Genomic DNA, 55,990 nt, shown 5'->3' with positions numbered 1-55,990 from the left:
GTCGAGCGTGATGTGGTCGCCGCGCAGGGCGAAGGGCTGTACAGGGACCATGATCTCGCGCAAAGTCCGCATTGTCGCCGCGGTGGTCAGGACCACCGGAGGCCGCCCGGAACAGGCGGGTGGCGGCCTGCGGTACAACCCGGCCATGCCGAACCTGTGCCATCGATCCCGATGTGGACGCGCCGCGATGCGCCGCGTGGAGAAGCGCTGAGTGCCCGCCAGCGATGACCTGCCCCCGCTGCCCGACACCCCCACGGGGCGCTTTCGGCACTACAAGGGCGGCGAGTACGAGGTGATCGGCGTCGCGCGCCACTCGGAAACGCTGGAGCCGCTGGTGGTCTATCGCTCGTTGTACGGCGCCAGCGGCCTCTGGGTGCGTCCGCATGCGATGTTCTTTGGCACCGTGGATGTGGGTGGCGTACAGGTGCTCCGCTTCGCGCCGGTCGCCGGCAGCGCTTCATGAGCGACACGATGCAGGCCTGGGTCGATTTCGCGCTCGAGATCGATGCGCTCAAGGGCGTGGAACGCAAGTCCAAGCCCCCGGGCCTGGACCGCTACGAGAACGCCGCCGAGCACAGCTGGCAGATCGCGCTGCTGGCCTTGGCACTGGCGCCCCAGCTGGCACCGGACGTCGATGCGGCGCGGGTGGTCGGCATGCTGCTCGTGCACGACCTGGGCGAGATCGACACCGGTGACACCATCGTCTACGCCACCGAGGGCTGGACCGAGCGAAAGGCGGCCGAGGAAGCCGCCATCGAACGCATCTTCGGCCGCCTGCCCGCCGGGCGCGGCGACGCACTGCGCGCGTTATGGCAGGAGTTCGAGGCGGCCGAAACCCCCGAGGCCCGCTTCGCCCATGCGCTGGACCGGGCCATGCCGGCCCTGCTGAACCTGGCCAACGAAGGCCAGAGCTGGCGCGAGAACGGCATCAGCCACCAGCGGGTGGTCGAGCGCATCGGCCCCCCGATCGAGGCCGGATGCCCAGCGCTGTGGGCCTACATGAAGCCGAAGCTCGACCAGGCCAAGGACCAGGGCTGGTTCGGCGCCTGAGGCGGCCGATGGCCGGGGGCTGACGAGACCCTGCGCCCACCTGACGGCGGCGGGCCTGCGGGCCGCGGGCCTGTTGGCGTGGCCCCCATTGCGTGACCGTCCGTCATCGCGGTAGTGTGGGGCCGGCGCCCGTCGCACCGCCCTGCCTGCCAGACCATGCTTCGTCTTCGAACTGTCCCCCTTGCCGCCGTGGCCTGTGCTGGGCTCGTGGGCTGCGGCAGCGTGCCATTGCCGCCACCATCGCCCGACCTGATCGCCGCGCCGCTCTTCGCGCCGGTGGACGTCGACACCGACCCGGCCCAGGCCATCGCGCCCAGCCCGGCGATGCGCAGCTTCCTCGAGCGGGAGATGCAGCCGCTGATCCGCGTGCACGGCCCCAGCCGGGCGATGGCCCTGGCGCTGAGCCGCCTGCCGGCCATGCGGCTCGAGTACGACGCGAGCTTCACGCGCACGGCCGCCGAGGCGTTCGACGCGCGCGCCGGCAACTGCCTCTCGTTGACGCTGATGACGGGTGCGCTGGCGCGGGCGATGGGCCTGAGCGTCACCTACCAGCAGGTCGACGGCGGTTCCGCCTGGAGCCGCAGCGGCGGCCTGCTGGCCTACAGCGGCCATGTCAACGTGGTGATCGGCGACGCCTCGCTCTTCGGCACCGGTGCGCGTTGGGCGCAACGTCTGGTGGTGGACTTCCTGCCCGCGGAAGACGTCGCCGGCCACCGGACGACGCCGATCAGCGAAGCCACCGTGCTGGGCATGTTCCTGAACAACCGCGCTGCCGAGGCGTTGGCGGCCGGCCGCATCGACGAGGCGCACGCCTGGGTGCGCAGCGCCCTGGGCACGGCCCCCGGGTTCGTGCCCGCCTGGAACACCCTGGCGCTGCTGCTGGAACACCGCGGCCGTGCCGACCTGGCCCAGCGCGTGCTGGCCCACGCGGCGGCCACCGAGCCCGGCAACACCCGCGTGCTGGCCAACCTGGCCGCGGTGCTGACGGCCACGGGACGGGACGACGAAGCGGCGGCCTGGCGTGAGCGGCTGCGTGCCCTCGAGCCCCAGGTGCCGTTCGCGTGGTTCGATCGGGGGCGCGAGGCCGCTGCGGCGGGCAACTGGCAGGCGGCCTACGCCGCGTTCCAGCGCGAACTGGACCGGGACCCGGACCAGCACGAGGTGCACGCCTGGGCGGCGCGTGCGGCCGAGCAACTGGGCCAGACGGCGACCGCCCGGCGACACCTCGAACGCGCCCGGGAGACCGGACCGTCGCCGACGATCCAGGCGCTCTACGCCGCCAAGCTGGATCGCCTGAACGCCCCGCTGCGCCACTGACTTGGCCGAGCGGCGCCGGCTGGTGCCGATACCCGTGCTGCGGGTGCCGTCTACACGCGCTCCAGCACCACCGCGATGCCCTGGCCCACGCCGATGCACATGGTGCACAGTGCGTAGCGGCCCTGGATCCGGTGCAGCTGGTTCACCGCCGTGGTGGCCAGGCGCGCGCCGCTGGCGCCCAGCGGGTGACCCAGGGCAATGGCGCCGCCGTTGGGGTTGACGCGGGCATCGTCGTCGGCCAGGCCCAGGTCACGCAGCACCGCCAGGCCTTGCGCGGCGAAGGCCTCGTTGAGCTCGATGACGTCCATCTGCGCCAGGCTCAGGCCGGTGAGTTCCAGCACCTTGCGCGTGGCCGGTGCCGGGCCGATGCCCATGATGCGCGGCGGCACGCCGGCGGTGGCCATGCCCACCACGCGGGCGCGCGGCGTCAGGCCGTGGCGTGCGGCGGTCTTCTCGTCGGCCAGCAGGAGGGCGCAGGACCCGTCGTTGACGCCGCTGGCGTTGCCGGCGGTCACGGTGCCGTCGGGCCTGACCACGCCCTTGAGATTGGCCAGTGCTTCCAGGCTGGTGTCGCGCGGGTGCTCGTCCTTCGCCACGGTCAGCGGGTCACCCTTCTTCTGCGGAATGGTCACCGGCACGATCTCGGCGTCGAAGAAGCCGGCCTGCTGCGCCGCCACCGCCTTCTTCTGGCTGGCCAGGGCCATGCGGTCCTGGGCCTCGCGCTCGATCCCATAGTCGGTGGCGACGTTCTCGGCCGTCTCGGGCATCGAATCGACGCCGTACATCTCCTTCATCAGCTTGTTGACGAAGCGCCAGCCGATGGTGGTGTCGTACACCGCGTTGCTGCGGCTGAAGGCCGTCTCGGCCTTGGGCATCACGAAGGGCGCGCGGCTCATGCTCTCGACGCCGCCGGCGATCAGCAGCTTTGCCTCGCCAGCCTTGATGGCGCGCGCGGCGGTGCCCAGGGCGTCCAGGCCCGAGCCGCACAGGCGGTTGATGGTGCCGCCGGGCACGCCCACCGGCAGGCCGGCCAGCAGCGCCGCCATGCGCGCGACGTTGCGGTTGTCCTCGCCGGCCTGGTTGGCGCAGCCGTAGAGCACGTCGTCCAGGGCTGCCCAGTCCACGCCGGCGTGGCGGGCCATCAGCGCCTTGATGGGGATGGCCCCCAGGTCGTCGGTGCGCACCGAAGACAGCGCGCCGCCGTAGCGGCCGAAGGGGGTGCGCACGGCGTCGCAGATGAAGGCGTCGTTCATGGTCAGGCTCCGGTGAGGGTGTCGCGCTGCGCACGGCGCAGCAGCCACGGGCTGGCACGGTAGCGCTCGCCGCGGTAGGTGTCGTCCAGCGCGGCCAGGATGCCCAGCACGCCGCGGGCGCTCCAGCCGGCCAGCCACTCGAAGGGACCGGCGGGGTAGTTGACGCCGAGCTTCATCGCCGCATCGGCGCCGTCGGGACTGCACACGCCCTGGTGCACGGCGTCGGCGGCCTCGTTGACCAGCATGGCCAGCGTGCGCGCCACCACCAGGCCCGGGGTGTCGGCCACGGTGCGCGGCTCCACGCCCAACAGGGCCAGCCACGCCGGCGCCTCGGCGCGCCAGGCGTCGCTGGCCACGTCGGCGAAGGCCAGCGCCAGCGCGCCGGACCAGGCCGTGCCGGGCAGGCGGTCGAACACCGCCACGTCGACCAGGCCCTCGCCCGCGGCGATCTCGCCCGCGGTCTGGCCGTCGGTCAGGCGCAGCTGTGCGCCGCCCACTTCCAGGCCGATCCAGCCGCTGTCGGGCTGGCGCGTGTGCGGCATCGGCAGCCGTGCGGCCAGGGTGTCGGCCAGCGGTCCGAGTCCGTGCACCACAGGCTGTACGCCGGTCGGCAGCGGCGGCAGGTCCACCGGCGCGAGCGCCGGTGCGCCAGCGGGGTAGACGTAGAAGCCACGCCCGCTCTTGCGGCCCATCAGGCCGCCATCGACCATCTCCTGCTGCACGAGCGACGGCACGTAGCGCTTGTCGAAGAAGTTGGCGGCATAGACGGAGTTGGTGACCGCGAAGTTCGTGTCGTGGCCGATCAGGTCCATCAGCTCGCACGGCCCCATGCGGAAGCCGGCGGCGCGCAGGCAGGCGTCCAGCACCTCGGGTGCGGCGGCCTGTTCCTGCAGCAGGGCCAGGGTCTCGGCGTAGTAGGGGCGGGCGATGCGGTTGACGATGAAGCCAGGCGTGCTCTTGGCGTGCACCGGCACCTTGCCCCAGGCCTTCGACAGCTCGAAGATGGCCGCGGCCACGGCGGCGTCGGTGCGCAGACCGCTGACCACCTCCACCAGCTTCATCAGCGGCACCGGATTGAAGAAGTGCATGCCGACCAGGCGCTCTGGCCGCTGCAGGCCGTTGGCGATGGCGGTGACGCTGATCGACGAGGTGTTGGTGGCCAGGATGGCCTCAGTGCCCAGCAGGCCCTCGAGCTGCTGGAACAGCGCGCGCTTGGCGTCCAGGTTCTCGACGATGGCCTCGACCACCAGGCCGCAGCCCTTGGCGTCGTCCAGCGCGCCGATCGCTTCGATGCGACCCAGCGTGGCCTGCACCGTCGCCGGCGTCAGCTTTCCCTTGGCGGCCAGCCCATCGAGCGTCTGGCCGAGTTTGTCGCGCGCCGCTGCAGCGGCCCCCTCGCGAAGGTCGAACAGGGCCACGCGGTGACCGGCCTGCGCCGCCACCTGGGCAATGCCGGCGCCCATGATGCCGGCGCCCACCACCAGCACACGCGTCTCGGAACTCAGGGTCATCAATACGTCTCCAGGTGCAGCCGCCCCTCGGCTTTCAGGGCGGCGCCCACATTGTCCCAGTCCAGCCCGGCCTCGGCGGCCACATCGCGCAGCGCCAGCACCACGCCTTCCTCCATCGCCTTCAGGCCGCAGACGTAGAAGTAGGCGTTGGGGTCCTTCAGCAGCGGCACCAGGTCGGCGGCGCGCTCGCGCATGGCGTCCTGCACGTAGCGCTTGGGCTTGCCGCCCTCGCGCGAGAAGGCGAAGTTGATGTCGATGAAGTCCTTGGGCAGGTTCTGCAGCGGGCCGAAGTAGGGCAGCTCGGCCTTGGTGCGGGCGCCGAAGAAGAGCATCAGCTTGCCGCCCTCGAACTTGCCCGACTGGCGCAGCCGCCGACGCCATTCGGTCATCGCCCGCATCGGTGCGCTGCCGGTGCCGGTGCAGATCATCACGACGTGGCTCTTCGGGTGGTTGGGCATCAGGAAGCTCTGGCCGAAGGGGCCGATGACCTCCACCGTGTCGCCCACCTTCAGGTCGCACATGAAGTTGCTGGCCACGCCACGCACCGGGTTGCCCTGGTGGTCCTCCAGCACGCGCTTGATGGTCAGGCTGACGTTGTTGTAGCCCGGGCGCTCGCCGTTGCGCGGGCTGGCGATGCTGTACTGGCGCGCATGGTGCGGCTTGCCATTGGCGTCCACGCCCGGCGGCAGCACGCCGATGGACTGGCCCTCGAGCACCGGGAACGGCATGGCGCCGAAGTCCAGCACCACGTGGTGGGTGTCGTACTCCTTGCCGACCTCGGTGACGCGCACGTTGCCTACCACGGTGGCGGTGACGGACTTCTTCGCCGCCTTCGGGCCGTACAGGTTCACGTAGGGGTGGGCAGCGGACCACGGCGGCACCGTGGCGCCATAGGCGGCAGCGCGGAAGGCCTCGGGCTCGGCGGTGGACGGCGCCGGTGCCGCCTCGGCCTGGGCGTCGGCCACATCGGCGGCATCGGCGCCGGCGTCCGAGAGCTGATCGGCGCTCAGCTCGGCCGGCAGTTCGTCCCAGCCCAGCTGTTCGTCCAGGCTGTAGGCGCGGGCCTTCGGCACGACCCGCCAGCTGTCGATGCTGCCGGTGGGGCAGGGCGGCACGCAGGCCATGCAGAAGTTGCACTTCTCGGCGTCGACCACGTAGTTGCGCGAGTCGTGCGTGATCGCGCCCACCGGACAGGTGGCTTCGCAGGTGTTGCAGCGGATGCAGATCTCGGGGTCGATGACATGCTGCTTGAGCAGCTTCGAATCGGCCAGGTCCATGGTTGTCTCCTCTGAGGGTGAGAGGCCATCCGGCGTGCCTGAGCAGACGCGCCAGGCGGACCGAATCTAGGCGCAAAGCACAGCCATGGCAGGGCCATGGCGAGCATTTGCAACGACGAGTCGGCCCATCTGGCGAGGATGAGCGGGCATGCGGGATGGCCTCTCACCCTCTCGCCTCGTCAAGCAAAAGGGGGCCGCAGCCCCCTCGGTTGTACCGCGGGCAGGTGGTGCCGTCAGTTGAAGCGCACGTACTCGAAGTCCACCGGCTGGCGATTGATGCCCATCACCGGCGGCGCGATCCAGTTGGCGAACTTGCCCGGCTCCACCACCCGGCCCATCAGGCTGGCCACGTAGGCGCGGTCGACGTCCGTCGGCAGCCATTCCTCGACCTTGGCGTTCCACTCGTGGTCGCTCACGTGGCGGCCATCCGGCGACACCTTGACGCCGGCGAGCGTGCCGATCTGGCGGTGGAAGGCCTTGTGCGGCACCTTCAGGCGGAACGGGATGCCGGCCTTCTCGATGACCTTGTTCCAGCGCTCCACGCCGCCCACGCTGTCCTTGATGTAGTCGTCGCGCAGCACCTCGTTCAGGGCATTGAGCATCGGCACTTCCTTCTCCACCAGCATGCCGTTCTGCACGTCCAGCACCTTGTAGCTGTGGCCCTTGAGCACGTGGTCGTCGCTGCGCTTGCCTTCCTCGAAGCGGCCCTTCAGGCCCGAGCTGTAGAAGATGGCGGCGTTGCTGCTCTGGTCGGCGCCGAAGAGGTCGATCGTGACGCTGAAGTGGAAGTTCAGGTAGCGCTGGATGGTGGGCAGGTCGATCACGCCGGCGGCGCGCAGCTTGGCCGGATCGTCGGTCTTGAGCTCGTTCATCGCCTGGCAGGTGCGCTGGATGACGCGGCTCACGCCCGACTCGCCCACGAACATGTGGTGGGCCTCCTCGGTCAGCATGAACTTGGTCGTGCGGGCCAGCGGGTCGAAGGCGCTCTCGGCCAGCGCGCAGAGCTGGAACTTGCCGTCGCGGTCGGTGAAGTAGGTGAACATGAAGAAGCTCAGCCAGTCGGGCGTCTTCTCGTTGAAGGCGCCGAGGATGCGCGGGTTGTCCTCGTCACCGCTGCGGCGCTCCAGCAGGGCCTCGCCTTCCTCGCGGCCGTCGCGGCCGAAGTACTTGTGCAGCAGGTAGACCATGGCCCAGAGGTGGCGGCCTTCCTCGACGTTCACCTGGAACAGGTTGCGCAGGTCGTATTGGCTGGGCGCCGTCAGGCCCAGGTGGCGCTGCTGCTCCACGCTGGCCGGCTCGGTGTCGCCTTGCGTGACGATGATGCGGCGCAGGTTGGCGCGGTGCTCGCCCGGCACCTCCTGCCAGGCGGCTTCGCCCAGGTGGTCGCCGAAGTGGATCTTGCGGTCCTGTTCGGCCGGGTTCAGGAAGATGCCCCATCGGTAGTCGGGCATCTTCACGTGGCCGAACTGCGCCCAGCCCTGTGGGTCCACGCTGACGGCGGTGCGCAGGTAGACGTCGAAGCCGTGGCTGCCGTCGGGGCCCATGTCCTGCCACCAGTTCAGGTAGCTGGGCTGCCAGTGCTCCAGCGCGCGCTGCAGCGTGCGGTCCTCGCTGAGGTTGACGTTGTTGGGGATCTTCTCGCTGTAGTTGATCGTGGACATCACCGTCTCCAAGCAAACCAGTCGGGGGAGGAAGAGGTTCGGTTGCGGCGCGCCACCCGGAAACCGCGCCGCACAACGAGATCAGTCGGGCGTCAGACGCGGTGCCAGTCGAACAGGCTCTTCTGGCCGCTGCCGTAGACCTTCAGCGCACCCTTCTCGCCGACGGCGTTGGGGCGCTGGAAGATCCAGTTCTGCCAGGCGGTCAGGCGGCCGAAGACGCGCGTGACCATGTTCTCCGGGCCGTTGAAGCGCAGGTTGGCCTCCATGCCGGTCAGGGCGTCGGGGCTCATCGCCACGCGTTCCTCGATGGCGATGCGGGTCTCGTCGGCCCAGTCGATGTCGTCCGGGTTGCTGGTGACCAGGCCCAGTGCGAAGGCGGCATCGGCGTCCAGCGGCTGGCCCTGCTGCGCCTTGACGGCGGCCAGCGGCGCTTCTTCCTCGTAGAAGCGGCGCTGCAGGCGGCTCTGGCCTGTGGCCATCGGGTAGGTGCCCCAGTTCAGCGCGCCGACGGTGATCTTCGGCGCTTTGGCGGCGTCGTCGGGCAGGGCCAGCTGGTAGCTGCGGTCGCAGGCCAGGGCCAGTTCCAGGTAGGTGCCGGCGAAGCAGCTGCCTTCGTCGATCAGCGCGAACAGGCTGCGGCTGGACACGTCCAGGCGGCTGAGCGTGCGCCGCAGCAGGCCGCGCGTCTCGCGCACGAACCAGTGGCCGGCGTTGGCTTCCAGCGCGGCATCCATCGCCAGCACCGCGGCGGCGTCGCCTTCGGTGCGGATCAGCCAGGTGCCGATCTCGAGCTCGTTGGTGCGCATCTCGAGGATGGCGTCGTCCAGTTCGCGGGCAATCACCAGCGGCTGCCAGGCGCTGCCGGCGGCCTCGATGCCGGCCACGTCGGCCGCCACGGTGCCCTGCGGTGCCTTCACCGTCCAGGTGGCGGTGCGCTTGGCGCGGTCGATCTCGACCGTGACATGGCTGTAGCGTAGCGCGTCGGCCTCCACGGTCTTGCTCAGCGGGGGCAGGGCGACACCCTTGGCGCCAGCGCCGGGGCCGGGCCGGGCGCTGCCCTGGGCCAGTTCCAGTGCGCGCTCCTGCACGCGGGCGGCAAACTGCGCCGGCTTGGCGATGTCGTCCACCAGGCGCCAGTCCTTGGCCTTCTGGCCGCGCACGCCTTCGGTGGTGGTGCAGAAGATGTCGGCCAGGTCGTGGCGCACCTTGCGCTTGTCGGTCACGCGGGTCAGGCCGCCGGTGCCCGGCAGCACGCCCAGCAGCGGCACCTCGGGCAGGCTGACGGCGCTGCTGCGGTCGTCGATGAGCAGGATCTCGTCGCAGGCCAGGGCCAGTTCATAGCCGCCACCGGCGCAGGAACCGTTGACCGCGGCCAGGAACTTCAGGCCGCTGTGCGTGCTGCTGTCCTCGATGCCGTTGCGCGTCTCGTTGGTGAACTTGCAGAAGTTCACCTTCCAGGCGTGGCTGCTGACGCCCAGCATGAAGATGTTGGCGCCGGAGCAGAACACCTTCTCCTTGCCGCTGGTGACGACCACCGTGCGCACCTCGGGATGCTCGAAGCGGATGCGGTTGACGGCATCGTTGAGCTCGATGTCCACGCCCAGGTCGTAGCTGTTGAGCTTGAGCTTGTAGCCCGGGCGCAGGCCGGCGTTCTCGTCGAAGTCGGCGACCAGCGTGGCCACCGGGCCTTCGAACTTCAGCTTCCAGTGCTTGTACTGGCTGGGGGTGGTCTGGTAGTCGACACGGGACGGCTGGCTCATCGCAGTCTCCTGGCATGCACGCTGGTGCGTTGATCGGGATCAGGTGTGACGCATGATAGTGCTCGCTTCTTGATCGTGTCAAGCAAGAAAATGCACTTTCATGCATGCGCCATGATCTCGCGGGCGATGGCCCTCAGCCGCTCGAAGGTTTCGGCCAGCGGCTGCGCGCTCGTGTCCAGCCGGTACTCCGCCTTCGAATAGAAGGCGGCGCGGCCGGCGAGGATGCCCTTCAGGTCCTCGAGTGCCTCCTTGCTGGCCGCCATCGGGCGCATGTCACCCTGCGCGGCCACGCGCTGCAGGTGGTCCTCGGCCTGGGCCTGCAGCCAGATGGTGGTGCAGTGGGTCAGCAGCTGGTTGAAGGTGGCCGCGTCGGAGACGATGCCGCCGGGCGTGGCGATCACGGCCTCCGGGTAGATCTGGATCGCCTCTTCCAGTGCGCGGCGCTCGTAGCGGCGGTAGGCGCTCTGGCCGTAGAGGCCCTGGATCTCGCCCACCGAGCAGCCGGCGAACTGCTCGATCTCGCGGCTGAGTTCCACGAACGGGTAGCCCAGGTCGTCGGCCAGCATCTGGCCCAGCGTGGACTTGCCGGCGCCGCGCAGGCCGATCAGGGCGATGCGGGTGCGCTTGGTGGCCGGTCCCGGGTTGCCCTGGTTGCCCATGCCGAGCAGGTCGCCAACGGCGATGCGCACGCGGCGCAGCGTTTCCTCGTCGCGTTTTTCCAGCAGCTCGCGCAGCAGCAGCCACTCGGGGCTGGAGGTGGTGACGTCGCCGATCAGTTCGGCCAGCGAGCACTGCAGTGCCGCGGCCACCTGCAGCAGGATCAGGATGGAGGCGTTGCCGACGCCGTATTCCAGGTTGGCCAGGTGGCGCTCGGACACGTCGGCCGCCGCCGACAGCGCCTTGCGTGTCATGCCGCGGCGCGCGCGCAGGGCGCGCACCCGCTCGCCCAGCGCCACCAGGAAGGGGTTCTTGGCCTCGCCTGCGGCCATCTCTCCCGAGGCATCGCCTAGGGCATACCCGAGGACAGGCAATATAGTGCTTGACATGGTGGGTCGATGGTCCCTAAAGTGCTGCAGGCACGATACTGCATCTTTCGGGTGCAGGGCAAGCGCAGCGGTTTGCCGCAGCGCAAGCCGCAGAGGATCCCGCCATGAGTCCGCCGGGCCGCCCCAAGGGCGAGTTCCGGAGGGCGCAGCCCAAAGGTACTTCCAGTGAGCACACCCGCCGAGTTCCGCGTCCAGATCGCCGGCCTGACGGCCCAGATCGCGGCGCATCTGGCCGGTCGCGCGCCCGATGCCGGGCTCGACGCCTGGCTCAACGCCGAACACGGCCCGCAGAGCGAGACCTACCGCGCCCTGCGCGCCTCCTGCGAGGCCGGCGTGGCCGCCGGCTGGCTGTGCGACCGCGAAGGCGGCGGCATCCGCTACGGCCGCATCTTCAAGCCGGCGGACGACCTGGCCGGCTTTTCGGTGGACGTGGTCGACATGCACGACATCGCCGGCCCCCACCACGTGCACCCGAACGGCGAGATCGACCTGATCATGCCCGTCGACCCCGACGCGCGTTTCGACGGCCGCCCGGCTGGCTGGCTGGTCTGCCCCCCTGGCAGCGCCCACCGGCCCACGGTGTCCGGCGGTCGCGCGCTGGTGCTGTACCTGCTGCCGGAAGGCCGCATCGAGTTCACCCGCTGAGCGGCGACCGCCCCGGCACACAGGAGACACCCCATGAACATCCCGGCCGACGTCACCCCGCCCGGCGAACGCTTCAACTTCGCCCACCACCTGCTGCAGGCCAACGCCGGCCGCGCCGGCCGCACCGCCTTCGTCGACGACCACGGTGCGCTGAGCTACGGCGACCTGGACCAGCGCGTGCGCGCCGTCGCCGCCGGGCTGCGCGCCGCCGGTGTCAAGCGCGAGGAACGCGTGCTGCTGCTGATGCAGGACAACGCGCACTGGCCCGTGGCCTTCCTGGGCGCCATCTACGCCGGCGTGGTGCCGGTGGCGGTGAACACGCTGCTGACGGCCGACGACTACGCCTACATGCTGGAGCACTCGCGTGCGCAGGCGGCGCTGGTCTCCGGCGCACTGCTGCCCACGCTGACGGCCGCCATGGTCAAGTCCGACCACGAGGTGCAGCGCGTCATCGTTTCGCACCCGGTGGCGCCGCTGCACCCGTCGGAAATCGACTTCGAGGCCTTCGTGGCCGCCCAGGCGCCGCTGAAGAAGCCTGCCGCCACGCACGGCGACGACCCGGCGTTCTGGCTGTACTCCTCCGGCTCCACCGGCCGGCCCAAGGGCACTGTGCACTCGCACGCCAACCCGTACTGGACGGCCGAGCTCTACGGCAAGGGCGTGCTGCAGCTGCGCGAGGACGATGTCTGCTTCTCGGCGGCCAAGCTGTTCTTCGCCTATGGCCTGGGCAACGCGCTGACCTTCCCGCTGAGCGTGGGCGCGACGACCATCCTGATGGCCGAGCGGCCAACGCCCGATGCCGTGTTCAGGCGCTGGCGCGGCGAGGTCGGCGGTGTCAGGCCGACGGTGTTCTATGGTGCCCCCACCGGCTATGCCGGCATGCTGGCCTCGCCCGCGCTGCCGGCGCGTGGCGACGTGGCGCTGCGCATGGCCTCGTCGGCCGGCGAGGCGCTGCCGGGGGAGATCGGCGAGCGTTTCAAGGCGCACTTCGGCGTCGACATCGTCGACGGCATCGGCAGCACCGAGATGCTGCACATCTTCATCTCCAACCGGCCGGGCGACGTGCGCTACGGCACCAGCGGCTGGCCGGTGCCGGGCTACACCATCGAGCTGCGCGGCGAGGACGGTGGTCCGCCGCCCGACGGCGAACCCGGCGACCTTTACATCCAGGGCCCGTCGGCGGCCATGATGTACTGGGGCAACCGCGAGAAGACGCGCGATACCTTCCAGGGCGGCTGGACCAAGAGCGGCGACAAGTACGTGCGTAACGCCGACGGCACCTATACCTACAGCGGCCGCAGCGACGACATGCTCAAGGTCAGCGGCATCTGGGTCAGCCCCTTCGAGGTCGAGGCCACGCTGGTGCAGCACCCGGCGGTGCTGGAGGCGGCGGTGATCGGCGTCGAGGATGCCGAGGGCCTGACCAAGACCAAGGCCTTCGTCGTGCTCAAGCCCGGCGCCGAGGCCAACGAGGCCGACCTCAAGGCCTTCGTCAAGGAGCGGCTGGCGCCCTACAAGTACCCGCGCCAGATCGCCTTCGTGGCCGAGCTGCCGAAGACGGCCACCGGCAAGATCCAGCGCTTCAAGCTGCGCGACCAGGAACGCGCGGCAGGCGCATGACCCACGCATTCGTCGACATCGCCTGGCAGGGCCAGCGCGTGCCCATCGAGCACGCCTGGGTCGGCCGGCCGCGCGCCGAGCGTGCGGCACCGCTGATCGTGTTCCTGCACGAGGGGCTGGGGTCGGTGTCGATGTGGCGCGACTTCCCGGCGCGGCTGTGCGAGGCCGTGGGCGCGCGGGGGCTGGTCTATTCGCGGCCCGGCTATGGCCGCAGCGGCACCCTGGTGCCGGAGCCGGCCTGGACACCGGCCTTCATGCACGAACAGGCGCATGCGGTGCTGCCGGCGCTGTTCGGGGCGCTGGACATCGACACCACGGACGACCGCCCCTGGCTGTTCGGCCACAGCGACGGCGGCTCGATCGCGCTGCTGTACGCGGCGCGGTTGCCGGGCCGCATTGCCGGCGCCGTGGTGCTGGCGCCGCACATCCTGGTCGAGGACCTCTCCGTGGCCAGCATCGGACAGGCGCGCGTGGCCTTCGAGACCACGGATCTGCGCCAGCGACTCGCGAAACACCATGCCGACGTCGACCGCGCGTTCCGCCGCTGGAACGACATCTGGCTGGATCCGGCGTTCCGCGGCTGGTCCATCGAGGATCACCTCGGCGCCATCCGCTGCCCGCTGCTGGCGGTGCAGGGGCTGGATGACGAGTACGGCACGCTGGCGCAGATCCGCGGCATCGCCGCGCGCGTGCCTGGCACCCGGCTGCTGGAACTGCCGGACTGCCGGCATTCGCCGCACCGCGACCAGCCCGACGCGGTGATCGCCGCCGTGCGCGACCTGCTGTCGATGCCGATTGCAGCTGCGCCGTAAATACTTTAGAACTCAAGTAATTGCCACCCCGATCCGACGGAGACATGCCATGAAGAAGACGATCACCTTCACCCTCGGCGCCGTGGCGCTGGCCACCCACCTGGCCGCCGGCGCCGCCGAGCCGATCAAGGTCGGCCTGATGCTGCCGTCCACCGGCACCTTCGCCGCGCTGGGCGACATGATCACCAAGGGCTTCAAGCTCGCCATCGACGAGCAGGGCGGCAAGCTCGCCGGGCGCGAGGTGCAGTACTACACCGTCGACGACGAGAGCGACCCCAGCAAGGCCACCGACAACGTCAACAAGCTCATCAAGCGCGACAACGTCGACGTGCTCGTCGGCACCGTGCACTCCGGCGTGGCCGTGGGCATGGCGCGTGCGGCCAAGGAAAGCGGCACCCTGCTGATCATCCCCAACGCCGGGGCCGACGCCATCACCGGCCCGCTGTGCGCGAAGAACATCTTCCGCTCCAGTTTCAGCAACTGGCAGCCCGGCTACGCCACGGGTGTGGTGGCCGCGAAGAAGGGCTACAAGACCGCGATGACCATCACCTGGAACTACGGTGCGGGTGCGGACACCGTCAAGGGCTTCCGCGAAGCCTTCGAGAAAGGCGGCGGCAAGGTCACCAAGGACCTGAACCTGCCGTTCCCGAACGTCGAGTTCCAGGCCCTGCTGACGCAGATCGCCTCGGAGAAGCCCGACGTGGTCTACGCCTTCTTCGCTGGCGGTGGCGCGGTCAAGTTCGTCAAGGACTGGGCTGCCGCGGGGCTGAAGAACACCGTGCCGCTGATGGGCTCGGGCTTCCTGACCGACGGCACGCTGGCCGCGCAGGGCGAAGCGGCGCAGGGGCTGATCACGGCGCTGCACTACGGCGACGAGATCAGGAACCCGCGCAACGAGGCCTTCCGCAACAAGTTTGCCGTGGCCTACAAGGCCAACCCCGACGTGTACGCCATGCAGGGATTCGACGCCGCACAGATGCTCATTGCCGGGGTCAACGCCATCAAGGGCGACATCAGCCGCAAGGACGACCTGTACAAGGCCATCGCCGGGGCGAAGATCGACAGCCCGCGCGGCACCTTCACGCTGAGCAAGGCACACAACCCGGTGCAGGACTTCTACATCCGCGAGGTCAAGGGCGAGTACAACGTCGTCACCGGCATCGCCGTGAAGGCGCTGGCCGACCCGGCGCGCGGCTGCCGCATGTGAGCCATCGGCCCCGCACCACCGCCACCTGACCCATGGACGCCGCCACCTTCCTCATCCAGTGCCTGAACGCGCTGCAGTACGGGCTGCTGCTGTTCCTGGTGGCGTCCGGGCTGACGCTGATCTTCGGGATCATGGGCGTCATCAACCTGGCGCACGGCAGCTTCTACATGGTCGGGGCCTACATGGCCTATGCCTTGTCGCCGCTGCTGGGTGGCAACTTCTTCGTCACCCTGGCCGTGGGACTGGTGCTGGCGGTGGTGCTGGGCTACGTGCTGGAGTGGGTGTTCTTCAGCTACCTCTACGACCGTGAACACCTGCAGCAGGTGCTGATGACCTACGGCCTGATCCTGGTCTTCGAGGAGGTGCGCAGCCTGCTCGTGGGCGACGACGTGCACGGCGTGCAGGCGCCGGAGATCCTGGCCGGCAGCATCCCGCTGGGCGACGTGATGACCTACCCGGTCTACCGGCTGTTCATCTCCGGCGTCTGCCTGGCGCTGGCCTTCGGCATGTACCTGGTGTTCACGCGCACGCGGCTGGGCATGAAGATCCGCGCTGGCTCGGTGAACCGCGAGATGGTGCAGAGCCTGGGCATCGACATCCAGTTCCTCTACCGCATCGTGTTCGCCGCCGGCGTGGCGCTGGCGGTGCTGGCGGGCATGATCGCCTCGCCGGTGAGCAGCGTGTACCCAGGCATGGGCAACTCGGTGCTCATCATCTGCTTCGTGGTGGTGGTCATCGGCGGCATCGGTTCCATCCGGGGCGCGCTGGTGGCGGCGCTGCTGATCGGCGTGGTCGACACCTTCGGCAAGGTGCTGTGGCCCGAGGCGGCCGGTGTGCTGGTCTACGTGCTGATGGCCGCCATCCTGCTGGTGCGGCCGGCCGGTTTGTTCAAGGCCGGATGAGGGGCCGACCGTGAAGCAGCTTGCCGTACCCCTGGTCGCGTTCGCCCTGCTGGCCGCCTACCCGTTCGTCGGCGGCGCCTATGGCACCGACCTCGTCATCAAGATCATGATCTACGCCATCGCGGCGCTGAGCCTGGAACTGCTGGTGGGCGCCACCGGGCTGGTGTGCTTCGGGCATGCGGCGCTGTTCGGCATCGGCGCCTACGCCACCGTGCTGCTGTCGCCGGAATCCGGCCCCGCGGCGCTGTGGTGGATCGTGCCGGCCGCGGTGGGCGCGACGGCGCTGTACGCGCTGGGCATGGGTGCGCTGTCGCTGCGCACACAGGGCGTGTACTTCATCATGGTGACGCTGGCCTTCGCGCAGATGGCGTACTTCGTCATCCACGACACACCACTGGGCGGTGGCACCGACGGGATCTACCTGTACTTCAAGCCCCTGCTGGGCCCCGAGGACGCACCGATCGTCGACCTGGAGAAGCCTGGTGTGTTCTATGCACTGACGCTCGGCAGCCTGGTGGCCGTCTACGCCTTCCTGGCCCTGGTGCTGCGCTCGCGCTTCGGCCGTGCGCTGGCCGGCATCAAGGCCAACGAGCAGCGCATGCGCGCCACCGGCTTTGCCACCTACCCGTACAAGCTGGCGGCCTTCACGCTGTCCGGCGCCATCGCCGGCTACGCCGGATTCCTGTTCGCGGCCAAGGACGGCTTCGTGAACCCGGAACTGCTGAGCTGGCACCTGTCGGGCTCGCTGCTGATCATGATCATCCTCGGTGGCCTGGGCCACCTGCGCGGCGCGGTGCTCGGCGCCTTCGCCTACACGCTGCTGCAGGAGTTCTTCAAATCCGAGGCCATCTTCGGCAGCTTCGCCAAGCACTGGCACCTGGGGCTGGGCCTGACCATCATCGTCAGCGTGGCGCTGCTGCCCAAGGGGCTGATCGGGCTGGGTGAACTGTGGCGCCGGAGGCCCGCATGAGCGAGGTGCTGCTGAGGGGCCTGGGCCTCACCCGCCGCTGGGGCGGGCTGACGGCGGTCGACACCGTGTCGCTGGACCTGCAGCGCGGGCAGGTGCACGCCGTCATCGGCACCAACGGCGCCGGCAAGTCCACGCTGATCAACCTGCTCTCGGGCGAGATCGAGCCGTCGGACGGCCGTGTCGAACTGCTGGGGCAGGACGTGACGTCCTGGTCACAGCCCCGGCGCGCGCAGGCCGGCCTGGGGCGCAGCTACCAGCGTACGACCATCTACCCCACCTTCACCGTGCACGAGAACGCCCGTCTGGCCGCGCAGGCGCGCTGGCCGCGGCCCTGGCGGCTGTGGGAGCCGGCGGCCCGTTGCCCCGATGCCACCGCCGCGGCCGACGCGGCGCTGGCCCGTGTGGGCCTGGGTGCCGAGGCGCAGCGCCCCGCCGGCCTGCTGAGCCACGGCGGCAAGCGGCAGCTGGAGATCGCGATGTGCCTGGCCACGGACCCGCAGGTGCTGCTGCTGGACGAACCGCTGGCCGGCATGGGGGCCGAGGAGACCGACCGCATGCTCGCGCTGCTGGACGCCCTGAAACCCGGCCACGCCATCCTGCTGGTGGAGCACGACATGGACGCCGTCTTCCGCGTGGCCGACCGCATCACCGTGATGGTCAACGGCGCGGTCATCGCGTCGGGCACGCCCGACGCCGTGCGCAACGACCCGCAGGTGCAGGCGGCCTACCTGGGGGGGCATTGATGGACGCGAACGGCACCACCCCGATCCTGCAGGCCAGCGGCATCCACGCGTGGTACGGGTCCAGCCACGTGCTGCACGGCGTGGACCTGAGCATCCCGCGTGGCCAGACCGTCGGCCTGCTGGGCCGCAACGGCATGGGCAAGAGCACGCTGATCCGGACGCTGCTGGGCCACGTGCGCCAGCGCCAGGGGAAGATCACGGTGGCCGGGCAGGACTGCAGCGGTGCGCGGCCGCATCAGGTGGCGCGCCTCGGCGTGGCCTACGTGCCCGAGGGTCGTGGCGTGTTCCCGAACCTGAGCGTGCGCGAGAACCTCGTCATGGCCGCACAGCCACCGACTGATGCGAGCGGCTGGACGCTGGAACGCGTGCTCGAGACCTTTCCGCGGCTGCAGGAGCGCATCGGCAACCTGGGCAGCCAGCTCTCCGGCGGCGAGCAGCAGATGCTGTCCATCGGCCGCGCATTGATGACGCAGCCGCAGCTGATCATCCTGGACGAGGCCACCGAGGGCCTGGCGCCTCTGATCGTCGTGGAGATCTGGCGCGTGCTGCAGACGATCCGCCGCAGTGGCATCTCCTGCCTGATCGTCGACCGCGACTATCGCAAGGTGCTGGCCAACACCGACCGCGCCGTGGTGCTGCAGAAGGGCGAAGTGGTGATGGCAGGGGCGTCGGAGCAACTGGCCGGGGCGCCGGAGCTCGCGGGCTACCTGGGCGTCTGACCGCCCGGGCCTCGAACTCGGGATGCGGGGGCCTCACCGGCCGCATCGCGGTTGACGCTGGCCGACCCGGGTGGGACAGTCGGCGATGGCCGCATCGCGGCAGGAGCCCGGATGTCCTACGTCGGCGAGCCCTTCGCGCACGACCTCTTCGTCAGCTACAGCCACGGCAGCGATGCCGAAGGCGAGGGCCTGCTGCGCCCCTGGTCCACGGCGTTCGCCACTGAGCTGGAAAAGGAGCTGCGCGTCGACCCGCGCTTCCGCCAGTCGCTGAGCCTGTTCCTCGACGCCAAGCTGCGGCCAGGGCAGGGCGTGGACCCGATGGAAGGGCTGACGCCGCAGTTGACCCAGCAGATCGCCGCCAGCGCGTTGCTGCTGGTGCTGATGTCGCCAGACTACGTGGCGTCCGAATGGTGCCGCCGTGAGCGCGACGCCTGGGTTGCTGCGCAGGAAGCCCTGGGCCTGCCCACAGACGGCCGCGTGGCCGTGGTGCGCATCTGGCCCACGCCAGAGCCTTGGCCCACGCCCCTGTGCGACCCGCAGGGTGTGCCGTTGGTCGGCTTCCTGTTCCATGACGACAGCCTCGGCGCGGACCGCCCGCTGGGCTGGGCCGACCTGGGGCAGGGCTTCGGCAGCGATTTCCGCCGCGCGCTGCTGTCGGTGGTCGGCCGCCTGGGCCACCACCTGGACGCGCTGCGTACGCAGCTCGGCGAACGCCGCAAGGCGCAGGAGGACGCGCAGCGCCTGCAGGGGCCGCAAGGCCAGTCGATCTACCTGCACGGCCGCGTCGACCACCGCAAGGCGTGGGAGGACGCGGCCAACGCGCTGCTGTCGGATGGCTATTCCGTCGTGCCGGGCGATCCCGACCCCGTGGAGGACGACCCGCGCAAGCTGATGCAGTTGCGCCGTGCTCGCGTGGAGACCCTGGCCGACTGCGACGCGCTCCTGCTGCTGGGCACCGAGGACGGCCGTGCGCTGGACGCCGACCTGCTGGCCATCGGCCGTTACGACCGGCAGTCCGCCCGCGCGCGCAGCCACCGCCTGCTGCCCTGCGGCGTGCTCGACACGGTGGGCCCGCCAGTGGCCACGCCGGTGCGCCGGGCCACCGCGCGCAACCTGCAGACCGACTGGCTGGACGGCACCCAGCCGCCGTGGACACCGGCCGTCCAGCACTGGCTGGCCGCGCAGGGCGCTGCGGCGGCGGCCAGCGAATGAGCGGGCTGCCCGACACCGGCGACGACGACAGCGGCGGCCTGCAGCTGACGCTGCCGCCCCGGCCCTATCCCGGCCTGCGCCCCTTCGATCCGCAGGAGTGGCCGATCTACTTCGGCCGTGAACGCATGGTCGACGAACTGCTCGAGCAGCTCGTCGAACGCCGCCTGGTCTTCGTGCACGGCGATTCCGGCTGCGGCAAGAGTTCCATCGTGCGCGCCGGCCTGTTCGCGCAACTGGAGCAGGGCAGCATGGGGCCGGGCTGGCGCACGTCCATCGCGCTGCCGCGTCGCTCGCCGCTGTGGAACCTGGCGCGTGCGCTGGCGCGGCTGGCTGGCCAGTCCGCCGACGATACTGATGCGGTGCTGCCGTGGCGGCGCGCACTCAACCAGGGCCGCGAGGCACCGTCGGCGCTGGCCGCGCTGTGGCGGGACCGCGCCTGCGGCGACAGCGGGCCGGGCTGCCTGCTGATCGATCAGTTCGAGGAGCTGTTCCAGCATGCCCGCCGCGACGGCCCGGCCGAGGCACAGCTGCTGGCGGAGCTGCTGATGGCTTGGCAAGCTACGCCACCAGACGGGCTCTACCTGGTGACCACGATGCGCTCGGAGTACCTGGGCGCCTGCGCGCGGTTCGGGCGTCTGGCCGAAACCGTCAACGCCTGCCAGTACCTGCTGCCGCCGATGGAGCACGCCGACTTGCTGCGCGCCGTGCGCGAGCCGGCACGGCTGTACGGCGGCGAGGTGATGCGGCCGCTGGCCGAGCGCCTGATCGCCGACGCCGGCGCCAGCCAGGACCAACTGCCGCTGATGCAGCACACGCTGATGCGGCTTTACGAGGAGCACGGCGCGGCATCGGCCGCCGGCGGCCAGCCCTGGCGCCTGGAACTGTCGCACTTTCCGGCCGAACTGGGCTGCGCCGGGCTGCTGTCGGCTCATGCCGACGAGGTTGCGGCCCGTGTCGTCGAGGCGCTGCCGGAAGCACCGGCCGGCGGGCCATCGCGCGTGGTCGAGGACCTGTTCCGCGCGCTGACCGAACCCAACCCCGATGGCCATGCCATCCGCCGGCCGATGCGGCTGGACGAACTGGCCGACATCACCGGCTGCACGCTGCCGCAGCTGACCGAGGTGGTCAATGCGTTTCGTGCCGACGGCGTCAACTTCCTGACCCCGCCGCTGGCCTGGCCCCTCCGCCCCGACACGCTGGTGGACGTGGGCCACGAGGCGCTGATCCGATGCTGGCGCGCGCTGGCCGACGAGCAGCAGGGCTGGCTGGCGCGCGAGTTCCGCAACGGCCTGGTGTGGCGTTCGCTGCTGGTGCAGGCCGACAGCTTCGAACGCGACCCGACAAACGTGCTCGGCGCCACCACCACCGACGAGCGCGAGCGCTGGATGAAGCGGCGCAACCCGGCCTGGGCGAAACGCTACGGCGGCGGCTGGGCGCGCGTGCAGAAGCTGCTGGCGGCCAGCGCCGCGGCGCGCGACGAGGAACGCGAGCGCGTGCGCGACGTCGAGCGGCGCAAGCGCCGGCAGCGCCAGTGGTTCGCCTTGACCGGCGCCATCGTGGTCGTGGCGGCGACGCTGCTGGTGGTCTCGCGGCTCGACGCGGAACAGGAGCGGCAGGCCAAGATTGCCGCGCAGAAGGACAGCGAACGGCTGCAGCAGGATCTGGCCCTGCTGCAGGCCACACGCGACAGCAACACCGACCTGCGCGCCGACCTCGAGGCCGAGCGGGCGCGCGGGGTCCGCCTCACCGAGGACCTGGATCGCGCCCGCCACGAACTGCAGATGCTGCAGCTCGAACTGCTGCAGGTCGCGAAGCAGGCGAGGACCAACGAGCCCAACGTCAGCCAGCGGCTCCAGGAGGCCGCGGCCCAGGTGGGCAGCGAGGCCGGGCGGCTGAACAACGTGGCGGCTGCCGCCACGGCGCCGGTGCAGGCCGCCCCGACGGACAAGACGGCCTCGGGTGGCGCCCGGCTATACATCCAGATCACCGACCCGAGCCAGCGGGCGGCGGCGCAGAAGCTGGCCGACGCGCTGGCACGCGCCCGCCTGGGTGGGCAGCCGTTGATCGTGCCCGGCATCGAACTCGTCAAGGTGGCCGTGCGGCAGGGCGCGCTGCGCTGCTTCGACGCCAGGGAGTGCAAAACCGACGCTCGCGAACTGATGGCGTTGCTGGGCCGCCTGGTGCGCGCGCCCCAGATCCAGCTGGAGGATCTCAGCGAACGCTATGCGGCCAGCAAGTCCATCCGTCAGCGCCACTTCGAACTGTGGCTGCCTGCCGGCGACCTCGTGCTCAACGTGCGCTGAGCCTGCCGGCCTTCACGACGGCAGGAAGTCCACCGGCCAGTTCACCACCATCACCTCCACATCCTTGGCACCGAAGTCGAACTGGCGCACACGGGCCAGCAGCTTGCTCTCCAGCGTGTCGGACTTCAGTTCGCTGGAGACCATGCGGATGCCGGTGACGGCGCCGTCGGGCGCGATGCGCAGCTCCAGCACCACCTTGCCCTGCAGGCTGGGGTCCTCGCGCAGCGCGCGGTTGTAGAGCGCGTAGATCGCACCCTTGTGGCGCTCGAACACCAGGCGGATCTCCTCGATCGAGCGCGACGCCTTGCCGCTGCCGCTGCGCTTGACGCTGCCACCGGCCGCGGCGGCACCGCTGCCCGTGCCGTCGCCGCTGGCCGCGCGGCCGCCGCCGGCGCCACCGCCTGGGCCACCACCGCCACCACCGCCGATGCGGCCTTCGACCAGCGTGGTGGACCGGCCCGCCAGGCCACCGCCGCCGCTGTCGCGGCTGACGCCGCCACTGGCCACGGCCAGGCCACCGCTGCCGCGGGCTGCCGCGGCGGTGATCATCGAACGCGTGGGGATGCCGGCCTCGGTGCCGGCACCCACGCCAGGCCCGCTGCTGCTGCCGATGCCCGGCCCAGGCTTGATGTCGGCCTGCAGCTGCACCGCCACCGGCGCGCCGGCCACCTGCTGCAGCTGGTCCTTCATCGCCAGCAGGCCCACGCCCTGCGCACGCTGGCGGGCCGTCTGCAGGTCCTCGCCGGGTGGCTTGCCCTTCACGGGGTTTCGTGCCTCGGCCACCGACGCCGGCGCGGGATGGGGCTTCTCGGCCACGCGCGTCGGCGCGGGCTTGGGTGCCTCGGCCTTCGGTGCAGGCTTTGGTGGCACCGGCTTCGCCAGTGGTGTGGCCGCTGGCGGTGGCAGCAGCAGCTTGGCCGTGCGCACCGGCTCGGCCGGTGGTGGTGGCGGCGGCACGTGCACCGGCAGCCAGGGCACGATGGCGCAGACCACCAGCGCGATGCCGATGACCCACTGCTGGATGCGCCGGAACCGCCGGTCGTCCGACGTGCCGCCGGCCCAGGGCAAGGTGCCGTCGCGGAACGAGAGCGGCATCACTGCGGCGGTCATGCTGCCCTCCAGGCGCTGCGCGCCGTCCCCCCGAGGGGGAGCGAGTGCCCTTGGAACGGCCGGGCGGCGCTCATGACTTCTGCTCCAGCCGCGTGCGCACGGCGAAAGCCACGTCGGTGAACTCGGCCTGCGCGCAGGTGCTCATCACCTTGCGCAGCAGGCGGTAGGGGATGTCCTTGTCACCCATGATGGTCACGGTGCTGCCAGCCTCGGGCTTGGCCTTGAGCGCCACCAGCTGCGCCTGCAGCGGCTCGATCAGGTCGGCGTCGTTGGCCATGACGTCGGGCGTGCGCGCCACGGTCTGGCCGTCGACCACGATCTCCTGTGCGTTGACGAGCACCACCACCGTCGGTTTGGGCGTCACGTCCGCGGTGGACTCCGGCAACGCCACGGCGCGCGGGATCACCAGGGTTTCCAGTTCGGTGGCGCTGGACAGCAGGAAGAACAGCAGGATGGTGAAGATGTCGATCAGCGCCACCAGGTTCATGTCCAGCGACTGCTTGTTGCGCTCCTTGCGCTCGGCGCGTTTGGCCAGCGAACTCATTGGACCCCCCAGGCCCTGCGGGCCAGCCCCCCAAGGGGGCGCGAACGCGTTCGGAACGGCCGTGCGGCGTTCATTTCGGCCTCCTCACCGGCGCGTCGCCTACCGCCACCTCCGGGAACTGCGCCTCGCGCGAGACATCCATCACCTTCACGATGTGCTCGTAGGGCGTGTCGGCCTCGGCCAGGATGCTGGCCTGCACCTCCTCCGGAAACTTGGTCTTGATGCCTTGCATCAGGGCCAGCAGCGCGGGGCCGTCGGGCGCCTTGTCCGCGGTCGCCGGAATGCGCTGGATGAGCCCGCCGATGCGGTCGCCAACCTCGATGGCGTCGGCACGCAGCACCAGCTCGAGCTGCAGGTCCTCGGCCTTGAGCTGCTCCAGCCCCGGCGCGGCGGCCGCGGGCAGGCTCAGCTCCATCACCGAGAGCTTGCTGAACACCGCGGTGGACAGCAGGAAGGGCACGAGCACGACGATCAGGTTGATGAAGGCCGTGACCTCCAGCTCCGCCGGGTGCTTCTTCAGGCGGCGGCGTTTCATGGCAGCCTCAGCGTGCCGCCGGCGACGTTTCAGCGGCGATGCGCTGCACCGTGTTCAGGAAGCTGATCTTGGCCGCCTCCAGCGAATCGACGATCTCGCCTGTGCGCGCCTGCAGGAAGGCGTGGATCAGCAGGAAGGGGATGGCCACCATCAGCGCGAACGCGGTGTTGTTCATCGCAATCGAGATCGAGGCCGACAGCATCTCGGCCTTCTGCGCAGGGTCCACGGCGGCCACCGCGGTGAAGCCCTTGATCAGGCCGATGATGGTGCCCAGCAGACCCACCAGCGTGATCACGTTGGCGAAGGTGGCGATGTAGTGCGTGCGCTTCTCCAGCCGCGGCACGATCTCCATCATGCCTTCCTCCATCGCCGCGTCGATGTCCTCGCGGCGGCGTGCGCTCTGCATGCGCGCCAGGCCGTTGTGCACGATCTTGCCCACCGCCGCATCGGACGAGGAGGCCACCTGCGCCACGTCCTTGAACTTGCCGTGCGCCAGCATGGGCTGCATCTGGTCCCACAGCCGGCGGTTCTCGCTGCGCGTGCGGCTGAGCACGATCCAGCGCTCGATGGCGATCGACAGGCCGATGGCCATGATCGTCATGCTGATGTAGATGAACATGCCGGAGTCCTGGATGAACTTCACGACGATGTCGAAGGCGCTCATGGCGTTTTCTCCTGCGGGGCGGGGGTGAGGGGGGATTCGATCTGGGCGCGGTAGCGCAGCTGGCGGCGGAAGACGTCGCGGTCCACCGGCGCCAGCGCCTCGTCGAGCACGCTGGTGCGCGCACGCGAGGTGACGTTCCCGGGCAGCGGCTTCTTCCAGGGCACGATGTAGAGCACCTTGGGCAGTTCCTTGTGCCCGGTGATGGTCGTGCGATCGATGTCGGCGCGGTCCACGCGTTCTTCAGCCGGGGTTGTGTCCGGCGGTGTCGGTGGGGCGCTCGGTGCCGGTGTCGCGCCAATGGCGGCACCGCCGGCCAGCAGCAGCATGGCGGGCAGGGTGAGGCGTGGTGTCATGGTTTGGCCCCCGTCGGCGCGGGGCTGGTCGCCGTGTTAGAGGCGGCCTGCGCCGCCGCCGCCCAGCGTGCCGGCACCAGTTCACCCAGCGCCACCAGGCTGCGCCGTACCCAGGGGTCGGCGGGCAGTTCGGTGGTGCGCCTGGCGTTGGTCTCGTGCAGCGCGATGGCCTTTTCCTCGAACGGGAAGGCCTGCTCCTCCAGCAGCACGTCGTACTGCTCGCGCTCGGCCTTCTTCTTCAGCGTCTTCGGGCGCTCAGAGTCCATCAGCGCACGGCCGAAGGCGCGGAAGAGTTCGGCGCTGTGGAAGGTGGCGGCCGTCACCGCCTCGGGCACGCCGTAGTCGGCCACCTGCTGCAGCGCCGCCTGGGCCACGTTCAGCCGTGCCTGCTTGAGCTTGAGGTTGCGCTGCAGCGGCTCCTTCAGCGCCACGGCTCGGTAGGCGGCCAGCTTGGGCTCGGCCAGGGCCAGCGTGGCCATCGCGGCCAGGGTCTGCGTGCGCGCGGTGCGGGCATCGCCACCGTTGCGCTCGGCATCGATCAGGGCCTGCTGCAGGACCGCGACGCGCCTGGCGTCGCCGTCGGCCAGGTCGATGAGGCGCTGGCGCGCTTCGATGGCCACCGGCAGCGGCGCCGGGTGCTGCGCCACGTAGCGTTCCAGCGCCTGCTGCTCGGCCGCCCGGTTGCCTGCCTTACGCTGCAGGGCGGCCACCTGCCAGCGGGCGTCGCGTGCCGCCTCGGGGTCGGTCAACGTCGGTGCCACACGCTCGAGTTCCACGGCCGCGTCGCCCCAGCGCTGCAGTTCCAGGTACGCGGCGGCCAGCCGGGCCGGGATCTCCGCGGTCATCGGGTGCTGCGGGTTGCGGCGGCGGAAGTCCTCCAGCGCCGCCGCGGCGCCGGACCAGTCGCCCAGCGCGACGCGGGTGGCCGCGGCGTCGATCTCGGCCGTGGCGCGCGCAGCGCTCTGCGGTGCGAGTGCGGCCACGCGGTCGAAGTGCCCCAGGGCCGCCTGCGGCCGGCCGGCGGCGCGTTCGGCCTCGCCCTGCTTGTAGATGGCCGCGGCCAGGCGCTCGGTGACGGCGGTCTCGCCCGGGGCCATCGCCTGCAGTTCACGGTAGGCGGCCTCGGCATCGGCCCAGCGGCCGGCGTCGAAGGCGGTGTCGGCGCGCACGCTCCAGGCGCTGCGGCGCTGCGCCGGCGTGGCGTCGGCCGCGGCCAGCACGCGCTGGGCCAGCGCGTCGGCGCCGGGGGTGTCGCCGAAGGCCAGGCGCTTGAGCGCCGCGTCGTTCAGCACCGCCGTGGCGCGGGCATCGGCGGGGTAGGCGTCGACGAACTGCAGGGCGAGCACGACGCCGCGGCGCTGCCAGTCTGCTTCGGTTGCATCGCCGGCCGGCGGCTGCTGCTTCGCGTGCGCCAGCAGCACGGCATACCCGGCTTCGGCACCGCGCGTGGCGGAGGTGCGGTCACCGTAGGCCACCTGCGCGTACTCGGCGCCGGCTTCGGCCCAGCGCTGGCGCTCGAACAGCAGTTCGGCCAGCAGGAAGCGGTTCTCGGTGCTCTCGGCGGCGTCCGGGAAGGCGGTCAGGCCGGCGCGGTACCAGCGGATCGCCTGCTCCACCTCGGCCGGGTCGCCGGTCTTCTGCGCCAGGGCATGGTGGTGGCGGGCCAGTTCGGCCAAGTAGGTCTGAAGCTGCGCCTGCACCAGCGGCTGCGCCGCGGTCCAGCCGTCGGGGTTCGCCTGGCGGAAGGCGCTGTCGGCGCCGTAGCGGGTGACGAAGTCGCGCTTGGCCTGCAGCGCCAGCGTGGTGAAGCCGGCCTTCTCGTGGATCTCGATCACGCGCGACAGCATCTGCGGCGCCTGGGCGTGCAGCGGGCGCCGTTCGGCGAAGGCGGCCAGCGTGTCGGCGGCGTCCTTCACGCGTTCCTGCTTCAGGTAGAGCTCGGCCAGCTCGCGGTAGACAAGGGGTTCGTAGCCTTCGCGTCCCGGGGTGGTGATCAGCTGCGGGATGCTTCGTGCGCCGTCCAGCGACTGCAGCGACAGGCCGATGACGCGGAAGCTGTCCTCCAGCAGTTCGCGGTCGGCGCGGGTGAGCGCCGGGCGGCTGCCGGGCTCGCCGCCGAGCCGGCGGTCGAGCACGGCGAAGAAGGCCGCCAGCGCGTCGTCCAGCCGGCCGAGCTTGAAGCGCGACCAGCCCTGCATGTAGAGCGCCCGCTCGTGGAACGGGGTCTCGTCAGGCGCCTGCAGCACCACCGCGTAGGCCGCCTCGGCATCGGCCCAGCGGCTGGCCGTGAACAGCAGCTCGCCACGTCGGAACTCGGCTTCGGCGCGCGCGGCGGTGGCCGGGTGCTCGCGCACCAGGCGGTCCAGCGTGGCCAGGGCCGCGGCCGGGTCGCCGCCCTGGTCCTGCGCGCGGGCCAGCTGGTAGAGCACGCGGTCGCGGTCCGGGGCGGCCGGATGGTCCTTCAGGAAGGCGGTGTAGCCGGCGATGGCGGCACGGAAGTCGGGCGCACTGCCGGTGTCGGCGCTGAGTGTCTCGGCGCGGTCCATCTCCAGGTCCGCGATGCGGCGCTCGGCCTCCACGCGTTCGGGCGCGCGCGGCGGCAATGCCGGGCTGGCCAGGAAGGCCTGGTAGGCGGCCAGCGCCTGGGCCACGGCCTGGGCCGGAGGCGCGGCGGCGCGTGCGCGGGTGTCGATGGCGGCGTCGCGGGCCTTCAGGCTGGCCAGCGTGGGTTCGTCGTCGGGCACCTCGGGGCCGCGCGATGCGCAGCCGGTCAGCAGCGCCGCGGCGGCCAGCACCGAGAGCGCGCGGATCTCAACGCGGCGCATCGGGTGCCTCCGAAGCGTCGCCGCGCTGTGCCAGCGTGGCCGGGTCCTGCAACCGGGCCAGCGCGAAGCGCGCCTGAGTGGTGTATTCGGCCAGCCGCGCCTGCTGGTCCTTCAGGTGGCGGATGGCCACGGCCTGCAGCTCGGTCTGCTGCTCGGCCTGCAGCGCCGCCACCTGCGGCAACAGGGTGGCGATGCGCGTGCGCAGGGCGGCGATGCGCCCGGCGAAGCCGGCGAAGCGCTGCGGTTCGTCGCGTTGCGCGGCCTGCAGCGTGGCCATGCGCTCGGCGCTGCTGGCCAGTTCGGTCTCGATCTCGCGCAGCGCCTTGCGCGCGGCCCAGCGGCGCTCGGGCACGGCCACGGACAGCTGCCACTCCAGCGCGCCCGCCACGCGTTGCACGCGGTCGCGCAGTGTCCGGCTGGCGTCGTCGTCCGGCAGGCTGGCCAGCGTGCGCTGGGCGCGGTCCAGGCGCTCGATCAGGGCGCGCTCGCGTTCGTCGGCCAGGGCGCGGGCGTCGGCGGCGGCCAGCGCACCGGCCAGCGTGCGCTGCTCGGCGGCCAGGCGCGCCTGGGTGTCGGCCAGCCGCGTGTCGCGGGTGGCGGGCAGCATGGCGGCAAAGCGCTGCTCACGCGTGGCCAGCATGGTGTCGAAGCTCAGCAGGTCGCGCTGCCAGCGGCCCAGGTGCTGCAGGAAGAAGCGCAGGTCGCGCTGGTCCTTCAGCGCCGACTGCCAGGCGTGGGTGGCCAGCACCGGCGCCAGCTGGGCGCGATGGGGCAGGTCGGCCGGCAGGGCCTCGGCGGTCCAGCCCCAGCCCAGGTCGGCGCCGGGGTTGCCGGCGATCAGCGTGTCCACCAGGGCACCACCTTGCAGCGCCGTGATGGTGTCGGTCAGCGCCTGGGCCTCGGCGGCGTAGGCGGCCAGGGCCTCGGTGTAGCCCTGCACCGCAGCGGCGTCGGCCTTCAGTTCCACCAGCGCGTGCGGCACGGCCAGGCGCGCTTCCAGCACCGCCGGGTCGCTGGGGTTGCGCTGCAGCAGCTCCTGCCAGGGCACCAGGGCCTGGCGCGGCGCCTTGTCCTCCAGTGCTGCCCAGCCGAAGGCCAGCAGCGCCGGGTTGGCGAAGGGGCCGTTCAGGCGCACACGTTCGAGCGCCTGCCGCGCGGGGGCCGGTTCGCCATGGCGCAGGGCGTCGAAGCCCAAGGTCAGGTTGGCCTTGTCGCGCAGCGCGCGGCGCTCCTCGGGTGGCCGGGTGGTCACCGGCATCTGGCCCAGGCGGTCGAGCCAGGCGCGGCCGTCGGCGCGGCGCTGGCCTTCGAGCAGCGCCACGCCCAGGTTGTAGCGGGCATAGGGCGTGCCCTCGGCGTCCTCGGCCAGGGCCTGCAGGCGCGCGGCGGCGCCGGCCGGGTCCCCCAGCGCGAGCCGCACCTGGGCGGCCAGCAGCTGACGGTCGGTTTCGAGCTCCGCGTCCAGCGGGCCGGCCACGCGGGCCAGGGCCGCATCTGCCTCGGCCGGCAGGCCGCGCTGCCAGCGGATCTTCGCCAGGTGGAACCAGGCCTTGTCGCGCAGCGCCGCCGTGGTGCCGCGTTCGGCCAGCGCGGTGAACACGGCCTCGGCCTCGCGGTGCAGGCCGTAGGCCAGCAGCAGGCCTCCGCGCGTGGCCTCGGCCTCGTCGGCGTGCGGCGCCACGCGGCCGAACTGCTGCGAGGCCATCAGCGTGGTCAGCGCCGAGAAGGTCTTGCCCTGGTAGACGTGGAACAGCGCGTCGCCCCAGAAGGGCGCCTGGACCGGGCCGGGCTTCGAGGGCTGCGCCCGCACCGGCTCCGCGGCCGCCGCCGACAGGGCCGTGGCCGCCATCCCGATCAGGACCGCCCAGTGCTTCACGGCCAGACCTTGACCTCGAACTCGGGCTGCAGCTTGGCCTGCGCATCGGTGATGCGCAGCTCGATGGCCTTGGCGCCGGTGCCTTTCTCGAAGGTCAGCGTGGTGCCGCGCTTGTAGTCGCGCCGGTCGTCGCCATGCGCCGGGCCGCGGCCGGTGAAGACCGCGACCAGCTCGTGCTCGCCGCTCTTGAGGTTGCCCAGGTGCAGCCGCTGCATGCCGCCGCGGTGCAGCGCCTGCACCTCCAGCGGGGTGTAGAGGTGCGAGGCCACGACCTCGTCGCCGATCTTCAGCTGCACCGATTCCAGTTCGAACAGCCGGCCGACGTCCATCGACACGAACACGGCCAGTTGCGTGCTGGCGGGGAACAGCAGTTCCTCCTCCAGCACCAGCAGGTCGCGGTTGAGCGCGATGACGTCGGCCTTCAGCGCCTGCAGGCGGGCATCGAGCGTGGCTGCCGGAGCCGGCGCTGCAGGTGCCGTGGCCGTGGCCGGTGCGGTGGTGGCCGGCGCCGTGACGGGTGCAACGGGCGTGGTCGGCGGGGTCGGCTGCTGCGCCAGCGCCGGCAGCGCGGCCAGCATCAGCGCGGCGGCGAGTGCGTCAGTAGTTCGCCGAAAGCAGGATCTGCAGGACATGGGCGTTGTGGGCATAGGCGCCCCCGGTGCGGAGGTCGGTGAAATCGCTGAAGCTGAAGCGCTTGAACTCGTAGGCGGCGGCGAACTGCCAGTCGGCGCCGCCCCAGTCCAGCTTCAGCGGGCGCTGGCCGCGCAGGAAGATGCCGGTGCTGCGGAAGGCGCTGAGCTGGCGGTTGCGCGTGAGGTAGGTGGTCTCGGTCTCGGCGTTGTCGGCATAGAAGAGCGCCGAGTTCTGGCTGTGCAGGCGCACGGCGGCATCGACCAGCCAGCCGCCGGTCCAGCGGTCCAGGTCGCCGCCCAGCCGCTTGGCGCCGCCGAGCTCCACCGTGGTGGCCTTCAGGCCCCAGGTGTCCCAGTAGTAGCGCAGTTCGCCGCGCATGGAACCGGTATCGCCCACGGCGCCCAGCGCGCGCAGCTTCACGGCGCGCCCGGAGCGCGTGCGCGGCAGGCGCTCCGGCACCGCGGCGCCGAAGACGCGCGCGGCGCGGTAGGGGCTGCCGAGGAAGCCCTCGTCGGCCACGGCCTCGAGGTTGGCGCTCATCAGCCAGCGCGGCGTGAGGATCTGCGTGACGCCCACGCGGTACTGCCAGTGGCGCGCGAAGTCCGAGAACTCGCGGTCGGTGACGCTGAGCACGGTGTCGCTGCCGCGGCTGAACCCCAGGTTCACCGTGGTCATGCCGCCGAAGATGTCCTGCGCCACGTCCAGGCCCACGGTGCTGGCGGTGTAGTCGGGCTCGTCGCTGCGGCTGAAGGACGCGGTGACCAGCGCGTCGCGCACCGCCCAGTCCAGCCCCAGGCCGACCTCGTTGCGCGTCTCCTTGAACGGGCTGGCGGTGGTGACGACGTCGATGGACGCATTGCTGACCGCGTCCACGTAGTACGACGCCGAGGCCGACACGCGGTCGGCCAGCTTCTTGCGCACCAGGAAGGCCGGGCCGCTGGCGGTCATGCCGCCACCGTCGTAGACGTGGAACATGGCCTCGGCGCGGTCGGCGGGCACGTCGACCGCGGCGGCCGGTGCCACGGCCAGCAGGCCACCGAGCCAGGCCAGCGCACGGCGCCACAGGCTAGTTGCAGCCACAGCCACCTCCCTGCACACCGGTGGCGCCGCGCGCCGCCTCGCGCACCACGTGCACGTGCTCGCGGTGCTTGTCGATCAGCGCCTGGCGCGTCCACAGCATCTCCGGCTCGGCCAGGCGGCCGCGCTCGTAGGGCTTGACCCAGGGCTCGGGGGCGGCGCAGCCGCCGCACAGGGCGGCCGCAGCCAGCAGCGTCAGGACGGTGGCAGCTCTCATTCCTTCACCAGCGCGCGCAGCTGCTCGTCGTAAGTCTGCTCGTAGCCGGCGCGGTAGCCCTGATGCACGTGGCGCACCTTGCCGTCGCGGTCGACGAGAACGGTGGTGGGCATGGCTTGCAGCTGGTAGGCCTTGCTGGCGGTCTTGGCCGTGTCCAGCAGCACCGGGAAGTTGATGCCGAGCTTCCTGGCCTCGGCCGCCGCCTTCTTCGGGTCGTCGTCGACGTTGACGGCCAGCAGTACCACGCCGGTGTCGCGGTACTTGTCGGCCAGGCGGTTGAGGTGCGGCATCTCCACCTTGCAAGGCGCGCACCAACTGGCCCAGAAGTTGACCAGCACGACCTGGCCGCGCTGCTCGGCCAGGCGCAGGGCGGGGCCGTCCAGAGTCTTGAGCGTGAAGTCGGGGGCGGGCGTGGCGTGCACGGACGCGGCAGCGGCCAGCAGCACGGCGGCGAACAGGGTCTTCATCGTCGGCCCCTTCAGAAATGGAAGCCGAAGCCGACGCTGGCCTCGAGGTTCTGCGTGCTCTGGTTCTGCCCCAGCAGGTCCAGCGAGAAGATGTGGTCCCGAAGGTCCACGCGCAGCGCACCGCGGTCGCCGAGCAGGATGCGCCAGCCGAAACCGACGTGGAAGGTCTGCCGCTTCTGGCCGGCGAAGTCGGTGCTGCCGACGCCGCCGACGAGGTAGATGGCGGTGGCGCGCGCCTGCCGCGAGCCCAGGAACACCTCGCCGGGCAGCAGGTTGTAGCCGGCGGAGACGCTGTAGTAGCTCAGCCGCTCCTTCTCGCTGGTGAAGATGCCGCCGGGCAGGATCTGGCGGAACGAGGCGTCGCTGACCTGGGTACTGCCGAACGTGCCCTCGAAGAACCAGTCCTCGGTCAGGTGGTAGCCCAGGCGCAGGCCGTAGACGGCGCTGGCGCCGAAGTTCTCGGTGGCGTAGGTGCCCACGAAGGCGCCGACCTCGAAGTCGCGCGACGGGAAGCGTGGCAGCCGCAGTTCGCGCCGTTCCACCTCGGGCACGATGGGCGGTTCGTCGGCCGGGCGTGTCTGTGCCAGCACCGGCAAGGCGGTGAGGGCAGTGGTACTGAGCAGCAGGGCGGTGAGGGTGCGGCGCATGGGGTGGCGGTCAGAAGAAGAAGGACAGGCCGGCGGTGAAGGCGCGGTACTCGGTGTTGCGCTCGTCGGCGATGAAGGCGGTGGTGCGCGTGTAGTCCAGCCGGCCGACGAAACGGCGCGTGAAGTACCAGCGCAGGCCCAGCTGCATCTGCGCCTGGTTGGCGTCGGTGGCCTCGGCGTTGACGAGGCTGAGGTTGGGCGCGTTGCGGAAGCGGCCCACGCCGATGCCGAAGTGCGGCGACAGCCGCTGGTGGGACCAGGGCTCGCTGGTCAGGCCCATGCTCCACCAGGAGCTGCCGGCGTACAGGCCCTGCACCTGGCCGAAGCTGACCTCGGCGGCCAGCGTGTCCGACAGGCGCCAGGCACCCCAGACCTTGAGCGTGGGCTCCTTCTCGAAGCGGCCCCAGCTGGCGCCCATCTCCATGCGGCGGCTGAGGTAGTCGTCGACGACGAGGTCGCGGAAGCTCTTGCCGGTGCCGGCTTCGGTCAGCGTGGTGGCGAGCTGTTCGCGCGGTACCCAGCCGACCACGGCCTCGCCGGCCGCGCTGCGCGCGCCTTCCACGCGCACGCGGTACCAGTCGGTGCGGCGCAGCTCGATCACCACCCATTGGCGGCGCTCGGCCACGTGGAACACCGGGTAGCCGCGCCCGGGGCCGGTGCGCAGCTCGATGTAGGGCGTGGCCACCTGCACGCGCTCCGTCTCCGGCGCGTCATCGGCGGCCCGGGCAGGCTGGGCGACCAGCAGGGGTGCCAGCAGGGCCAACGCGGCCAGCAGCGAGGGAAGGGTCTTCATTCGACGTTGCACGCGCCGGTGGCCGCATCCGGCGGCGTGAACAGGGCATCGCCGGCGGCACTGAATTCGTCCTGGCCGGCCGGCATGGGGTGTTCGATCCAGTAGCGCAGGATGCGCACGTTGGGGTCGTCCTCGCTGTCGAAGACCAGGCCACCGCCGTGCAGCACGCCCCGCACCAGCGGCTTGGCGATCAGCCGGCTGGCCAGCGTGTCGCCGAACACCACCTCGCCCTGCGACGAGTAGAAGTTGCGGTACATCTCGGTGGCGCGGATCTGCTCGGGCCCGAGCCCGCTACTCGCCAGGTCCACCAGCGCTGCGCCAGCTCGCAGGCGCAGCGCGCCGCCGGTGCCGTTGGTGTCGTCGTGGCAGCCGCTGCTGGCACAGCTGTTGACAGTGGTGACGCCGTTGAGCGTGATCGGCAGTTGCGCTTCCAGGATCGGCTGCACGCAGCGCTGGAAGTACGCGAAGCTGAGCTTGCGGGTGCCGCTGGCCGGTGGGTTGGCCACCTCGTCGGGGTTGCCCAGCGGATTGCCGCCACCGCAGGCGGCCACCATCGTCAGGACGAGGGTGGCCACCAGCGGGGCGGCCGGGGAGAAGGCGCGACGGTGAAGACTCATGAAGACGGACAACCTCGCGCGATCCAGTTGACGAGCGTGGCGTAGCCCAGGCTGTCCGGGGCCAGCACCGGGGTGGTCTGGGTGACGGCACCGGCCGGGTGCGGCACGGTGGACGGGCGCTGCAGCAGGCGGTTGGCCGCCGGGTTGCAGGTGTCGTTGACCATGGTGAGCACGACGTTGAAGTCGCCTTCCGGGTCGCCGGTGAGCACCAGGCGGTTGGACCGGAAGTCGTTGCCCCCGTCGCTGCCGCCGGCCTGGTGGCAGGCGCCCATGCAGCTCTGGCGCAGCACCGGCATCACCTCGGTGTTGAACACGGCTTCGCTGAGCGTGGCCACGCTGCGCACGCCGCCGCCGGGGGCGAAGAGGTCGTTGTAGTACTGGCCGCCCAGGTCCATCCACTCGGCCAGCAGGCGTTTCTCGGCGCGATTGAGCAGGGTGGCGTGGTCGGGCGCCGTGTCCGGCGGGTTGGGGTGCGCCGTGCGCGCGCCGCCGCCGGCCAGCAGGGTCTGGCCCCACAGGATCTCGGTGAGCCGGCTCTTGCGCGCCAGGCCGGCGGTGTTGGCCGCGCCGGAGCTGGTCTCCACCAGCGGCGCCAGGCGCTGCAGTTCCGGCACGCCCTGGCGCACCACCACCACCGGCTGGCCGGTGACGGGGTCGATCCGCGGGTCGCCGATCAGCAGTTCCTCGTAGCTGGTCAGCCGGCCGCCGCCACCGATCGTGCCGCGCAGGTCCAGCTTCGCCGGGTCGGCGTGGCAGTTGGTGCAGGTGAGCGTGCCTTCCGGTCCCCGGGCACGGGTCCACAGCGGCTGGATGTGGTCGGGGTAGTTGATGACGCCGTTGGCCGGCACCGCGGTGACGAGGTCGTCTGCCGGCTCGGGGTTGCCGGTGTAGCGCAGCGAGAGCGCGGCCCGGGCCTGCACGCCGCTTTGCGCGGTGTCGGCCCAGACGTCGCTGAACACCGGGTCGGTCTGCAGGGTCAGCAGCGTGGCGTCCAGCCGTGTGCGCAGGCTGGCCATGGTCTCGCCCTGCACGTGCTGGGCCGACAGCGTGGTCTTCAGCGCCGCGGGCAGGGCGTTGGCCACCGCGCCGGAGTTCAGCGCCGCGCCGCGGCGCGGGCTGTGGCAGCCGTCGCAGGTGCGGCGCTCGCCCGGACGCACCTGGATCCAGTTGGTGTGGGTCTGGAAGGCGCGGCCCTCGGCGTCCACCACCTGCAGGCCCAGCGGCACGTCGGCCGGCACCTGCAGCTTGAAGCTGCCGTCGGGCTCGACCACGCTGTAGCCCAGGATCTGCTGCGGCTCGAAGTTGGTCTCGCCGATGGCCTGGCGCGTGCCCATGCCGCCGGCCGGCGGCGAGACGGCGCGTACGGCGCGGATGAAGCGCACGGGCGCGCAGTGGTAGGCCGGGTCGGCCGGGTCCTTGATGCGGCGCAGGTCGGCCACGAAGGCCCGTGTGTCGCCCGGTTCCTCCGGTGCCGTGGTGGCGATGCCGGCGCTGCAGCCAGGGGTCAGGTCGGCCGCGGTGAGCATGGGCTCGCCCATGCGGCGCAGGCCGTCGGTGTCGTAGACGCTGCGCACCTCGATCAGGGCCAGGTCCTGTGCGGCCAGTGCCGGGTCCACGTTGGTGGGCTCGGGGGCGGCCGGCTCGGTGCGCGGCTGCAGTGGCACCGGGTCCACGAGCATGAAGCCCGGCGGCGGCGCGGCCACGATCAGCCAGGTCTGCGGCACCGGGTCGAACATGTAGACGGCATACGAGGCGGGCACGTCGGCGCTGAGTTCGTCGGCGGCCACCTCGGCGTCGCTGCGGTTGTCGTCCGAAAGGCGGGCGAGTTCGTCGGGGGTCAGCGTGGCGCAGGGCACGAGGTCGGTGCCGCGCAGCACCTCGCAGGGCCGCCACGAGACCAGCACGCGGTTCGTGCCGTCCCACAGCGGGTAGGGGCTGGTGGCTCGGCCGTTGAGCGACAGGCCGCGGTCGTTGTCCAGCGTCTCGGCCGTCGCCTGGCGCTGGCCGCCCTGGGCCGGCACGGTGCGGTTGGCCGGCGTGTTCTGCTCGGAGTAGTTGGCCGCGTCGATGAACATCAGCGCGCCGCCTTCCTGCTCGCGGCTCAGCGGCACCAGCGACGAGGCCACGTAGCCGGCGTAGGGGCCGCTCGGGTCCATCTCGCGCGGGTGCAGGAAGCTGTTGCCCGGGCTCTGGGCGCCGTAGAGCACGAAGAGGTCGGTGCCGTCGGGCTTGGTGCGGAAGATCGCGAAGCGGTTGCGGTCGGCCACGTGCTCCCAGCGCGAGAACATGATGTCGCCGTTGGCGCGCACCACCGGGTTGCGGTCGTGGCTCTGGTTGAAGGTGATCTGCTGGATGTTGCTGCCGTCGGCGGCCATCGTGTGCAGGTTCAGCACGCGCTCGCGTTCGTACTCGTCCAGCGCGTGGTAGGCACGGCCCAGGGCCTGGTTGAGCGACGACTTGACCTGCCGGTTCGATGCGAACACGAAGCCGCGGCCGGCGGGCAGGTAGGCGGGGTCGACGTCGTCGTGGGCGGTGCTGGCGGTGATGCGGCGCAGCGTGCCGCCGGTCAGGCTGCCGCCCGACATGTCGTATTCCCAGATGTTCCAGCGGCCCGTGCAGGCGGGCTGGCCGTCGATGGTGGCCGTGTTGCTGGTGGGGCAGCGCAACGCGAAGGCGACCTTCTTCCCGTCGTACGAGACCTCGGGGTCGGACGCGTCGCCGTTGCCCTGCGTGATATGGGCGGTGAGGTTGTGCTCCGGCGCGCTGGGGCTGGACTTCTCGCGCAGCATCAGGTCGCCGCCGGCCACGAAGGGCGTGCCGTGCAGCGCGGCCAGGTTCACGGTGTTGACGCGCTTGGCGTAGACCAGGGGCACGTCGCCCTGCGCGGTGGCGCTGCCTTCACCCTCGGTGCTGCCCTGGCAGGCCACGAGCGCGAGGGCACTGACGATCACGGCGGCCAGCCCCACGCCGGCGGCGCGCGGGCGCAGGCCCCGGCCGGCGTGGACTCTCGGGCGGGCCGCCGAAGGTGTTCGTGTGGCGTCTGTCTGCGGTGTCATGGGTCGTCCTCCTGCCTGGATGGAGTGAATCAGCGGGCCTGCAGTCCGGGGCTGAAGTGCAGCCGGCCCTGGGCGTCGATGACCACGGCGTCGGCACCGGGCACCTGCGCCAGTGCGGCCATGCCGCGCTCCAGGCCGAGTACGAACAGCGTCTTGCTCAGGGCCTCGGCGGTGAGGCCGTCGTCGGCGATCACGGTGACGCTGTGCACCGCCCGAGGGCTGCGCCCGGTGGCGGGGTCGATCAGGTGGTGGTGGCGCACGCCGGCACGCTCGAAGAAGCGCTCGTAGTCGCCCGAGGTGGAGACGGCGCAGTCCTCCAGCGGCAGCAGGGCGGCCACGCCGTCGGCGCGCCGGGGGTCGCGCACGGCCACGCTCCAGGGGCGGCCGCGGCGGTCGCCGATGACGCGGCTGTCGCCGCCGGCGCTGACGTAGGCGTGGCCGATGCCCAGCGCCTTCAGCCGCGCTGCGGCACCGTCCACCGCATGGCCCTTGGCGAAGCCGCCGAGGTCGATGCACATGCCGTCGCGGGCGAAGCGCACGCTGCGCGTGGCGGGGTCGAGTTCGATGCCGCGCCAGCCCACAAGAGACCGCGCGGCCGCCAGCGTGGCGTCGTCGGGCGCGATGCCGCGGCGGTAGTCGTAGAGCCGGCCCACGGCCGCATAGCTGATGTCGAAGGCGCCGCCGCTGAGTTCGGCGAAGGCCTGCGCCCGCGCCAGCAGGGCGTAGGTCTCCTCGCTCACCGGCACGGCGGAGCGGCCGGCGTCGCGGTTGATGCGGCTGAGTTCGGAGTCGGGCTTGTGCGGGCTGTAAGTGAGGTCGATGCGGTGCATCTCGGCCATCACGGCGTCGATGGCAGCCTCGGCGTCGGCGCGCCGGTCGGCCCAGAGTTCGACGTGGATGGCCGTGCCCATGACGGCGGCGTCGCGGCTGTGCCAGCCGCCAGGCGCACGCCGCGGCAGCAGGCCGGCGCGCACCGCATGTGCGGCGTCCCTGGCCGCTTGCGGCCGCCAAAGCGGCAGTTGCAACTGCATGTCCTCGTCCTCCACGGTCCATCCCGGACCCTAGGGACGCGATGCTGACGGGGACTCACTGCGAATGCAGTGAGATGTGGTCGCAAGCTGCGAGCAGTTGCTTCAGATGTAGTGCGACGAACCGACACACCGCACAGGATGGCCGGCGCGTCAAGGCGGTGATGACCGTCCGCCACGTGGCGTGGTTCACGACCGACGTCGAGTCCTAGCCCGGTGGGGTATGGGACGGGCGGTCTGTCCTCGACGGAACATCACGCCGAGTTGTAACAACGGTCGTGGTCAAGGCACGACCGCCCGCCGAGACCTCTTCCCATCAGGCGTGGGTGATGCGATGCGCGCTGCGACAATCGCCGGATGCGCCTGGCCCTGGAATGGTTGCCCGATGACGATGCGGCCCCGCCGCCGCAGTTGCTGATCCTGCTGCATGGCTACGGCGGCCGCGGTGCGTTGATGCGCCCGCTGGCCGAGGCGCTGCGTGCGCAGTTTCCAAAGGCGGCCATCCTGGCGCCGGATGCACCGCATCCGGTGGATGGCGGTGGGGCGGGCCGACAGTGGTTCTCCGCCCGGGATCTCGACGATGAACGACGCATCGCGCGGGTCGAGGACGCGCTTGGCCCGCTGCAGGACTGGGTGCAGTTCACCCAGCAGCGTCTGGGTGTGGGCCCGCAGCCGACCGCCATCGGCGGTTTTTCGCAGGGGGCCATCCTTGCGCTGGAACTGGCCAGCCGGGCCGACGGCCTGGCTGGCCGCGTGCTGGCCTTTGCCGGGCGCTATGCACGCCTGCCCGACGTGGCACCGAGACAGACCACGCTGCACTTCTTCCATGGTGCCGCCGACGAGATCATCCCGGCCGCCCACGCCCGCCAGGCCCTGCAGCACCTGGGTGTGCTGCACGGCGACGCAACGCTGGACGTGGCGGCCGACGTCGGCCACGTGCTGCACCCGTCGCTGATCGACAGCGCGCTGCACCGCCTGACCCACCACATCCCCTACCGGACCTGGCGCGCGGCGCTGGGCCACACGGACGCCGTGGACGTGACACCGCGGTTGCACGACGCCCCCTGATCATCCCCGACCGACCACCCTCCGACCGCCGATGCTGTTCCTGCTGTCCCCTGCCAAGAGCCTGGATTACGAGACCCCCACGTCGCCGGCCGTCGAGGCCCTGGCCACGCGGCCGGCCTTCGTCGACGAGGCCGCCGCGCTGATCGACGTGCTGAAGGCCAAGTCACCCGCCGACGTGGCGTCGCTGATGTCGCTGTCCGACCCGCTGGCGCAGCTGAACGTGGCCCGCTACTGCACCTGGCGGCGGACCTTCACCACGCGCAACAGCAAGCCCGCCGCGCTGGCCTTCGACGGCGACGTCTACGGCGGGCTGGACGCGAAGACGCTTGGCGTCGACGACCTGGCCTGGGCGCAGGACCACGTGGTCATCCTCTCCGGCCTCTACGGCGCGCTGCGCCCGCTGGACCGGCTGCAGCCCTACAGGCTGGAAATGGGCACGAAGCTGGCCACGCCCGGCGCCAGGGACCTCTATGGCTACTGGGGCGACCGGATCGCCGAGCACCTCAACCGCTGCCAGCGCGGCGACAAGGCGCCTGTGGTGGTCAACCTCGCGTCGCAGGAGTACTTCCGCGCCGCGGACCGCAAGGCCCTGAAGGCGCGTGTGGTGGAGTGCGTGTTCGAGGAAGGCAAGGCCGGCGGCTGGAAGGTCGTGAGCTTCTTTGCCAAGCGGGCGCGCGGGCTGATGGCCCGACACGCCATCGTGCACCGCCTGCAGCGGCCGGAAGACCTGTGCAGCTTCGATGCCGAGGGCTACGCTTACGCGTCGGCCGTGTCCACGCCCGACCGGCTGGTGTTCCGCCGCCAGAGCCCGACCTGAGCCCGTCTGAACCCGCCTGATCCCGCAGCAAGCCCGGAGCGAGACCATGAGCGCCACCGCCCACGCCCAGCACATCACCGACGACCTGCGCCAGTGGCTGCGCGCCCAATTGGCCGCCGGCTGCCGCGCCGAGGACGTGCTGGCCGCCATGCGTAGCAGCGGCTGGGCCGATGCCGCCGCGCTGCAGGCGCTGCAGCAGATCCAGCAGGAAACCGGCCAGCCGGTGCTGCTGCCACCCAGCGGCCCGGTGCCGGAGCCGGCCATCGGCGACGGCGTGACGGTGATCGACGTCGCCGGCCATCCGGTGCGCGTGCTGCTGGCCATGAAGCTGCCGCGTGTGGTGCTGTTCGGCGGCCTGCTCAGCGATGCCGAGTGCGATGCGTTGATCGAGGAGTCACGCCCGCGCCTGGCGCGGTCGGAGACCGTGGTCAACACCACCGGCGGCAGTGAAGTGAACGCCGCGCGCACCAGCGACGGCATGTTCTTCGGCCGCGGCGAGTCGCCGCTGATCCAGCGCATCGAACAGCGCATCGCCACGCTGCTGAACTGGCCCGTGGCCTGGGGCGAGGGCCTGCAGGTGCTGCACTATCGGCCGGGGGCGGAATACCGGCCACACCACGACTACTTCGACCCCAAGCACTCGGGCACGGCGGCGGTGCTCGCCCGCGGCGGCCAGCGCGTGGGCACGCTGGTGATGTACCTGAACACGCCCGAACGCGGCGGTGCCACCACCTTCCCCGACGTGGCGCTGGAAGTGGCCGCCATCAAGGGCAACGCCGTTTTCTTCAGCTACGACCGGGCGCACGCCAGCACGCGCACGCTGCACGGCGGCGGGCCGGTGGTGGCAGGCGAGAAGTGGGTGGCGACGAAGTGGCTGCGGGAGCGGGAGTTCACCTGAGCCTTGGGGCGGGAGAACGCCGCCGCACCTGCGGAGTCGTTGCCCCAGCGGGTGGCGGTACGGTTGCCAAAGTCTGGGCCTGCCGATCCGGGGACTGCTTCAGCCTGATCGCTGTTTTCGGTTCAGCTGGAACGAATGGCGGTTGTCGACCCTGAGTCGACGTTCAAGGCCCCGGCCTGACCGCCGCAAAGCAGACACTGAGATGGTGGAGCGGAATGGACAGAGTCGCGAGGGCGTCGTTAGCACGGCGGCTGGAACGGGCTCACTTGAGGCACCGTAGGGCCTCGGAATCTGTCCTTTGGCCTCATGCGAAGTCAACGGGAGGACAGGGTTCCGCCGGCGGCCAGCAGGGCGTGCTGAATCGCAGGCCCGGTGAGGACAGGGCCGTCCCATCGTGCCGCGGTCGATCACTCGCAGGACTGCCGCGTCCGCCATCTGGCGCCCCAGCACGTCATCGCCGCTGGAGGGCACGGCCGGATCGAAGCCCAGGATCGCGAACAGGATCCAGCCGCTGACCTGCGCGACGTCGTCGTTTCCCGCCAGTCCCAACGGACGCGTGCCGTGGAAGCGCCGCACGATCTGCTCGCGAAGGCGCTGGCCACCAAGTGTTGCCTTTGCCTGTGAGCGCGGTTGCCGGGAAGAGCGACGAGCCGGGCCGCCGGTTCGATGGCCGGCGGCCCGTTCGTCCACGTTCGCCGCAGGTTCATGCCATTGGCCGGCCCATTCGTCTCGCCGATGATCCGGCGCAGTCCGGCCTCACGACACTGCACGGGTTGCTCAACCCCCGCAGTCCTGGAGGACGATCCATGCTCCCGAAGTTCCACGTCATCGCCCTGGCCTCGCTGCTCACCTTGTGCGCATCGGTGGCACTGGCCGAAGCGCCGGCCCCGTCCGGCGCCACCCGCACCATCGTCACCTCGAGCGAGCAGCTTCCACGCCGCACGATCACGCTGGCGAAGCTGCCCAGCGAATACCTTTCCGGCCCACGCGAGGACCTGGCGCCTCTGGCTGCGCAGATCGAGGCCAACCTGCGCGGCGATCTCGAGCGCTTCGATATCCAAGATGCGACCACGCTGCGCGCGTACCACGGAGGCTTGCTCTCACTGGCGCAGTTCCGGGGTGAATGGTCGGCCGTGCCGGCCTTCGTCGAGCGGCTGAAGTCGCTGCAGGACAAGCCCGGCCCGCGCGCCACCACCGGGGTGCTGGCCACGCTCGTCGCCGATCAGCAGTCGGGCCGCCGCGACGCCGCCTGGGTGCGCGCCGAGGTGGAACGGCGCTACGGCGCGCTGGACTGGGCGGTCGCCGGTGACCAGATCAAGGCCACCAAGGGCCAGTTCGAACTGCTGAACCCGGCGGTCACCCTCGGTGCGTTCAAGCAGCAGGTGGACGTGATGGCCACCAACATGAACCGCGCCGTGCCCGAGAACCTGGCCGTGGCCATCATCGACGCACGGCTGATGCTCGACCACCTCGCCCCCGTGCGCGCCGAGATCGTCGCCGGCCTGCAGGCCGTGATCGACCGCCAGGCCCCGGTGGCCGCCAAGCCGGACCTGTGGACGCCCCGCACCTTCGCCATCCCGGCCACGGCGCGCGCGGCCGAGGTCGGCATCGGCATCTGGGACAGCGGCGTCGACCTCGCGCTGTTCAAGCCCACGCCGGGCCGCGGCATCGCCTTCGACCGCGAGTCGCGCCCCAGCACGGCGCTGCTGCGCCCGCTGGGCGATGCCCAGGCGCGCTGGCCGCAGCTTCAGCAGTTGCTCAAGGGCGCGATGGACCTGCGCTCGGCGCTCGACACCGAGGACGCCGGTCGGCTCAAGCAGGTGGTGGCCACGCTCCAGCCCGACCAGGTCAAGGCCTTCCAGGAGGACGTGGGCCTGGCCAGCCTCTATGCCCACGGCACGCACGTCGCCGGTATCGCGGTGGCCGGCAACCCCTTCGCGCGGGTGTTCGCCGCCACGCAGCTGTGGGAGCACCGCAGCGAGCCCGTGCGTCCGAGCGAGGAGATGTCGCGGCGCGCCGCCGACGGCTACCGCGCCACGGTGCAGGCGTTCAAGGACCAGAAGCTGCGTGTGGTGAACATGAGCTGGCGCTACGGCGTCGGCGCCTTCGAGGCCATGCTGGCTTGGCACAACGTGGGCGCCACGCCAGAGGAACGCAAGGTGCTCGCGCGGCGCCTGTTCGACATCGAGCGCACGGCGCTGCGCGAGGCCATCGCCTCTGCGCCCGAGATCCTGTTCATCGCCGGTTCGGGCAACGAGGACAACAACGCCGACTTCGACGAGTACATCCCGGCCGGCCTGCAACTGCCCAACCTGCTGACGGTGGGCGCGGTTGACCAGGCGGGCGACGAGACCAGCTTCTCCACCTTCGGCAAGACCGTGGTGCTGCACGCCAACGGATTCGAGGTCGACAGCGTGTTGCCCGGCGGTGCCCGGGTGAAGTTCAGTGGCACCAGCATGGCCAGCCCGCAGGTGGCGAACGCCGCGGCCAAGTACTTCGCCCTGAACCCGCAGCTCACGGTGGCGCAGGTGCGCGACGCGCTGCTGCAAGGTGCCGAGCGTCGTGGCCGGGTCAACCTGGTGAACCCCCGCCGCAGCGCCGAGTTGCTGGGATTGCAGGTGGAGTGATCACGTGCCGGGACCGCTGGCGGCTGGGCTTGGCACGGCGTGCGCAGCCGCGCGAGGTGCCTGGCTCCCCTGAATTTGACCGGTGGCTTAGGCGCCGGCGGCCCCGTACCGGCCGTCGACGTCGATGCTGACGTCGGCGACAGCCGCCAGCCCGCTGCGCACCTGCTCAGCGAAAGCGCAAGATTCCACCCGCAGTCAGTTCACGGTGCGAGACCCTGTTGGAAGGCCTCTCGGCGCCCGGCCCTGGAGGGCGCATGCCACGTCCGCCGATGCGCAGCACGCGATCAGGCCCCAGGTGCAGCTCGGCCGCCGTCACCATGGGGCGGCCCAGCACGTATTCGCCGCTGAATGGCTCGGCCGGGTAGAAGCCCAGCATCGCGAACACGAGCCAGGCGCTCATCTGTCCGACGTCGTCGTTGCCCGTGAGGCCCGCGGGTCCGATACCGTAGAAGCGCTGCACGATCTGCTCCCGCAGACGCTGGCCCTTCTCCGGCGCGTCGGTGTATGCGTACAGCCAGGTGATGTGGTGGCTGGGCTCGTTGCCGTGGGCGTACTGGCCGATCAGCGCCTCCTGCCCCAGGTGCTTGTCGGGGTTGGGCACCGGCAGGCTGAAGAAGTGGTCCAGCCAGGCCTCCAGTGCCTGCTTGCCGCCCAGGCGATCGCGGAAGCCCTCAATGTCGTGCAGGGCGGGTGTCGCGGTGTACTGCCAGGCGTTGGCCTCGGTGTAATCGCCGGGGTTGCGCAGCGGCGAGGTCGCCATCACCGGGTCGAATGGCGTGCGCCAGCGGCCCTGGCTGTCCTTGCCGCGCAGCGTGCGGGTGTCGTCGTCGAACAGCTGGCGCCAGCTGCGCGATCGTTCGCGGAAGCGCCCGGACAGCTCGGTGCGCCCGAGCCGCTCGGCCACCGCCGCCACGGCGGCGTCGCCGTAGCCCCATTCGGCCGTCTTGCTGGCCGACTCGCCGGTCTGGATGTCGAACGGCAGGTAGCCATAGCGCTCCAGCACCTGCCAGCTGCGCTGCGCCCACTCGGGGGCATCGGGACGCTCGCGGGTGCTGGTCTCGACCATGGCCTGCAGTGCGGCTTCAGCGTCGATGGCGCCGCCGGCATCGAAGCCCTTGGCCAACGCATCGGCGATGACCGGCAGCGCGGGATTGCCGATCATGCAGTAGGTCTCGCGGCCCCAGCTCGTCCACAGCGGCAGCCAGCCCATCTGCCGGTGGTGCGCCAACATCGTGTTCACGAAGCCGGGCACGCGCTCGGGCACGACCAGCGTGAACAGCGGGTGCGAAGCACGGAAGGTGTCCCACAGGCTCAGCGTCGAGTAGTAGACGCCGCCGGGCGCCGCCATCACCTCGCCGCGCGGGCCGCGCACGCGGCCGTCGGCGTCGGCGATGTCGCTCGGGTGCTGCAGCGTGCGGTACAGCGCCGAGTAGAAGAGGCGCTTCGTGCGCGCGTCGCCCTCGATGCGGATACGCGCGAGCAGGCGCTCCCAGTCCGCGTCGGCGGCGTCGCGCACGGTGTCGAAGCGTTGACCGGCGGCCGTCTTCAGGTTGCCCAGTGCACCGGCCTCGTCCACGGTGGACAGCGCGATGCGGGCTTCGAGCACGCGCGCCTCACCGAGGTCGAAGTCCAACAGGACGCGCGGCGCCTTCTCGCCGGCGCGGGCCGGCAGCGTATGCCGGCGCAGCACCGGGTGGTCGAACTGCACGACGAACGAGAGCTGGCGCTCCACCCAGTTGCGCCGCCACACCGTGCCCTGCAGGCCGTCGTCGCGGGGCGTCACCTCGGCGGCCAGCGCGGCCGAGCCCTCCACGTAGTGCAGGCCGTGCTGCAGGTCCACCAGCACCTGCACGCGGCCGGGACGGTCGAAGCGGTAGCGGTGCAGCGCCACCTTGGGCGTGGCGGTCAGCGCCACGTCCACGCCATGCGCGGCCAGCCTCACGGCGTAGAAGCCGGGGTGTGCGCGCTCGGCCGACTTGGCGGCGCTGAAGTCGGTGGTGTCGGCTGTCCAGTGCCAGCCGCTGCGCGGCTGCAGCAGCACGTCGCCCAGCTCGGGAATGCCGGCGCCGCTGTGGTGGGTATTCGAGAAGCCCAGGATGCGCAAGTTGCGGAACTGGTAGCCAGCGCTGTAGCTCCAGCCGCGGTCGGCGTTGTCGGGCGCCGGGAACACCATGCCGAAGGGCACGGTGGCGCCGGGCGTGACATGGCCGGTGCCGTCGGTACCGATGAAGGGGTCCACGTGGAGGGTCAGGCTCGACGGGTCCGGTCCTGCCGCGAAGGCCAGGCCGCACGACCAGAGCAGGCCAGCGGCCAGCTGGCTTGAAATCAGGGGGTGTGCCATGGCTGCAACAGGAAGGTGAGGACATCGGGCAAGCGGTCGCGCCAAGCCGGCTCTTCGTGGCCTGTGCCTGCGTAAACCCGGCTCACGAAACGCGGCGGCGCGAAGCCCTTCTCGGCCATCAGCGCGTCCACCCGTGCCTGGGCCTGGTCGTACAGCGCGTCCAGCGTCTGGTCGCCGCGGTCCATCCACAGGCGCACGGTCTCGGGCACAGGCAGCTTCTCTCTCAGGTAGCGCCGTGCGGCGGCGGGCACCACGTCGTTGCGCTCGTAGCCGCCGATCCAGTGCGTGCTCAAGCAGGCCGCGCCGCCGAACACTTGCGGGTATTCGCACACGCCATACAGGCTGATGAGGCCGCCCATGCTGGAACCCGCCAGGAAAGTGTGTTCGCGCTCGCAGCGCGTGGCGTAGCGGGCGTCGATGGCCGGCTTGAGCTCCTCGACCAGGAAGCGCAGGTAGGCGTCGCTGCGCGGCGGGCCCTGCAGCGCGCGCTCGGCCAGCGTCTGCCGCCAGGGCCCGTCGAGGTGCGCCAGCCAGGCCTGCGGAAAGTACTCGGCGAAGCGCTGCTTGCCGTTGTTCCAGGGCCCCACCACGATGAAGTCGCGCAGCTGCCCGGCCGCTAGCAGTGGCGCCGCCATGCGGTCCACCTCCCAAGCCTTCCGGTTCCAGGTGGTGGTGGGATCGAACAGCATCTGGCCGTCGTGCATGTAGAGCACCGCGTGCGGGCGGGAGCCGTCGTAGCCGGGCGGCAGCCACACGTCCACCGGCCGCGGGTCCACGTGGCGCGAGGCGGGGGTCGGCAGCCGCTCAAGCCGGCCGTGGCGCACGGTGGGCATGGCTGGGGCAGCACCGGGGCTGGGCTGCGCGCAGGCGGAAAGCCACAGCGGCGCGGTCAGCGGCAGGGCAAGGGCGTGGCGGCGGGTGAATGTCATGGCGTCGAATCGTGCGAACACATCGGGCACTTCGGTTTTGCACCCGCTCAGGGTCGAGTCTGCACCGCCAGCACGCGCACCGAACGCGGCGGCAGCGTCAGCGCCTCGGCCAGCTCGAGCCGCTCGCCGGTGTGGATGTCGGTGGCGCTGGCACCCGGCGGCAGCACCGGCGCGAAACGCGCGGTCGGCAGCCGGCGCGACTCGTTGGCCTTGTTGAAGGCCACCAGCACTGTGGGGCTGCCCGCCAGGTGGCGCGCGAACACGTAGGTGCCGTCCTCGGGCGTGAAGTGCGTGAGCTCCCCGCGGTGCAAGGCCGGCTGGCTCTGCCGCCACAGCATCAGGCGGCGCAGCCACGCCTGCAGCGCGGCCTGCTCGGGGCTCAGGCCGCGGCCCCTCACCGCATCGGCGGTGTCGTCGGGCCAGCCGCCGGGGAAGTCCACCCGGAAACGGTCGAAGGCGTCGTGCGTCTTCGGGCTGTCCAGCATGACCTCGACGCCGTAGTACAGCTGCGGTATGCGCCGCGTGGTCAGCACGAAGGCCAGCGCCATGCGCTGCAGCGCCGGGTCGCCGGCCAGCGCCGCCGCGAGCCGTGGCACATCGTGATTGCCGTCGAACAGCACCAGGCTCGCCGGATCGGCATACAGGCGGTCATTGACCATGAAGTCGTACAGCCGCACCCAGCCGGTGCCGAACGACTCGCCCTCGACCAGCGCGCGGCGCAGCGTGTCGTGCAGCGGGAAGTCCATCAGGCTGGGCAAGGTGGGCCGCACGTCGTCGGCCGGCAGGCGCCGCGGCGCACCTGCCCCCGGCGTACCGAACAGCGGGTTGCCAGCCTGCCAGGCGCTCACGACCAGCGGGTTCAGGCTCCACTCCTCGCCCACGATGCCCAGGCGTGGGTACTCCTGCCGCAGGCGTGCCGCCCACTGCGACAGGAAGGCGGGGTCGGAATAGCCCCAGGTGTCCACGCGCAGGCCCATGAGGCCGATTTCCTCGATCCACCAGAGCGTGTTCTGCACCAGGTACTGCGCCAGCAGCGCATGGGTGGTGTTCAGGTCGGGCATCGTGGGCGCGAACCAGCCGCGGTTGAAGCGCTCGCGGTCGGCCGGCGCGGCGTAGGGGTCCCGCACGGTGGTGCGCGCGTGGTTGGTCAAGGGCGCGCCCGGTGGCGCGGAGTTGAGCCAGTCGGCGGCGGGCGGCTGCGCGTACCAGCGGTGGCCGCTACCGATGTGGTTGGGCACCGCGTCGTGCACGATACCGATGCCGCGGCGGCGCGCCTCCTGCGCGAGGCGGCGGTAGTCGTCCACCGTGCCCAGGCGCGGGTCGACGCGGTACAGGTCGGTTGCGGCGTAGCCATGGTACGAGTAGGCTGGCTGGCGGTTCTCGAGCACCGGGGTCATCCAGATCGCGGTGAAGCCCATGCCGGCGATGTAGTCCAGCCGGTCGATCACGCCCTGAAGGTCGCCACCGTGGCGGCCGCCCGGCGCGCTGCGGTCGACGGGGTCGCCCAGGCCCGGCACGATGTCGTTGGCCGGGTTGCCGTTGGCGAATCGGTCGGGCATCAGGTTGAGCAGCACGTCGCGCCCGTCGAAGCCGCGCCTCTGGGCCGAGCCGGGCTCGCGGTTCTTCAGGACGTAGGCCACGGTGTGGCGCTGGCCGTCGCGCTCGAATACGATGAGGCGCTCGCCGGCCCATGCGCCGTCGGCCACGCGCAGGTGCAGGAAGAGGTGATGCGGACTGTCGGTGCGCTGCACGCGCTCCAGCACCAGACCGGCACCGCGCACGGTGACCCGGGCGCGGGCAATATCGGGCCCGTAGGCCAGCAGCTGCAGCCGTGGTTCCGCCATGCCCACCCACCAGTGCGGCGGCTCCAAGGCGTCCACGGGCGGCGCGGCCGCTCGAACGGCGGTGCCCAGCAGCAGGGTCAGCAACGCCAGCACTGCCGCACGGGCGAAGTGGTGCCATGTGATGTTCGGCGTGCCGTCACGCGGGCTTGGCAGCTTGAGGTTCATCGTGCGATCTCCCGCGCCAGGAAGCGCAGCGTGTCTTCGAGATGCCGGCTCCAGAACGCCCAGTCATGGCCCCCGGGGATTTCGGCGTACTGATGCGCAATGCCGGCTGCTTGCAACCCCCCGTGCAGCGCACGGTTCGCATCGAGCAGGCGGTCTTCGGTACCGCACAGCAGGCGCAGGGCCGGCAGCGGCGCGCCAGCCTGCTGCAATGCATCCAGCACCCGCCGGTCGAACGCCTCGCCCGCCCACCCGTCGCGGCGCTCTTCGATCAGGGCGTCGAGCTGTTCGACTTCGGTGACCGACGACAGTCCGGACGCAGCCACGAAGCGCCCCGGGTGGCGGCCGACCAGTCGCAGCGCCGCGAAGCCGCCCATGCTCAGGCCGGCGATGGCCAGCGGGGAGTGCCGGTCGCAAACGCCCAGCGCCGCAGACGCGGCAGCAGGCACCTCGTCGACGATCCAGCGCTCGAAGTCCTGCGCCGCGTGACGAACGTAGCCCGAGCCGTCGCCCCACAGGCCGTCGCTGGGCATGGCCAGCACCAACGGTGGGATGTCACCGGCATCGATGAGGCGCTGCGCCGTGCGGTGGGCGCCGCCCTTGAACGCCCAGGCCCAGTGCGAGCCGTAGACGCCGTGCAGCAGGATGACGATCGGCACGCCGCCGAGGCCACCGGCCTGGCGGGGCACGAACAGCGTGAGGTCCGCGCGCTGTCCGAGGGCCGCGCTCTTGACGGTGACGAACACCAGCCCCTCGGGTGCGAGTGTGGGGTCCGAGACCTCGATCGTGCGGAACGGATGTGCCGTGTCCTGGCTCATGCCACATCCCCGAACTCGATCACGCCCTTAATGTTGCGCCCCGAGAGCAGGTCGTCCATGGCTTGCGGCAATGCGTCCAGGCCGTAGCGGCGCGTGACCATGCGTTGAAGGTCGAGCCGGCCGTCCAGCGCCCAGCGCGCAAGCTGCGGGAAGTCACGGTCCGGCTGGCAGCCGCCATACAACGGCACGAGGTAGCGCTTGTCCCACCAGAAGTCGACCGGGTCGACGCTGGCTGCCCCGCGCGTACCCGACACCTGCAGCGCGGTGCCGCCGTGGCGCACGAAGCGCAGCGGGGCAAAGGCCAGCCGGTCGACGCCGGTGGCCTCGAAGGCGTGGTCCACGCCGCGCCCGCCGGTGAGCAGTCGCACCGCGGCCGCAGCCTGTCGCAGTTCGACGTCGTCTTCGTGCACGCCCACGGTGTCGGTGGCGCCGAAGGCCCGCGCCCGTTCCAGGCCTTCGGCACGGCGGTCCACTGCCACGATGCGACCGACCCCGGCGATGCGCGCACCCTGGATCACCGACAGCCCGACGCCGCCGCAGCCGATCACGGCCACGCTGTCGCCAGGCTGCACCTTGGCGCTGTGGATCACCGAGCCGACGCCGGTCATCACGCCGCAGCCCAGGATGCAGGCGTGGTGCAACGGCAGCGCCGCGGGAATCCGCGTGAGGGCCTCCGCACGAACCACCGTCAGTTCGCTGAGGGTACCCAGGCGGAACGCGCGGCCGATCGGGCGACCGAGCCAGCGGGTGCCACCTTCGGCGGCGTCGGATCGGCCCAGGCTGGGATCGACGCCGTGCGTGCGATCGCACAGGTGGCCTTCGCCCGCAGCGCAACGCACGCAACGGCCACATGGGATGGCCCAGTTCAGCAGCACGCGCTGGCCTAGGGCCAGGTGCTCGACCCCCTCGCCCAGCGCCTCGATCACGCCCGCGCCTTCGTGGCCCATCACCAGAGGCCCCGGCCAGCCCAGCGACTGGTGGTCGGTGTGGCACAACCCCGCGGCGGCGAGGCGCACCCGCACCTCGCCTGGCCCGGGCGGGTCGACCTCGATCGTGTCGACGACGAAGCGACCATCGCCCAGCGCGATGGCGCCCCGGGCTGCGAGCGTGGCCAGGCTCATCCCCTGTGCCACACCACCGGGTTCTTGCGTGTGGCGATGACCTCGCCTTCGCGCGCGCCAGGGCACCACTGGTCGCGGTCGTTGGCCTGCACGACGTTGAGCGCCGACACCAGCCGCATCGCGGCGTCCATGTAGATCACGGTCATCACCGAGCGCGGGCGGTCGCTGCGGTTGGCGCCGGCCTTGTGGAAGGTCCAGCCGAGGTGGAAGCTGACCTCGCCGAGATCGAAGGGGCCCGCCTCGAAGACGAAGCCGTGCCGTGCCATGTTCTCGCTGATCTTCGCCTCGCTCTCGTCGGAGATGCCCAAGTCGCGCCCGAAGGCCACGCCCTGGCTGCCGACGTAGAAGCCCAGTGGCCCCATGTCGGCCGGCACCGGCTGCAGCGGGATCCAGGCGGTGATGGTGCGATCACTCGCCAGCGGCCAGTAGTACTGGTCGGCATGGGCCGGTGTGATGCCGCCGCCGGGCTCCTTGTAGAGCGACTGGTCGTGGTACAGCCGCACGCCCTCCACCTCCAGCAGATCGGCGGCCAGCCGGCCAAGCCTCTGGCCCATCACGAAGCGCGCCACCAGCGGGCTCTGCTCCCACAGATTCATCACCTGCAGGAAGGCTCGGTTGTAGGTGCTGCGCTCCTCCAGTGGACGCTGCTCGGTGTTGAGCTCGATCGTGAGGCGCGTGATCTCGTTGCCGAAGTGGACCAGCGTCTCGGGCGACAGCACGTGCTTGAGCTTGATGAAGCCGTCGCGCCGGAACTGCGCGATCTGCGCGGAGGCGAGCGAATAGGGGGTGTCGAGGTCGGTCATGGGTTGCGGGCTTGTTCAGGCGGGTCGGGCTCAGGCTTCGGCGCGGTAGAAGGCCGCCGCGCCGGCGGGCAGCAGGCGGTCGGCCGAAAGGCTGGCTTCGCTGGCCCAAAGGGTGTGTGTGGCATCGAACACCGTGGCAGGCAGCCCTGGCGGCGCGGGGACGGCATCAGCCCCCAGGTTGAACAGGGCGATCACGCCGTCAAGGCCATGACCGCGGCGCAGCACCAGCACCGGGCCCTGTGCGCGCAGCACTTCGCAGGCGCCGTGGCGCAGAGCCGGCTGCTGCTGTCGCAGGCGGATCAGGGCGCGGGTCCGGTTCAGCATCGAGTCCGGATCGGGCTCCTGCCGGTCCACCGCCCGCGAGACATGCGCCGGATCGACCGGCAGCCAGGGCTCGGCCGCGCCGAATCCGGCGTGCGGTGCGTCGAGCACCCACGGCATGGGCGTTCGGCAACCGTCGCGGCCGGGGCTGGCCGGCCAGTTGGCGATGCCGTAGGGGTCCTGCAGGCGCTCGAAGGGCACCTCGCTCTGCGGCAGGCCGAGTTCCTCGCCCTGGTACACGAAGACCGTGCCGCGCAGGGCCATCAGCAGGGCCATCCAGGTCAGCGGGCCCGGGCCCGCGTCAACGCCGGCGGAGGTTGCGCCGTCCACACCGCCGCCGAAACCGAAGCTGGCCGCCGCGCCGTCGCGCCAGCGCGTGGCGACGCGCGGTGCGTCGTGGTTGGAGAAGGCCCAGGACGGCCAGCCTTCGCCGTCGGCCCAAGGTGCGAGCTGCCGAGCCACGGCAGCGGCATCGGGTCGAACCCCGAGGAAGGCGAAAGAGTAGGCGGTGTGCAACGCGGAGTGGCCCCGCGTGTAGGCCCGCATCGTGGCCAGCGCGTCGGCACCGCCGATCTCGCCCACCGTCATGCGCCCTGGGTAGGTGTTCATCACCTTGCGCAGGCGCTGCAGGAAGGCCAGCGACGCCGGCTGGTCCATGGTGTGTACGTGGTCTTGCATCAGCACGGGGCTGTCGCCACGATGGCCCGGGCGCGCCGGTGGGTTGTCGCGCAGGAGTGGGTCGTGGGCGTAGAGGTTGGCCGTGTCCAGCCGGAAGCCGTCCACGCCTCGGTCGAGCCAGAAGCGCGCGACGTCCAGCACCGCCTCCTGCACCGCCGGGCAGTGGAAGTTCAGATCCGGCATCTGCGGCAGGAAGTGGTGCAGGTGGTACTGACGGCGGCGAGGCTCCCAGCGCCAGGCGGGCCCGCCCATCCAGCTGAGCCAGTTGTTGGGCGGCGTGCCGTCCTCGCGGGCGTCGGCCCACACGTACCAGTCGGCCTTGGCGTTGTCACGGCTGGCGCGGCTTTCCTGGAACCAGGGGTGCTCGGCCGCCGTGTGGCTCCAGACCTGGTCGATCAACACCTTCATGCCCAGCCGGTGGGCCTCGGCGATCAGCGCATCGAAGTCGGCCAAGGTGCCGAAGCGCGCGTCCACGCCACGGTGGTCGGACACGTCGTAGCCGAAGTCGCGCATGGGGCTCGTGAAGAACGGCGAGATCCATATCCCGTCGACCCCCAGCGAGGCCACGTACGGCAGCCGCCGTGTGATGCCCGCGAGGTCTCCAATGCCGTCGCCGTTGGCGTCCGCGAAGCTGCGTGGGTAGATCTGATAGAGAGTGGCGCCGCGCCACCAGTCGGTGTTCATCGTGCGGACGATCTCCAGGGCCTTCTCCATCCGCGGCGAAGGCATCGTTGAAGCCGGGCAGTCTGCCGGCGCCGGTCGGAGGTCGCAGCCGTCTGCCGGGCGCATACTGACGGTTTTTCAACCGCCACGACTCGGGAAGACCCGAGCTACTCGATGCGCATCAGCCGCGAGAGGGTCGTCCATCCTCAAGAGTCGCTTCGCTGCCTGCACCTGGAACTGAACGCCTTTCGGGCCGGACTGCACCGGCATGGCCATGCCGAGCTGACCTGGATCGAGCGTGGACAGGGCTTGCGCTGGGTGGGTGACAGTGTCGAGCCCTTCTTCGACGGTGACCTGGTTCTGCTGGGCCGCGACGTGGTGCACACCTGGGCATCGCGGGGCGAGGACCGTCCTGGCGGTTGCCACGCCACCGTCTTGCAGTTTCCGGCCGAATGGGCCCGGCGTACCGGCCTGCCAGAGCTTTCGGGCGTTGCGCCGCTCATGTTGCAGGCGCGCCGCGGACTGCATTTACAGGGGGCGACCCGCGATGCCGCTGTCTCGCTGCTGCTGCGGATAAGGGCGGCCGTTGGAGCGCGGCGCGTGGGTGCGTTCGTCGAATTGCTCGGTGTGTTGCTGGAGGGCCAGGCCGACCTCCGTCCCTTGGCCTGCGACACCGGGCCCGGTGAGGGCGGCACGGATCGCGCGGCGCGGCGCATCGACCCGGTGTTGGCCTGGGTCGAGAACCATCTTGGTGAGGAACTTCGTGTCGAGCAGGCGGCCGCGCTGGCGCACGTGACGCCGGCGGCCTTCGCGCGCTTCTTCCGCCGCGAGGTGGGCAAGGGATTCATCGAGTACCTCAACGACGCCCGATGCAGCTGGGCCGCGCTATGCCTGATGGAGAGCAGGGCCCCTGTCTCGCAGATCGCGCAGGAATGCGGCTTCGCGGCGCTGTCGAACTTCGGGGAACAGTTCAGGCGCCGCTACGGGGTATCGCCGCGAGACTTCAGGAAGGCAAGCGGCCGGGAGCAGTAGTGCCGCTAAATAAGAGCTTCCCGGCAAGCGGTCGATCGCGAAGTCAGCTCCTTGCCGCGAGCAGTCCGAAGAGACCCTCGCACGAAGCGGCAGTGACCGCAGCCATGCCGTCAATGCGGACTGGTGCCGGGACGACGAGGGTGCGTCGGTAACAGCCACGCGCGACGTCGACTGTCAGCAGACCTTGCCATGCGCGGGTCGGCTGGCACGTGCTCTGACGATCAGACCAACATCAGCTGGCCACCGCACTAACGCGACGGCGCCGTTGGCGCTTTGGCCGCCTTCACGGCCTCCAGGAAAGGCGCGTAGTCGGCATAGTCCCGGTGCTCCACCACCAGGCCGTCGACGACGCGCAGCACGGTGATGAAGGGCATGCCTGTGGTCACCGCCTGCTGGCCATCGGCCAGCGCGAGCGTCCAGTCCAGCGTGCCTTCGAAGACGGCATGTTCGCCGGCATAGAACACGCGTGAAGGCTGGAAGGCCATGTGCCGGATGGCGGCATAGCCTTCGCGAAAGTTCTTCAGCGTGGCCGCCTTACCTTGCTGTTTCACGGGCCCGAAAACAAGGGCCGCCGTGGGGTCCTCGAAGCCTCCGTTCTCGGCCAGCAAGGGCGCCAGACGGTCCCATTGGCGGGCCATGTAGGCGTCGAAGTAGGGCTCGGCCACCGCGCGTGTGGCCTGCCCTGACTCGGCGTAGGAGGGCGGCGCCGCTGATGCCGCCGCTGGCAGCAGGAGGGTGGCACTCAGCAGCGCAGCGAGCGCGGTGGAACGCATGGATGGCCTCCGTGTCCGTTCATCGTCCGGGGCAGGGTCGGGCGCCGCCATCGTCAAGCCGAACGCTGCGGCGTCCACAGTCGGCGCCACCATGGCGGCCGTTGCACCGCTGTCGCCGCTGGCGCTTTCGGCGCCGTGGCCCCCATCGCCAGCAGCCGTGCCTCCAGCCCCGCCAGGCCGGCATGGCGCGCGGCCTGCAGCGGGTTCATGCCGTCGAATTCCGAGGCCAGGTCGACCTGCGCGCCGCTGTCCAGCAGCAGGTGCGCTGCCGCTTCCTGCCCGGCCAGGATGCAGGCCACCAGCGGCGTGGACAGGAACTCGGGGTGCGCGTAGTCGATGTCAACGCCGTGCTGCACGTGGTAGCGCACCACGTCCAGGTCGCCCGCCACGGCGGCATTGAACAGCTCCTTCCAGTTGCCGCCAGAGGACATCCGGGGGTCTCCGTCCGCGCGTCAGCCCGGGCAATCCGGCACGGCGGGCCAGGCCTTCACTGCGCGGCGCGCGCCGCTGCGGCTTCGCGCTGGTAGTCCTCGAAGCTCAGGGCGTTGCTGGCCCGGCAGCGCGGCTGTTCGGGCTGTGGCAGCTTGCGGCACTCGTTGGCCTGCCATTGCTGGCCGGCGGCGTAGAGCTGGCGCGACGTGCAGG

52 protein-coding genes (2 of these 52 only partly in view) are annotated in these 55,990 nt (G+C 71.1%); 18 read left to right on the top strand and 34 right to left on the bottom strand.

What is annotated here, in order from left to right; translation table 11 throughout:
• A protein-coding gene (locus tag ENE75_RS17185) for an RNA-binding S4 domain-containing protein (RefSeq protein ID WP_128199730.1) crosses the window boundary here: on the bottom strand, positions 1-51 show its 5' portion. The gene continues 171 nt to the left of window position 1, outside the view; 51 of the gene's 222 nt are visible here — the first part of the coding sequence; it begins with the start codon at positions 49-51; its stop codon lies beyond the left edge, outside the window.
• A 160-nt stretch (positions 52-211) separates the two neighbouring features.
• On the opposite strand from ENE75_RS17185, the gene ENE75_RS17180 reads away from it, so the two are divergent.
• From ENE75_RS17180 to ENE75_RS17170, 3 genes are all read left to right on the top strand, one after another.
• A complete protein-coding gene (locus tag ENE75_RS17180) occupies positions 212-463 on the top strand; it encodes a DUF1653 domain-containing protein (protein WP_128199560.1) in 252 nt (83 codons plus the stop codon).
• Positions 460-1,050: an HD domain-containing protein gene (locus tag ENE75_RS17175; protein WP_199232338.1), complete on the top strand. Its 591-nt coding sequence runs from the start codon at positions 460-462 to the stop codon at positions 1,048-1,050. Before ENE75_RS17180 ends, ENE75_RS17175 begins: the two co-directional genes overlap by 4 nt.
• A gap of 189 nt (positions 1,051-1,239) precedes the next feature.
• The gene (locus ENE75_RS17170; RefSeq protein ID WP_128199559.1) at positions 1,240-2,367 is read left to right on the top strand and encodes a tetratricopeptide repeat protein; all 1,128 of its coding nucleotides are present in this window, start codon (positions 1,240-1,242) and stop codon (positions 2,365-2,367) included.
• A gap of 50 nt (positions 2,368-2,417) precedes the next feature.
• Here ENE75_RS17170 and pcaF read toward each other — a convergent pair whose 3' ends face one another.
• The 6 genes from pcaF to ENE75_RS17140 form a co-directional block, all read right to left on the bottom strand.
• A complete protein-coding gene (gene pcaF / locus ENE75_RS17165; RefSeq protein ID WP_128199558.1) occupies positions 2,418-3,620 on the bottom strand; it encodes a 3-oxoadipyl-CoA thiolase in 1,203 nt (400 codons plus the stop codon).
• Positions 3,621-3,622: 2 nt separating this feature from the next.
• Positions 3,623-5,131, bottom strand: a complete 1,509-nt coding sequence (locus ENE75_RS17160; RefSeq protein ID WP_128199557.1) for a 3-hydroxyacyl-CoA dehydrogenase — start codon at positions 5,129-5,131, stop codon at positions 3,623-3,625.
• Complete coding sequence (boxA, locus tag ENE75_RS17155; RefSeq protein WP_128199556.1) at positions 5,131-6,408, bottom strand: benzoyl-CoA 2,3-epoxidase subunit BoxA; 1,278 nt, start codon at positions 6,406-6,408, stop codon at positions 5,131-5,133. Before boxA ends, ENE75_RS17160 begins: the two co-directional genes overlap by 1 nt.
• A 233-nt stretch (positions 6,409-6,641) precedes the next feature.
• The gene (boxB, locus tag ENE75_RS17150; protein WP_128199555.1) at positions 6,642-8,069 is read right to left on the bottom strand and encodes a benzoyl-CoA 2,3-epoxidase subunit BoxB; all 1,428 of its coding nucleotides are present in this window, start codon (positions 8,067-8,069) and stop codon (positions 6,642-6,644) included.
• A 92-nt stretch (positions 8,070-8,161) separates the two neighbouring features.
• Positions 8,162-9,829, bottom strand: a complete 1,668-nt coding sequence (gene boxC, locus ENE75_RS17145) for a 2,3-epoxybenzoyl-CoA dihydrolase (protein ID WP_128199554.1) — start codon at positions 9,827-9,829, stop codon at positions 8,162-8,164.
• 98 nt (positions 9,830-9,927) lie between these two features.
• On the bottom strand, positions 9,928-10,875 hold the full coding sequence (locus ENE75_RS17140) for a helix-turn-helix transcriptional regulator (protein ID WP_128199553.1): 948 nt from the start codon (positions 10,873-10,875) through the stop codon (positions 9,928-9,930).
• A 165-nt stretch (positions 10,876-11,040) separates the two neighbouring features.
• On the opposite strand from ENE75_RS17140, the gene ENE75_RS17135 reads away from it, so the two are divergent.
• The 10 genes from ENE75_RS17135 (at position 11,041) to ENE75_RS17090 (ending at position 22,008) form a co-directional block, all read left to right on the top strand.
• On the top strand, positions 11,041-11,520 hold the full coding sequence (locus ENE75_RS17135; RefSeq protein ID WP_128199552.1) for a 4-hydroxylaminobenzoate lyase: 480 nt from the start codon (positions 11,041-11,043) through the stop codon (positions 11,518-11,520).
• Positions 11,521-11,553: 33 nt separating this feature from the next.
• The gene (locus ENE75_RS17130) at positions 11,554-13,140 is read left to right on the top strand and encodes a benzoate-CoA ligase family protein (RefSeq protein ID WP_128199551.1); all 1,587 of its coding nucleotides are present in this window, start codon (positions 11,554-11,556) and stop codon (positions 13,138-13,140) included.
• The gene (locus ENE75_RS17125; protein WP_128199550.1) at positions 13,137-13,952 is read left to right on the top strand and encodes an alpha/beta fold hydrolase; all 816 of its coding nucleotides are present in this window, start codon (positions 13,137-13,139) and stop codon (positions 13,950-13,952) included. Before ENE75_RS17130 ends, ENE75_RS17125 begins: the two co-directional genes overlap by 4 nt.
• A gap of 49 nt (positions 13,953-14,001) precedes the next feature.
• Complete coding sequence (locus ENE75_RS17120; protein WP_128199549.1) at positions 14,002-15,159, top strand: ABC transporter substrate-binding protein; 1,158 nt, start codon at positions 14,002-14,004, stop codon at positions 15,157-15,159.
• A 32-nt stretch (positions 15,160-15,191) separates the two neighbouring features.
• A complete protein-coding gene (locus ENE75_RS17115) occupies positions 15,192-16,061 on the top strand; it encodes a branched-chain amino acid ABC transporter permease (RefSeq protein WP_128199548.1) in 870 nt (289 codons plus the stop codon).
• A gap of 10 nt (positions 16,062-16,071) precedes the next feature.
• A complete protein-coding gene (locus ENE75_RS17110; protein ID WP_233259143.1) occupies positions 16,072-17,031 on the top strand; it encodes a branched-chain amino acid ABC transporter permease in 960 nt (319 codons plus the stop codon).
• On the top strand, positions 17,028-17,774 hold the full coding sequence (locus ENE75_RS17105; protein WP_128199547.1) for an ABC transporter ATP-binding protein: 747 nt from the start codon (positions 17,028-17,030) through the stop codon (positions 17,772-17,774). The genes ENE75_RS17110 and ENE75_RS17105 overlap by 4 nt, the downstream gene beginning before the upstream one ends.
• Entirely contained in the window at positions 17,774-18,493 is a 720-nt protein-coding gene (locus ENE75_RS17100; RefSeq protein WP_128199546.1) for an ABC transporter ATP-binding protein, read from the top strand. The genes ENE75_RS17105 and ENE75_RS17100 overlap by 1 nt, the downstream gene beginning before the upstream one ends.
• 111 nt (positions 18,494-18,604) lie before the next feature.
• Positions 18,605-19,705 carry a toll/interleukin-1 receptor domain-containing protein gene (locus ENE75_RS17095; protein WP_128199545.1) on the top strand — a complete coding sequence of 367 codons (1,101 nt, stop codon included), beginning with the start codon at positions 18,605-18,607 and terminating at the stop codon, positions 19,703-19,705.
• On the top strand, positions 19,702-22,008 hold the full coding sequence (locus tag ENE75_RS17090) for an ATP-binding protein (RefSeq protein ID WP_128199544.1): 2,307 nt from the start codon (positions 19,702-19,704) through the stop codon (positions 22,006-22,008). Before ENE75_RS17095 ends, ENE75_RS17090 begins: the two co-directional genes overlap by 4 nt.
• A gap of 12 nt (positions 22,009-22,020) precedes the next feature.
• On the opposite strand, the gene ENE75_RS17085 is transcribed toward ENE75_RS17090, so the two are convergent.
• The 16 genes from ENE75_RS17085 to ENE75_RS17010 form a co-directional block, all read right to left on the bottom strand.
• Entirely contained in the window at positions 22,021-23,118 is a 1,098-nt protein-coding gene (locus tag ENE75_RS17085; RefSeq protein WP_128199543.1) for an AgmX/PglI C-terminal domain-containing protein, read from the bottom strand.
• Positions 23,119-23,188: 70 nt separating this feature from the next.
• Positions 23,189-23,662 (bottom strand): ExbD/TolR family protein, encoded by a 474-nt coding sequence (locus ENE75_RS17080; RefSeq protein WP_128199542.1) that lies wholly within the window; start codon positions 23,660-23,662, stop codon positions 23,189-23,191.
• Positions 23,663-23,732: 70 nt separating this feature from the next.
• Entirely contained in the window at positions 23,733-24,197 is a 465-nt protein-coding gene (locus ENE75_RS17075) for an ExbD/TolR family protein (protein WP_128199541.1), read from the bottom strand.
• Between the two features lie 7 nt (positions 24,198-24,204).
• Positions 24,205-24,861 carry a MotA/TolQ/ExbB proton channel family protein gene (locus ENE75_RS17070; protein WP_128199540.1) on the bottom strand — a complete coding sequence of 219 codons (657 nt, stop codon included), beginning with the start codon at positions 24,859-24,861 and terminating at the stop codon, positions 24,205-24,207.
• Positions 24,858-25,214: a hypothetical protein gene (locus tag ENE75_RS17065; RefSeq protein WP_233259142.1), complete on the bottom strand. Its 357-nt coding sequence runs from the start codon at positions 25,212-25,214 to the stop codon at positions 24,858-24,860. Before ENE75_RS17065 ends, ENE75_RS17070 begins: the two co-directional genes overlap by 4 nt.
• A complete protein-coding gene (locus ENE75_RS17060) occupies positions 25,211-28,039 on the bottom strand; it encodes a tetratricopeptide repeat protein (RefSeq protein ID WP_128199539.1) in 2,829 nt (942 codons plus the stop codon). The genes ENE75_RS17065 and ENE75_RS17060 overlap by 4 nt, the downstream gene beginning before the upstream one ends.
• Entirely contained in the window at positions 28,026-29,915 is a 1,890-nt protein-coding gene (locus ENE75_RS17055) for a coiled-coil domain-containing protein (RefSeq protein WP_233259141.1), read from the bottom strand. Before ENE75_RS17055 ends, ENE75_RS17060 begins: the two co-directional genes overlap by 14 nt.
• On the bottom strand, positions 29,912-30,547 hold the full coding sequence (locus tag ENE75_RS17050) for an AraC family transcriptional regulator (protein WP_199232337.1): 636 nt from the start codon (positions 30,545-30,547) through the stop codon (positions 29,912-29,914). The genes ENE75_RS17055 and ENE75_RS17050 overlap by 4 nt, the downstream gene beginning before the upstream one ends.
• Positions 30,513-31,628 (bottom strand): DUF3570 domain-containing protein, encoded by a 1,116-nt coding sequence (locus ENE75_RS17045; RefSeq protein ID WP_233259140.1) that lies wholly within the window; start codon positions 31,626-31,628, stop codon positions 30,513-30,515. The genes ENE75_RS17050 and ENE75_RS17045 overlap by 35 nt, the downstream gene beginning before the upstream one ends.
• A complete protein-coding gene (locus ENE75_RS17040; protein ID WP_128199537.1) occupies positions 31,615-31,842 on the bottom strand; it encodes a DUF4266 domain-containing protein in 228 nt (75 codons plus the stop codon). Before ENE75_RS17040 ends, ENE75_RS17045 begins: the two co-directional genes overlap by 14 nt.
• On the bottom strand, positions 31,839-32,309 hold the full coding sequence (locus ENE75_RS17035; RefSeq protein WP_128199536.1) for a TlpA family protein disulfide reductase: 471 nt from the start codon (positions 32,307-32,309) through the stop codon (positions 31,839-31,841). The genes ENE75_RS17040 and ENE75_RS17035 overlap by 4 nt, the downstream gene beginning before the upstream one ends.
• Positions 32,310-32,320: 11 nt before the next feature.
• On the bottom strand, positions 32,321-32,956 hold the full coding sequence (locus ENE75_RS17030; protein WP_128199535.1) for an outer membrane beta-barrel domain-containing protein: 636 nt from the start codon (positions 32,954-32,956) through the stop codon (positions 32,321-32,323).
• Between the two features lie 10 nt (positions 32,957-32,966).
• Entirely contained in the window at positions 32,967-33,749 is a 783-nt protein-coding gene (locus ENE75_RS17025; RefSeq protein ID WP_233259139.1) for an SH3 domain-containing protein, read from the bottom strand.
• Positions 33,746-34,366 (bottom strand): hypothetical protein, encoded by a 621-nt coding sequence (locus ENE75_RS17020; protein ID WP_128199534.1) that lies wholly within the window; start codon positions 34,364-34,366, stop codon positions 33,746-33,748. The genes ENE75_RS17025 and ENE75_RS17020 overlap by 4 nt, the downstream gene beginning before the upstream one ends.
• On the bottom strand, positions 34,363-37,422 hold the full coding sequence (locus ENE75_RS17015; protein WP_158288985.1) for an HzsA-related protein: 3,060 nt from the start codon (positions 37,420-37,422) through the stop codon (positions 34,363-34,365). Before ENE75_RS17015 ends, ENE75_RS17020 begins: the two co-directional genes overlap by 4 nt.
• Before the next feature lie 29 nt (positions 37,423-37,451).
• Positions 37,452-38,453, bottom strand: a complete 1,002-nt coding sequence (locus ENE75_RS17010; RefSeq protein WP_128199533.1) for an FAD:protein FMN transferase — start codon at positions 38,451-38,453, stop codon at positions 37,452-37,454.
• A 354-nt stretch (positions 38,454-38,807) separates the two neighbouring features.
• Between ENE75_RS17010 and ypfH the strand changes: the two genes are divergently transcribed.
• Genes ypfH through ENE75_RS16995 form a run of 3 tightly spaced genes read left to right on the top strand, consistent with a single transcriptional unit; the run spans position 38,808 to position 41,233 of the window.
• Positions 38,808-39,518, top strand: coding sequence for an esterase (gene ypfH, locus ENE75_RS17005; protein WP_128199532.1), 711 nt, complete (start codon positions 38,808-38,810; stop codon positions 39,516-39,518).
• Positions 39,519-39,549: 31 nt separating this feature from the next.
• Positions 39,550-40,335 carry a peroxide stress protein YaaA gene (gene yaaA / locus ENE75_RS17000; protein WP_128199531.1) on the top strand — a complete coding sequence of 262 codons (786 nt, stop codon included), beginning with the start codon at positions 39,550-39,552 and terminating at the stop codon, positions 40,333-40,335.
• A gap of 46 nt (positions 40,336-40,381) precedes the next feature.
• On the top strand, positions 40,382-41,233 hold the full coding sequence (locus ENE75_RS16995) for a 2OG-Fe(II) oxygenase (RefSeq protein ID WP_128199530.1): 852 nt from the start codon (positions 40,382-40,384) through the stop codon (positions 41,231-41,233).
• A gap of 99 nt (positions 41,234-41,332) precedes the next feature.
• Here the strand turns inward: ENE75_RS16995 and ENE75_RS25805 are convergent, their stop codons facing one another.
• Entirely contained in the window at positions 41,333-41,923 is a 591-nt protein-coding gene (locus ENE75_RS25805) for a glycoside hydrolase domain-containing protein (RefSeq protein WP_128199529.1), read from the bottom strand.
• A gap of 116 nt (positions 41,924-42,039) precedes the next feature.
• On the opposite strand from ENE75_RS25805, the gene ENE75_RS16985 reads away from it, so the two are divergent.
• Positions 42,040-43,860, top strand: a complete 1,821-nt coding sequence (locus tag ENE75_RS16985; RefSeq protein ID WP_128199528.1) for a S8 family serine peptidase — start codon at positions 42,040-42,042, stop codon at positions 43,858-43,860.
• Positions 43,861-44,026: 166 nt separating this feature from the next.
• On the opposite strand, the gene ENE75_RS16980 is transcribed toward ENE75_RS16985, so the two are convergent.
• From ENE75_RS16980 to ENE75_RS16950, 7 genes are all read right to left on the bottom strand, one after another.
• Positions 44,027-46,201 carry a GH92 family glycosyl hydrolase gene (locus ENE75_RS16980; RefSeq protein ID WP_128199527.1) on the bottom strand — a complete coding sequence of 725 codons (2,175 nt, stop codon included), beginning with the start codon at positions 46,199-46,201 and terminating at the stop codon, positions 44,027-44,029.
• Positions 46,186-47,130, bottom strand: a complete 945-nt coding sequence (locus tag ENE75_RS16975) for an alpha/beta hydrolase (protein ID WP_199232336.1) — start codon at positions 47,128-47,130, stop codon at positions 46,186-46,188. Before ENE75_RS16975 ends, ENE75_RS16980 begins: the two co-directional genes overlap by 16 nt.
• 47 nt (positions 47,131-47,177) lie before the next feature.
• Positions 47,178-49,139, bottom strand: a complete 1,962-nt coding sequence (locus tag ENE75_RS16970) for an alpha-amylase family glycosyl hydrolase (RefSeq protein ID WP_128199526.1) — start codon at positions 49,137-49,139, stop codon at positions 47,178-47,180.
• Complete coding sequence (locus ENE75_RS16965) at positions 49,136-49,882, bottom strand: alpha/beta hydrolase (protein ID WP_199232335.1); 747 nt, start codon at positions 49,880-49,882, stop codon at positions 49,136-49,138. The genes ENE75_RS16970 and ENE75_RS16965 overlap by 4 nt, the downstream gene beginning before the upstream one ends.
• Before the next feature lie 68 nt (positions 49,883-49,950).
• Positions 49,951-51,075, bottom strand: coding sequence for an alcohol dehydrogenase catalytic domain-containing protein (locus ENE75_RS16960; RefSeq protein ID WP_128199524.1), 1,125 nt, complete (start codon positions 51,073-51,075; stop codon positions 49,951-49,953).
• Positions 51,072-51,878 (bottom strand): phytanoyl-CoA dioxygenase family protein, encoded by an 807-nt coding sequence (locus tag ENE75_RS16955; RefSeq protein WP_128199523.1) that lies wholly within the window; start codon positions 51,876-51,878, stop codon positions 51,072-51,074. The genes ENE75_RS16960 and ENE75_RS16955 overlap by 4 nt, the downstream gene beginning before the upstream one ends.
• 30 nt (positions 51,879-51,908) lie before the next feature.
• Positions 51,909-53,606: an alpha-amylase family glycosyl hydrolase gene (locus tag ENE75_RS16950; protein ID WP_233259138.1), complete on the bottom strand. Its 1,698-nt coding sequence runs from the start codon at positions 53,604-53,606 to the stop codon at positions 51,909-51,911.
• A 108-nt stretch (positions 53,607-53,714) separates the two neighbouring features.
• Between ENE75_RS16950 and ENE75_RS16945 the strand changes: the two genes are divergently transcribed.
• Positions 53,715-54,572 carry an AraC family transcriptional regulator gene (locus tag ENE75_RS16945; protein ID WP_128199521.1) on the top strand — a complete coding sequence of 286 codons (858 nt, stop codon included), beginning with the start codon at positions 53,715-53,717 and terminating at the stop codon, positions 54,570-54,572.
• A gap of 248 nt (positions 54,573-54,820) precedes the next feature.
• Here the strand turns inward: ENE75_RS16945 and ENE75_RS16940 are convergent, their stop codons facing one another.
• The 3 genes in view from ENE75_RS16940 to ENE75_RS16930 are tightly spaced (at most 56 nt apart) and all read right to left on the bottom strand, a layout consistent with a single transcriptional unit that may run on beyond the window.
• Positions 54,821-55,345 (bottom strand): nuclear transport factor 2 family protein, encoded by a 525-nt coding sequence (locus ENE75_RS16940; RefSeq protein WP_158288984.1) that lies wholly within the window; start codon positions 55,343-55,345, stop codon positions 54,821-54,823.
• Between the two features lie 53 nt (positions 55,346-55,398).
• Positions 55,399-55,776: an ankyrin repeat domain-containing protein gene (locus ENE75_RS16935; RefSeq protein ID WP_128199519.1), complete on the bottom strand. Its 378-nt coding sequence runs from the start codon at positions 55,774-55,776 to the stop codon at positions 55,399-55,401.
• Positions 55,777-55,832: 56 nt separating this feature from the next.
• Positions 55,833-55,990: the 3' portion of a hypothetical protein gene (locus ENE75_RS16930; RefSeq protein ID WP_128199518.1), read on the bottom strand. 67 nt of this gene lie beyond the right edge of the window; the window shows 158 of its 225 coding nt (coding positions 68-225); the start codon falls outside the window, past its right edge; the stop codon is at positions 55,833-55,835.

It is taken from the genome of Rubrivivax albus (genome assembly GCF_004016515.1).
Classification (GTDB): domain Bacteria; phylum Pseudomonadota; class Gammaproteobacteria; order Burkholderiales; family Burkholderiaceae_C; genus Rubrivivax; species Rubrivivax albus.
Note: the sequence above shows the minus strand (reverse complement) of the source record. Positions and strands in the feature narration are given on the sequence as shown.

Coding starts and splice junctions, on each gene's coding strand:
- ENE75_RS17095 (WP_128199545.1), top strand. CDS start 18,605: ATGTCCTACGTCGGCGAGCCCTTCGCGCACGACCTCTTCGTCAGCTAC.
- ENE75_RS17130 (WP_128199551.1), top strand. CDS start 11,554: ATGAACATCCCGGCCGACGTCACCCCGCCCGGCGAACGCTTCAACTTC.
- ENE75_RS16995 (WP_128199530.1), top strand. CDS start 40,382: ATGAGCGCCACCGCCCACGCCCAGCACATCACCGACGACCTGCGCCAG.
- ENE75_RS17020 (WP_128199534.1), bottom strand. CDS start 34,366: ATGAGTCTTCACCGTCGCGCCTTCTCCCCGGCCGCCCCGCTGGTGGCC.
- ENE75_RS16960 (WP_128199524.1), bottom strand. CDS start 51,075: ATGAGCCTGGCCACGCTCGCAGCCCGGGGCGCCATCGCGCTGGGCGAT.
- ENE75_RS16950 (WP_233259138.1), bottom strand. CDS start 53,606: ATGCCTTCGCCGCGGATGGAGAAGGCCCTGGAGATCGTCCGCACGATG.
- ENE75_RS17010 (WP_128199533.1), bottom strand. CDS start 38,453: ATGCAGTTGCAACTGCCGCTTTGGCGGCCGCAAGCGGCCAGGGACGCC.
- ENE75_RS17050 (WP_199232337.1), bottom strand. CDS start 30,547: ATGTCCTGCAGATCCTGCTTTCGGCGAACTACTGACGCACTCGCCGCC.
- ENE75_RS16980 (WP_128199527.1), bottom strand. CDS start 46,201: ATGGCACACCCCCTGATTTCAAGCCAGCTGGCCGCTGGCCTGCTCTGG.
- ENE75_RS17015 (WP_158288985.1), bottom strand. CDS start 37,422: ATGACACCGCAGACAGACGCCACACGAACACCTTCGGCGGCCCGCCCG.
- ENE75_RS17035 (WP_128199536.1), bottom strand. CDS start 32,309: ATGAAGACCCTGTTCGCCGCCGTGCTGCTGGCCGCTGCCGCGTCCGTG.
- ENE75_RS17075 (WP_128199541.1), bottom strand. CDS start 24,197: ATGAAACGCCGCCGCCTGAAGAAGCACCCGGCGGAGCTGGAGGTCACG.
- boxB (WP_128199555.1), bottom strand. CDS start 8,069: ATGTCCACGATCAACTACAGCGAGAAGATCCCCAACAACGTCAACCTC.
- ENE75_RS16940 (WP_158288984.1), bottom strand. CDS start 55,345: ATGCGTTCCACCGCGCTCGCTGCGCTGCTGAGTGCCACCCTCCTGCTG.
- yaaA (WP_128199531.1), top strand. CDS start 39,550: ATGCTGTTCCTGCTGTCCCCTGCCAAGAGCCTGGATTACGAGACCCCC.
- pcaF (WP_128199558.1), bottom strand. CDS start 3,620: ATGAACGACGCCTTCATCTGCGACGCCGTGCGCACCCCCTTCGGCCGC.
- ENE75_RS16935 (WP_128199519.1), bottom strand. CDS start 55,776: ATGTCCTCTGGCGGCAACTGGAAGGAGCTGTTCAATGCCGCCGTGGCG.
- ENE75_RS17060 (WP_128199539.1), bottom strand. CDS start 28,039: ATGCGCCGCGTTGAGATCCGCGCGCTCTCGGTGCTGGCCGCCGCGGCG.
- boxC (WP_128199554.1), bottom strand. CDS start 9,829: ATGAGCCAGCCGTCCCGTGTCGACTACCAGACCACCCCCAGCCAGTAC.
- ENE75_RS17085 (WP_128199543.1), bottom strand. CDS start 23,118: ATGACCGCCGCAGTGATGCCGCTCTCGTTCCGCGACGGCACCTTGCCC.
- ENE75_RS17115 (WP_128199548.1), top strand. CDS start 15,192: ATGGACGCCGCCACCTTCCTCATCCAGTGCCTGAACGCGCTGCAGTAC.
- ENE75_RS17125 (WP_128199550.1), top strand. CDS start 13,137: ATGACCCACGCATTCGTCGACATCGCCTGGCAGGGCCAGCGCGTGCCC.
- ENE75_RS17090 (WP_128199544.1), top strand. CDS start 19,702: ATGAGCGGGCTGCCCGACACCGGCGACGACGACAGCGGCGGCCTGCAG.
- ENE75_RS17040 (WP_128199537.1), bottom strand. CDS start 31,842: ATGAGAGCTGCCACCGTCCTGACGCTGCTGGCTGCGGCCGCCCTGTGC.
- ENE75_RS16955 (WP_128199523.1), bottom strand. CDS start 51,878: ATGACCGACCTCGACACCCCCTATTCGCTCGCCTCCGCGCAGATCGCG.
- ENE75_RS17120 (WP_128199549.1), top strand. CDS start 14,002: ATGAAGAAGACGATCACCTTCACCCTCGGCGCCGTGGCGCTGGCCACC.
- ENE75_RS16945 (WP_128199521.1), top strand. CDS start 53,715: ATGCGCATCAGCCGCGAGAGGGTCGTCCATCCTCAAGAGTCGCTTCGC.
- ENE75_RS17100 (WP_128199546.1), top strand. CDS start 17,774: ATGGACGCGAACGGCACCACCCCGATCCTGCAGGCCAGCGGCATCCAC.
- ENE75_RS17175 (WP_199232338.1), top strand. CDS start 460: ATGAGCGACACGATGCAGGCCTGGGTCGATTTCGCGCTCGAGATCGAT.
- ENE75_RS16975 (WP_199232336.1), bottom strand. CDS start 47,130: ATGACATTCACCCGCCGCCACGCCCTTGCCCTGCCGCTGACCGCGCCG.
- ENE75_RS17160 (WP_128199557.1), bottom strand. CDS start 5,131: ATGACCCTGAGTTCCGAGACGCGTGTGCTGGTGGTGGGCGCCGGCATC.
- ENE75_RS17080 (WP_128199542.1), bottom strand. CDS start 23,662: ATGAGTTCGCTGGCCAAACGCGCCGAGCGCAAGGAGCGCAACAAGCAG.
- ENE75_RS16970 (WP_128199526.1), bottom strand. CDS start 49,139: ATGAACCTCAAGCTGCCAAGCCCGCGTGACGGCACGCCGAACATCACA.
- boxA (WP_128199556.1), bottom strand. CDS start 6,408: ATGGACCTGGCCGATTCGAAGCTGCTCAAGCAGCATGTCATCGACCCC.
- ENE75_RS17105 (WP_128199547.1), top strand. CDS start 17,028: ATGAGCGAGGTGCTGCTGAGGGGCCTGGGCCTCACCCGCCGCTGGGGC.
- ENE75_RS17065 (WP_233259142.1), bottom strand. CDS start 25,214: ATGACACCACGCCTCACCCTGCCCGCCATGCTGCTGCTGGCCGGCGGT.
- ENE75_RS17030 (WP_128199535.1), bottom strand. CDS start 32,956: ATGCGCCGCACCCTCACCGCCCTGCTGCTCAGTACCACTGCCCTCACC.
- ENE75_RS16985 (WP_128199528.1), top strand. CDS start 42,040: ATGCTCCCGAAGTTCCACGTCATCGCCCTGGCCTCGCTGCTCACCTTG.
- ENE75_RS17025 (WP_233259139.1), bottom strand. CDS start 33,749: ATGAAGACCCTTCCCTCGCTGCTGGCCGCGTTGGCCCTGCTGGCACCC.
- ENE75_RS17070 (WP_128199540.1), bottom strand. CDS start 24,861: ATGAGCGCCTTCGACATCGTCGTGAAGTTCATCCAGGACTCCGGCATG.
- ypfH (WP_128199532.1), top strand. CDS start 38,808: ATGCGCCTGGCCCTGGAATGGTTGCCCGATGACGATGCGGCCCCGCCG.
- ENE75_RS17140 (WP_128199553.1), bottom strand. CDS start 10,875: ATGTCAAGCACTATATTGCCTGTCCTCGGGTATGCCCTAGGCGATGCC.